The organism is Dolichospermum sp. UHCC 0260, from assembly GCF_009711985.1.
GTDB classification, from domain to species: Bacteria; Cyanobacteriota; Cyanobacteriia; order Cyanobacteriales; family Nostocaceae; genus Dolichospermum; species Dolichospermum lemmermannii.
Genome location: NZ_VIKZ01000021.1, coordinates 1 through 57,671, shown reverse-complemented (window position 1 = coordinate 57,671; position 57,671 = coordinate 1). Strand labels below are relative to the sequence as shown.

Below are 57,671 nucleotides of genomic sequence, written 5' to 3'. Positions count from 1 at the left end.
TAGGCACATCTTGATTAATACAAATCACCTCCGGGTTTGTCCTATAGCGCGAATAAGCCAGCATCTCATCCAGGACAGTAAAATTTGTAGGGTACAAGGTAAGAAATTGCATAGTCTGCGGAGGGGCTTCTCGTGGACTTAAAACAAAGCTCAGTCAATGTCTTCATAGAAGAGTCGCGCTCGTTGCCTACACTGTATGCTTGCATCAGTGTAGGAGTATGTCACTTAGTTTACTTTAGTAAACTTGAGCTATTAGCCTGGAAATTCATTTCCAGACGGGTCTGTAAGCCAAACAAATAAGCCATTAATAACTGAGGTTGCATAAGTATATGGTATCTGTGGCTGAATTTACCCCTATCTAATACGAATACTGTTCGCTTCGCTTTGTCGCTTTGTGGAACTCAGTTACACAAATCTAGCTAATAATTCCTCACGGGATAATTGTAAAAGCAAAGGAGTAAATTCTTCTCTCTTCATAGCAATCAGAGGGTTGATAATTGCTGCTAATTGTGAATCAACTTCCCCAAAACGCACTTGCAAGATACTTTCAATCATAGCGCGTCTTTCTCTTTCTATCCCTCTATCAAGTCCTTCTTGTCGTTCTTGTTTTTTAATCTCTTCTAACTGTTGTTGATACATTTGGGATAATTTCATAATTAACTCCTGATCATCTTGATCAATATCGTGTTCCTGACGCTGACGAGTGGATAACACAGCAATTAAGTTATGTACTAATTCTATAATATCCCCAAGGAACGGACTATTATTTGCTAGTGCTTCTAATTCTTCCACTGCTTGTCTTTGTACTTTTCCTCTCCCTAAAACCCGTAAAAACAGTGTTTCGGGTGTACTGGGTAGTTGATGAATCACCACAACTACGGTTTTTAATCCTGTTGATAAAAAATAAATGCCTTTTCCCCAGTTTGTTTCATCTAGAGTACCATTAAAGCTCTCTAGTATATCTACCGATGCTGTTGGCGTAAAAATCCATAGTTGGGCTAATTCAGTTTCATTGATTCGCGTCTCATTGCGTTTAGCTTGCCGTTCTAAATCCGCATGAATGTCAAATAATTTACCTATACAACTGCGAATTTCACTTCTGCTGACAGGATTACGGAATGGTTCAAATATGGCATAATTTGTGGCCATTCTCCCCAGTAATCCTAGTTTTTCTAGGCTTTGTGTCGGTTGGGGTGAAGGAATAAATAAAATTGTCAATTTGTCTAACTTCTGCGGTAATATCTTTACTGGTTTCTACTTGTCCATAAGGTGTTAATAGTTCTGTTAGATATTGTTTTGCGAATTGATCATGTATAAAGCGCGTCATCTGCTTTTAATTCCTGTTTCCATCCTGTTCATCCTTTAATTCTGGATATTATCTCGACTTCGCTCGATAACCACCTGATTCTGAGAGTTTCTAAGGAATTTTATTCCTTGTTAACTGGTAAAGGTGCAGGTTTAACTAAAAATTGAGAAACTTTACCATTACGATCTACTTGCACTTGTAAAGGAATGCCAATTTTACTATTTTCTACTAATTTTTGGACTTCATCAACTTTCAAAACTGGTTGATTATTAATACTCTTTATAACATCTCCTGGACGCAATCTAGTGTGTTAATTCTGAATCCCTTATCCCATAAGACTTCATGCACAAAATGTGTCGCATATTTTTGAGAAAGTGCCTGGAACAGATGCTTTCGGTGTAAACTACGGTAACACCAATAATTTCCCAGTAAATCGCTCCAAAGCACACAAAATTAATATACTAGCGAGCGCCTGCTCCATGACTATCATCCCATAAAACCACAGAAAAGGATCATGACAATGAGTACAGAATATCATGTCCAACTTATTCAAGCAGATAACACCCAAACCTTAATAATTCCTCAAGAATTAAACCTATCAACAACAGAAGTAATTATCCGACAAGAAGACGGAAAACTGATCATAGAACCCTATCAGAAAAAATCCCTCCTGGAAATTTTTGCCACCTTAGATGATATTGAAGAAGATTTTCCCAATGTTGATGAAGGATTATTACCCCTAGATGATATTGAACTATAAAAATGTCTTATTCTTACTTACTCAACACTAATATACTCTCTGATTTTATTAAACACCCAACAGGGAGAATTTTTTCTCAAATTCAAGATGTTGGTGAAGAAAAAATTTGTACCAGTATTATTGTAGCTTGTGAATTACGATTTGGCGCGGAAAAAAGCAATTCATTCCGATTAAAACAAAGAATTGAACTAGCTTTTAGCATTATTCCTGTATTGCCATTAATGGCGGATGTAGATCATAATTATGCCACAATTCGCACACATTTAGAACGTCAAGGAACGCCCATTGGTAGTAATGATTTATTGATTGCTGTGCAAGCGTTCACTCTAAATCTAACTCTCGTTACTGCCAATGTTCGTGAATTTTCTCGCGTTCCTAATTTAAAAGTAGAAAACTGGCTTAAATCTGATTAAGAAAGCTATGAGAAATGAAGAATAAACACAAAAATCACCTGAATTAAAAATTTTGGCGTTGCATAATATGGCGATCGCCATCTGGGCTATTAGCAACGCGAAGTTTTATCAGTTTTGAGAATCTGGGCAGGAAATCCGGGACAACTAACCAAATATCAATTTTCTTTATTAATTGGTAAAGGTGCAGGTTTAACTAAAAATTGAGAAATTTTGCCATTACGATCTACTTGCACTTGTAAAGGAATGCCAATTTTACTATTTTCTACTAATTTTTGGACTTCATCAACTTTCAAAACTGGTTGATTATTAATACTCTTTATAACATCTCCTGGACGCAATCCAGAAACCGCTGCGGGTGAATTAGCAACAATCCTGATTAAGAGGATTCCTTCATTTGCAGATAAATTTATTTTATCGCCAAATCTGGCAATGATTTTTTCCTTAACTTCAGGTGTGAGTGTGACCATTTGTATGCCTAAATAGGGATGATCAACTCTACCTTTAGCAATTATTTCCTCAGCAATTTTTTGGGCAGTATTAATAGGAATAGCAAATCCTAAACCTTGAGCGCCTTGAATAATTGCTGTATTCATCCCAATGACTTCACCACGGTAATTTAGTAATGGTCCACCGGAGTTCCCAGGATTAATTGCTGCATCTGTTTGCAGATAATCAACACGCTTATCACTTGCACCGATATCACTACTAGAACGATCTGTGGCGCTGATAATTCCAGAGGTGACAGTATTATTTAAACCCAAGGGATTACCAATAGCGATAACGGCTTCTCCTGGTTGCAAAGTATCCGACTTACCTAAAGCTAGGGCGGGTAAGTTATTAGCTTCAATTTGAATTACAGCCACATCCGTTACCACATCTTCACCTAATACCTTACCTTTAAAAGTCCGGCCATCTTTGAGAGTAACTGTAACTAAATCAGCACCGTCGACAACGTGGGAATTAGTTAAAATTTGCCCAGATGAATTAATGATAAATCCCGAACCGCTACCTCTTTCTACTCTTTCTCTTTGTTGAGAAGGGATTCTATTGCCAAAAAAGCCGCGAAAAAAGGGATCAGAAAATTCGTCTGGTGCTTGAGTGGTAACGGTTCTCGTTGAATCAATGCGAACAACTGCACCTCCTACTTTTTGTACGACTTTGACAACAAAGTTAGGATCTCCAGAAGCGGAAAAAATCGCGGGAGGAGCAATTTCTGTGGTGGGTGCAGTAGTTTTTTGTGATTGAGCATGACTAGGTTCTATTTCTGAGGTGGTTTTCTTGAGACTGGTACAACCTCCCAGCATGAAAACTGCTACACCACAGACTGCAATCCATTTTTTCCCTTTATTTCCCAAGTTTTGGCGTAAAAATCTAGTATTAATATTTTTAGCTGCTAGGTTATAATTATTGATCTTCATCATGTGATTATTGCTCCGTATTCGTTAGTAGTGCTAGGATACTGGCTACCCCTGGTTTTTATCAGGATAATTATATAGCCTCCTATTTGATTTATGTATCTTTAGAGTAGTTCAGATTCCCGACTTCTTTTTTGGCTTGTAAATAAATTATGAATTGAAATCAGAAGTTGGGGATCTTATTGTATGTGATTACAAATTAGGAATTAGGAATTACGGATAAAGGTGGCGTTAATGGAAATTCCCATAGATGGTTTGTGGAATCATGTATTAGAGCGTTTACAGTTAGAGTTAGCTCCTCCTACCTTTGAAACTTGGATTAAGACAGCTAAAGCACAGCAGCTAGAAAACAACTGTTTGGTAATATATGCTCCTAATCCTTTTGCTCGCAATTGGCTGCAAAAATATTACATTCATACTATTGCTAATGTAGTCCAAGATATTGTGGGTTATCCCATCGAAATTTATATTACTGTAGTTGAAGATGAGGAAGTTTCTCATTTGGGTAAACAGGAACTGGGGGGGAAATTACCAGCAATAAATCATATTTTGGCAAATGCTCCGATAAATACGCAAAAGACTTCAGATTTAAATTCTAAATATGTTTTTTCGCGGTTTGTGGTCGGCGCTAACAATCGCATGGCTCATGCTGCTTCTTTAGCTGTAGCCGAATATCCGGGGAGGGAATTTAATCCGTTATTTTTATGTGGTGGTGTGGGTTTGGGGAAAACTCACTTAATGCAAGCTATTGGTAATTATCGCTGGGAAATCTGTCCTAATTCTAAGATATTTTATGTGTCTACGGAGCAGTTTACAAATGATTTAATTACTGCTATTCGTCAAGATAGTATGCAAACTTTCCGCGAACATTATCGGGCTGCTGATATGTTGTTAGTTGATGATATTCAATTTTTGGAGGGGAAGGAATATACTCAAGAGGAATTTTTTCATACTTTTAATACTTTACATGAGGCAGGTAAGCAAGTTGTAATTGCTTCAGATCGTCCTCCTAATCAAATTCCCAGTTTACAAGAACGGTTGTGTTCCCGGTTTTCTATGGGGCTAATTGCGGATATTCAAACCCCTGATTTAGAAACCAGAATGGCGATTTTGCAGAAAAAAGCTGAATATGAAAATATTCGTTTACCACGGGAGGTAGTTGAATATATTGCTTCTAATTGTACTTCTAATATCCGTGAGTTGGAAGGGGCATTAATTCGGGCTTTGGCTTATATTTCTATTTGGGGTTTACCTATGACTGTGGAAAATCTTGCTCCCATTCTCGGAACTCCTAGCCAGAAAATAGCCACAACTCCAGAGATAATCTTAAATATAGTCGCTGATGCTTTAAATGTTTCTATTGAGGACTTAAAAAGTAATTCCCGTCGTCGGGAAATTAGTTGGGCTAGACAAATCGGAATGTATTTAATGCGACAACTTACAAATTTGAGTTTACCCAAAATAGGGGAGGAGTTTGGTGGTAAAGATCATACGACGGTGATGTATAGTTGTGAAAAGATTACCCAGTTACAAGAAAGTGATCAGAGTTTAGTTCAAACTTTACACCAATTGAGCGATCGCATTCAAATGGCGACTCGTTCCCTAAAATAGAATTAATTTTCTGGATGTTTTCCACAACCAAGAAACTAATTTATCAAATTCAAATCTCTCTTATTCAGTCCGAATTTTAAGAAAAATATAATAAATGATTAATTTTTATTTAAAATTGCGGTAAAAATCCAATTTTTTACCGAAAAGCTGTGGAAAACTTTAATTTATTATTTATGAGTTTCATGGAGGATCATTATTTTGTAAAAATTGAGGATGGGTTTTCCACAGTTTTTCCACAGGGAAGCATCAATAATACTTATCTTTTTAGATCAGGAGCATTGACAAATGGACGAATTTATGGATGCGGCAATTTTGGAAGCTCAACAAGGTAGACAAGAAGGGGGAATTCCCATTGGTTCTGTGCTGGTTAAGGATGGTAAAATTGTCGGCCGCGGACACAATAAGCGCGTGCAAGACGGTGATCCTGTGACTCATGCGGAAATTGATTGCCTCCGCAATGCAGGGAGAATTGGTAACTACAGAGGTACAATACTTTACTCTACATTAATGCCTTGTTATTTGTGTGCTGGTGCTGTGGTGCAATTTGGCATTAAAAAAGTTATTGCTGGAGAATCAAAGACTTTTTCGGGTGCGAAGGAGTTTATGGTATCTCATGGTGTGGAAGTAGTGGATTTAAATTTAGATGAATGTGAACAAATGATGAGTGATTTTATTACGACTAACCCGGAACTTTGGGATGAAGATATTGGTTGCGATTCGTTGTTGGTTGAATAACGGTAATCAGTCTGTACATACAAGCATAATTCAAGTTAAAATAATAAATAGAGTTCAAGTTAAAAATATGACTCACATCACATCAAAAAAAGTGGTAAGAAGAGGAAGAATTTTTCCGGAATTGATTATAGCACCAGAAGAATTAGCTAGACGAGAAGCGGAAGATGAAATATTTTATCAACGTTGTCGGGCAATTTTTAATCGTGTCCGTTCTGAATATATCGAAAGTCACTATGGTTGGTATATTGCCATAGAACCCAATAGTGGGGAATATTTAATTGATCAGGATAATATTCAAGCTCATAAAAAAGTCCTTCAAAAATATCCAAAGGCTAAAAATTATGTGTTTTGCTTAAATGAAACAGGAACGACTGGGAGAATATGATTCAGGGAAATTTTGGTAGTGAGGGGCAGCTATTTTTTGAGATTGATTTGATTACTGCTGATGGGTTAAATCTACCTGTAGATGCGATGTTAGATACAGGATTTACCAAGTTTATGGCAATTAATACTCAAGATTTGGATGGACTGGATTGGGTTTTTCTTGGTAATGAACCTATGCAAACAGCACAAGGTGAGTCAAGATTTAATATTTATTTAGGTTTGGGTTGAATATTTTTATTTCGCGCAAAGTCGCAAAGGAGCAAAGACGCAAAGGAAGAATTGCAAGAACAAAGGTTTTTGTAATGTTACCTATTGACATGAGGTGTTATCGGTTGCGTTTCGGTTATTATTAGGACAAAAAATAGGTTATGAGCATCCTTATGGATGGTTGAGCGTATTTGATGCTGATGAATTGCAAGAGTTTATTAAAGAAGTGAGTGAGGCTTTTCGCTTAACTGATACTTCTAATGAGGCTTGGGATTTGATTGATGCTACTATTCATGAATGGCATGAAAGTTCTATAGCTATTATTACTCCTGAGTTGGCAGCAGCTTTTAATGATGAAAATAAAGAGGGAAAATCATGTTAAAATTTATGTTCAAATAATGATAAAAGTTGCAATTAAGCACAATTTAAGTTAAAATAATAACTAGAGTTCAAGTTAAAAATATGACTCACATCACATCAAAAAAAGTGGTAAGAAGAGGAAGAATTTTTCCGGAATTGATTATAGCACCAGAAGAATTAGCTAGACGAGAAGCGGAAGATGAAATATTTTATCAACGTTGTCGGGCAATTTTTAATCGTGTCCGTTCTCAATATATCGAAAGTCATTATGGTTGGTATATTGCCATAGAACCAAATAGTGGGGAATATTTAATTGATCAGGATAGAATGCAATCTCATAAAAGAATGTTGGAAAAATATCCTCAAGCTAGACACTTCGTTTTTTGTTTGAATGAAACGGGGACAACTGGCACAATATGATAGAGGGTTACTTTGGAGAAAATGGGCAATTATTTTTTGAGATTGAATTAGTTACTAATGATGGCTTGAATCTTGCTGTAGATGCCCTATTCGATAGTGGTTTTGCAGGTTTTATGGCTATTAATACACAAGATTTAGATGGTTTAGAATGGTTGTATAGTGGGGAGGAAATGTTACGGACTGCTAAAGGTGAATCAAAATTTCAGATTTATTTAGGTCAAGTGATATTAGACGGAAAGCAGTATCAAATTCCTGTGAATGTGGGTAAAGGCATTAATGAAATTTTATTGGGTTCTGAGTGGTTGAAGTTGTTGCGTTTGGTGGTGGATTTTCCAGAGAATATTTTAACTTTGGGTTGAATATTTTTATTTCGCGCAAAGTCGCAAAGCAGCAGAGACGCAAAGAAAGAGAAGTGTTATAAAATATATATAGGTCAAATACCAGGATAAATTATGCCTACTCAAATTAATGCTCCTCCTGCTATTGATTATGCACCTCTGGAATTACAAGGGGAATTAATTGCTATGCAAGAATTAACAATTGAGGAATTATTAACTATTGCTCAAAGTCAAATTCCAGAAAGTCAGCAAGAATTACATTTTCAACTGTTAGAAAAAAATCAAAATAATCAATTAAGTGAATCTGATAGGTTATTGTTGAAATCGTTGCGGGTGAGTGCTGATTATTTAATGTTAAAAAAAGCTTATGCCTATGCACTTTTAAAGTGGCGAGGGTTTTCTCTTCCAGATTTTGAGCAATTAGTATAATACCAGTGTCATCTATTTCTAAATCTCTTCGTCAACAAGTTATTAATGAGGCTGGTTATAGATGTGAATATTGTCGCACTTCTAGCCGGTTAACAGGTATGCCTTTAGTTATGGATCATATTTTGCCTAGTTCATTGGGGGGAAATGATGAGCGAGAAAATTTAGCTGCTTGTTGTTATCGTTGTAATGAGTTTAAAGGAGCGAAAATAACAGCTAATGATCCTGTAAAGAATGAATCTATATCTTTGTTTAATCCTCGTCTACAAAGATGGTTAGATCATTTTCAATGGGCAAATGGTGGTACTCATATTATTGGGATAACTGCTATTGGCAGAGCGACAGTTTTAGCTTTACGATTAAATAATGAAGATGTTGTCCAAGCTAGGGCTATTTGGATTAGTTTAAGTTGGCATCCTCCTAATGATTAATGATGGGGATTTTTGGGGTTTTTGTGTCATGCAAAGACGCAAAGTTTTAATCTTGTGCAAAATCAGTAAATTGTCTGATATGAGGCGCTCTAAAAGCTAAAACTATATCGCTTTTTGGTACTCCTAATTCTACCAATTCATTAGCTACCCCTTCCTCAGTTAAATCTCTCTGAATCCAGATTTTTCCATCTTTAATATCTACATGAATCATTGTACCATAGGTTCTATTTTCACCTTCCCAACCTATATGAATTACTAGATAGCGATTTCTTTGAATATCAAATATTAACTCGATTTCTGTTCCTTCAGACCAATGACCGTCTGTATGTGTTGCTAACACTTGTTGTACTAATTCAGGGTAATCTAATTTTTCCATAACATTGGGAACTGGTTTAATTTCTGCAATTGCTTTACCTGCTTCAATGATAATAATGCTTTCTCCTGCTGCTACTTGGTGAAGATAGCTAGTGAAGTTTTTCTGGATTTCATCAATGGTTACGGTTAGCATGAGATGATGATTTAGGAATGCTTCTAGTATAGCAATGATCAAGATTTTTTATTTTATGTAAAGACGCAAAAAATCTAAACCGATGCAAAACCTGTAAACTGTCTCACATAAGGTGATCTAAAACCTAAAACAATATCTGTTTTCGGAACACCTAACTCTACTAATTGATGAGGAATTCCTTCTTCTGTAAAGTCCCTTTCAATCCAAATTTTACCATCTTTAATACTAATATGAATGGGAAACCAGTAAATTCTCTTTTCATCTTTCCATCCTGTAACCAATAATAAATAAACATCCCTTTCTGTATCAAAAACAAGTTCGAGATTTTCTGAATCTTCTACACATTCTTCTTGTGCATACTTTTGAATGAAATTTTTAACTATTTCTCGATAATCTAACTTTTCCATAGTAAGATTTCCTCTCTTTTTACATCAAACACTAATAACTTAATGTCATAAGTCTGTAAAACAGTTTGAATAAAAGAATCTAGAAAAAATCCTTCATATATATCTTCAGATATAGCTAGATATAATATCCTGTGAGGATCTTTCTGTGTTAATACTACCTTATAATTCAAAAACTGACCAATAGCTGTATGAAATTCAGAAATGGCTGAAAGTCCTATAAAACTTTTTACCTCTACGGCTATTTTTTGATTATCTTTCTCCGCAGTAATTAACTTTTCTGCACCTAAGTCTATTCTCACTTTAACTTTTTCAGTAAGTTCAAAAGATAAAGGATCATGAGTAATTAGCCAATTATCTTTTTCTAAAGCTAACCTAACTGCATTGTGAAAAAAGTCTTTTGCTGACATAAGAAGTTAAAGTGATATTTTATCTTAGATTATACCTAATTTGTTAAGTTGTTAATTTACAAACTATGAAGTTATGAAGCTATCTGATAAATTACAGGTTTATATCTTGCTTCGGGAATTGGTTTACCTTCTATTTCCGCAGCTTCTAACCAAGCAGCTTTAGCTTTGAGAACTTCTTGCAGTGCTTCTTCTTCAGTTAAACCAAATCCTGAACAATATTTTAAATCAGGAATATCAGCAATATAACCTTCATCTTCTTGACTGTAGAAAATATTAATGTGATAGTGTTTCATTATTCATTCTCCATAGTTAAGGAATATTTTTCAATTAATATTAAAAATTGACGAACCTGATAAGGAATAGCTTTACCATTGCGATTTTGTAAGTTAATAAGTTCGGGGATACTTGGATATGTAAAAATGTGATGACTACCGTTAATACGTGACAGGGAAAAACCAAAGGCTTCAACTAAAGTAACTAAATCATCGAATTGAAGATTTTTAGATCCTGAAAGAACTTTCTCTAGTAATTTACGTTTTTTTGACATTGCTTTATTTTATCATTTTTTTACATTAAATTCTATCCTATTCTCATTATTCTTTACTTAGTAATAATTCGTAGGTTGGGTTAAGCAAAGCGCAACCCAACGCAATAAAATTATAAAGATGTTGGGTTTCGTTCCTCAACCCAACCTACCACTTGATGAAGTTTTAATATGCAAATTAAATGTGTTTTAGCTTAATATAACAAACATCCTGTTAAAAAATATCACGCGACACTGTTCTTAGGTTGCCCCTTCGTAATACCGAAGCATACTGAAACCCGAAGGAAAAAAACTATATCTATGGGGCGTAGCCCCCATAAAAAATCACATTAGATTCCACCTTCGTAAACAGGAAGCTTTCATCATGGTAACTACATACTTACTCGCCGAACGGCGTTAGCCAGGAGACTAAGAATTAGCTTGAATACAGGGGGCGGCGCTCCACCGCCCAAATGCAAGGTTGTTTTACCTGTTGACAATGGCGCGTGACAATTAAAGTATAAAACATTGAATGTATAAAAAGCAAGTTTTTTTAGAAGGGAGGATCATCTGTATCGCCAAAAGAGAATTGTTCTAGTTGTAAGATTATCAAGTAGTGTAAAAATTCTAATAGTTCTTCGTCTGTTAAGTCTTGAAGATATTTTTTATTATAAGTTTCTTGCAGATATTGCCGTTTTTTAATTTTATTAAATCTCACTTCTCGAAGTTTATCATTAATCTGTTTTATAATATTAGATTGAGTCAAAAGCTCTTGATGAACTAATACAATCTTTTCCCGTTTACGGACATATTTTTCTTTAATTCGGTGTATCTGTTCTATAAATTTACCAGCTTTTTCTGGATTTACCATTGAAACAAAATTAGCAAAACCTTCAATTGCGGCAATAATATCCTTAGACTGTCCCCAAGTATAATTTTGCAACCCATCTTTTTCAATTTTATAAAGAACTGCACGAAAGGTTTTAAGTTTATCTCTAGGGATATTAAGTTTTTCATTAACTATCACACCAGTTACTTCTTGTCTACGATAATTGCGAACTACCCTAGTTTTATTTTCATTAATTTCAAAGTCTTCTTTTTTAACAATCAAATTGGTAAGTTTCAGAATATTATTGACATTCACAAGACTTTCACCAGAAGCAGAAAAAGTTAAATCATCAGCATAGCGAGTATAATCAAAACCATATTGTTTAGCCATAAAGGTTAATCTCCTATCTAACCTACGACAAAGAATATTTGTAATTGCTGGACTACTTGGTGCGCCTTGGGGTAAATAACGATCTGTCCATGATAGTAAACTATTAATTTGTCCGTTTATTTCAACGTATTTAATTTTTGGTTCTGTGCAAATCAACGCGAAAATTGTTGAGGCTGTTTCCGAATATCCAAAGGATTTAAAAAGTCCCTTAACTCGTTTATAAGAAATTGAAGGGAAAAAATCTTTGAGATCAATGTTAATAATTACTTCTTTCCCTACATGAATCTGTGCATTTGTAACTATAGAGTGTTTCAGGCGGAAACCGTGAGCAGCATCATGTAGTTCTAGTTTTTCAAGAATATTATCAAGAATCCAATTCTGAGCTTTTTTTAATAATTTTTTTGGTGCGGAAATTTGCCGATATCCACTCGGTTTTTTGGGTATTTGAAAACGAATGTAGTGATCATCTTTGCGGGAAAAAGCCAGAAATCGCAATCCTTTAACACTAATTCCCATAGCTTGAGCAATTTCTTCATGGGAATTATATGTAGGTAAGTTTTTATTTTCTAATCTTTCTTGATTAAACTGGGAATTTTCAGCCCGCTTTTTTAGCAATAACTCAATAGTTTGTAATCGGCTAGAAAGGAAATTTTCCAATTTATTTAATTCGGATGATATTAAATCATAGATTTCTTGTTCTAAGTGCCAAGTACCTTTATATTCAATATAAGAAAATTCATCATTATCATTATTTTTATTATTAGAAAAATGCGAATAATCTTTTCCAATTAAATTTTGAAGTTTTTGAAAGATATTTGTATACTCTTGATCAGCTATAAGTGTATCAGCTTTTTTTAAATCAGCAATTGCGCCTTGATCATCTCTTTGTTTCCTAAGAACTAAACCTCTGTAGTGATAAGCTTGATAACAATTTGAATCAGTAGAAATAATTTTGTTAAAACAATCAATAGCTTCGCTATATTTATTTTCTTGGTATAGAGAAATTCCTATAGTTATCAGATGATTAGTGTTCATATTATTTGTAAATGCAACTGATTGGAGATTTATCAGTAAAATATTGATTACATGATATCTTCTATTATAAATTAAAACATTTCTCTTCCTTCGTGTTCTTCTCGTCTATCTCTATGGGACGCTACGCGAACGTGGCTCATTAAATAAATCCGGCGTTGCTGAATTGAGGTATGAAATTCCCAAATTGAACCTTTAAAACTCTTACCTTTGCGTCTTTGCGCCTTTGCGTGAGACTAAAATTCATACCCTTAATCAGCAACGCCATAAATCCATAGTAGAAAACGAAAAAAAAGGATAAGCAAAACGCCTATCCCTCAAAAATCAAGTTATTATCAAGTCATCAAAATTTAATAAAAAATCTAAACTGATGCAAAATCAGTAAACTGTCTCATATAAGGTGGCTTAAAACCTAAAACAATATCCGTTTTTGGTACTCCCAAATTTACCAACTCACTAGCTACCCCTTCCTCTGTAAAATCTCTCTGAATCCAGATTTTTCCATCTCTAATATCTACATGAATAATTGTCCCATAAGCCCTTTCATTATTTTCCCATCCTACATGAACTACTAAATAACTATTTCTTTCACAATCAAAAATTAACTCCTTTTCTGTGACCTTGGAAGCATGATTTTCTGTATGTCTTGCTAATACAGTTTTTACCAATTCAGGATAATTCATTCCTTCCATAAAACAATCTCCTGTTTAATAGCTTCAAATATCAGTAATTTTAATTGATGTTCAGCAATGATTTCTTGAATAAACGGAATAAGAAAAAATTCTTTGTATATTTCATTACCAATCGCTAGATATAAAATGCGGTTGGGTTCTTTTTTTCTTAAAACAGAACGGTAATTTAGTGTTTGTCCTAAAGCTATATGAAATTCAGTAACTTCAGATTGACCTAAAAAAGATTTTATCTCAACTGCTATTTTTTGACCTTCCTTTTCTGCTCCTAATAGTCTTTCTGCTCCTAAATCAATTCTAAAGTCAAGACCATCTACTGTAAATGATAAAGGATCATTAGTAATTAGCCAATTATCTTTTTCTAAAGCTAATCTAACTGCATTGTGAAAAAAGTCTTTTGCTGACATACAAACTTACAATAACACCCTCCTCCCATTATATCCTCCCTCTGCGCTCTCTGCGTCTCTGCGGTTCGTTAAAAAAAGGGATAAGCCCAAAAGCCTATCCCCGAAAAAATCAACTAATTAATGACTTACGTTCCAGACTGCCAAGAATTGGTATAGTCAATTTGCTCGGCTGTCAAACTATCAATGAAAATGCCCATAGCTTGCAACTTCAAACGAGCAATTTCTTCATCCACATCTCTAGGAATAGAGTGCAAACCAGCAGCTAAACTACCCTTATTCTTCACCAGGTATTCAACAGCTAATGCTTGGTTAGCAAAACTCATATCCATAACTGCGCTGGGGTGTCCTTCAGCAGCAGCCAAATTAATCAAACGTCCTTGTCCAAGTACAACTACGGATTTCCCATTTGTCAACTTATACTCTTCTGTGAAAGGACGGACATCCTTGATTTCCTTAGCATTAGCGGCTAAGTATTTCAAATCAAGTTCTAAATCAAAGTGACCAGAGTTACAAACGATCGCACCGTCTTTCATGACATCGAAGTGTTCACCGCGAACGACGTGCTTGTTACCTGTGACAGTAATGAAGATATCACCGTGAGGTGCTGCTTCTGCCATTGGTAGTACGCGGAAACCATCCATAACGGCTTCAATTGCCTTGATGTGGTCAATTTCGGTAACGATGACGTTTGCACCCATGCCACGGGCGCGCTGGGCTGTACCCTTACCACACCAGCCATAACCGACAACTACAACAGTTTTACCAGCTAACAAGATATTTGTAGCGCGGATAATCCCGTCTAAGGTAGATTGACCAGTACCATAGCGATTATCAAAGAAGTGCTTGGTGTCTGCGTCGTTGACGTTCATAGCGGGGAAGGTGAGAACCCCTTCGTTAAACATGGCGCGTAACCGGACGATACCTGTGGTGGTTTCTTCGGTGCTACCAATTAAATCAGCGATTTGGTTTTGACGGTGTTGAACTAATTCTGCTACCACGTCGCTACCGTCATCAACAATGATGTTGGGGCGATGATCTAAGGCTATTTGGACGTGACGGCTATAGGTTGCGGCATCTTCGCCTTTTTGAGCAAATACGGAAATTTCATGATCAGCTACAAGACTTGCAGCTACGTCATCTTGAGTTGATAAGGGGTTACTCGCAATTAAAACTGCATCAGCACCACCGGCTTTAAGAGCGATCGCTAAATGTGCTGTTTCTGTGGTCACGTGGGCGCAAGCTGAAATACGTAATCCAGCAAAGGGCTTTTCTTTCTCAAAGCGATCGCGGATTTGCTTCAATACGGGCATTTCCCGTCCAGCCCATTCAATGCGTTGTCTTCCCAAGGGAGCTAGGCCGAGGTCTTTAACCTCGTGCTTTAATCTGGGAGTTGTTGCAATCATGAAAATTATCCTTTAAAAAAATGAAACAGGTTTATAAACCTTTACGTACTGTAACAAGGTTTTCTCATTACTAGCCATATTTTCTGAGAATTAGTAATCAGCTAGTCCATAAGTCCTGTGAACTAGCTTCACCTCTGATATCAGCCGTGTTAACACTAGATCGGGCTTTTTCTTTTTTCATCAATCTCTGGTAAGAATATAGCAACTCCAACGGGAATAGATGACAGGTGACAGGATATTGACATCTGATAACAAAGAATGTAGAGACGTTCCATGGAACGTCTCTACAAAGATTCTTACTATTCCTTCATTGACACAAGGAGGTGTTTTAGTGATACTTCGATTTTTAGCGGTAGCAGGGACAATGGTAATTACCATCGGTTCTGTCACCAAAGCCACAGCCCAGTTTTCTCCTTTACCTTTTCTGCCCACTCCCAGTAGTTCAAGCAATAAGGTAGATGATAAGATGGTATCTGGCTGGATTAATTTAGATGGTCATCCTTTATTTAGCATCACTGCCTCAAAAACCAAATTTCCCGAACGTTTTCAAAACATTCAACAGAATTTACAGGATATCACCCATAATTATTTACAGGCATCTGCAACAGAAGTTAAAGTGCAGAATCGCACAGTTAAAGGATTACCGACGATTTTTGTTAATGACCAATACCTGATGACCATTACCTACGAAGATGTTGGACAGGCAAACCCGTTAACATTAGCAAATCAAATTAGTGATGACTTAAAACAACACCTGCAACAAGCCAAGCAAGAACGACAAACTCGGTTTTTAATTCAGCAAGGTGAAATTGCTGCTGTGGGGACACTGGCAATGATCATCATCAGTTGGGGTGTCAGGCGTTGGCAAAAGCGTTTAAGCAAGAATGCAGCCGATTCTATCCCGGCTATTTCCAAAGATACTGCACCAATTACCAAACTATTAAATCAACAACAACAGCAGCATCTTCAAGAAGTCAAAACTAGACTTTTTCAAATAGCACAAGCAGGGATTTGGGGCAGTGGTAGTTTAATTATTTTAGGACTATTTCCCTACACACGCGCCTTCCAAATTGGGATTCTCACCATTGCCCAAATTCCCATTAAATTAACTATTGTCGCGGTGGGAACTTATGTAGCTGTGCGGTTTACCTATGCCTTAATAGATCATTTTACCTCAACCATAGTGAGTGGTGGGGCTTTATTAACTCCAGAAACATCCGAACGTTTGCAATTGAGAATATCCACATTTTCCGGCGTAACTAAAAGTATCACTACGATTATTTTTGTGGGTGCAGGTAGCTTACTAGCTTTGATATCTTTGGGGATAGATATCGTTCCGCTGTTAGCTGGTGCTGGTTTAGTCGGTGTGGCTATATCCCTCGCTTCCCAAAACTTAATCAAAGACGCAATTAACGGCTTTCTGATTATTTTTGAAGACCAATATGCCCTGGGTGATATGATTACTGTGGGTACTGTGGGCGGTTTGGTGGAAAAGTTGAATCTGCGAATGACTCAAGTTCGAGATTCGGAAGGACGCTTAATTACTATCCCCAATAGTGAGGTGAAGATTGTAGCTAATCTTTCTAGTCGTTGGTCACGGGCTGATTTAAGTATTCCGGTTTCTTACCAAGCGGATGTAGATGAGGCTTTGAAGATAATTAAAGATGTGGGTTTGGAGATGAGTCAAGATCCCGAATGGAAACATCAAATTCTGGAAAAGCCAAATGTTTTGGGTGTTGAGCATTTTAGCGATCGCGGTGTGATGATTCGCGTTTGGATCAAAACCCAACCGCTTAAACAATGGAACGTAGCGCGAGAATATCGTCGTCGCCTAAAAATCACCTTAGACGCAGCCGGAATTTATATTCCCGTACCGCAACAAGCAAATTGGATTAATGAGGTGCAGTTATTGAATTCTCAGGATGAGTTTTCCACAAGTGCAACATCAGAAACTTAAATTATCAAGTTTCTTTAGTCACATAACCATCTTTCATCTCCATCAAGAAAATCGTAGAGGCGTTTTATGGAACGTCTTTGCGTTTTTGTATATTTCTATGTAAAGTAGCTTTTCTTATTAAAGGCAATTTTTGATGATTCTCTTGCTATTTTAGTAAATTTGTACTATACTATGGAAATAGTCTTCAAACCTGGAAAGACTTATGGAATAAGGATTTTAAGGACTACACCTATGATGAAGCATTATATTCTCAATCTTAACCCCACAGCCAAGCATGAATGGGATCGTTGTATTATCCGTGATCCTTTAACCGCAAAACGTCCAGATATAGCTAAAATAATTTCTGAAGCCGTAGGTGCAGATACAGGTAGTTATTTAGTCAGTGTAAATATTGAAGTCACGGTATTACAAGAAGCGCCAATACCATCACCAGAACAGCTTTCTCTACCGTTTCCAGAAGTGTCTGTACCCACCCCATTGAGAGAAGCAGCGTAGATATCTCCGACTTCTTCGAGAAGTCGGGGATCTGGGATTCAATCATAAGTTACAATAAAACTATCAAATTTGACTGTAAAGCCATGTCTGAATCAGTTCAATATATCACTAACGCACAGGGAGAAAAGGTTGGGGTACTGTTAAATTTAGAAACCTATCAACAACTAACTAACTTATCTTTAGATTCTGAATTATTGATTGGTTTAAGTATAGATGAGTTACAAGCTTTAGCAGAAAGTTCTTTATTTCCTAAAACTCAGACGCAATTACAGGAGTTATTAATTAAAAATTCTCAAAATCAATTATCAAAGGTTGAAACTGAAACTTTAGATAAATTATTAGCACAAGTTGACCAATTAAATATTATTAAAACTAGAGCTAGATACACATTAAATATTTTGCAAAATCAGCAGCAAGTAGCATGAGTGTTTATATTTCTGTTGAATTACACAAAAAAATTCGTAATCACTTTGCTAATTGTTGTGCTTATTGTCGCACTGCTGAAGCTTTAACAGTCTCTATTTTTGAATTTGAGCATATTATTCCTTTGTCTGCTGGTGGAGGAACTGTATTTGAAAATCTATGTTTAGCTTGTCCATCTTGTAATCGCTATAAAGCAACTCGTCAAACAGCAATTGATCCAGATACTCAGGAGGAGGTTAAACTATTTCATCCACAACAGCAATTATGGATAGATCATTTTACTTGGAGTGAAGATGCTACGGAAATTGTAGGACTTACATCTGTGGGAAGAAGCACAATTTCTGCTTTAAAAATGAACCGTCCACAATTAACTCGTGTGCGAAAAATGTGGGTAAAAATGGCTGAACATCCACCTAATATTTGAATAGGTATTCAGTAGGTTAAATATATTTTTAAGGTTTAAGCTTTATCTTTTAGATACCCGACTTCTTCGAGAAGTCGGGTATCTGGGATTTGTGGTGTTTACCCTTCTATAATTTTAATCTCTTCTGCTGTTAGTTCGTAAAGTTGATAAACTAGCTGATCTATTTCTGTTTCTAATGCGGTTGTATCTGCTTTTGGATCTGATTTTTTAGAAGTTGTATTGTTAATCTAAGTAAAATGTTACTGTAGTAAATCCATAATCTATTACTCCCCTGCATGAGAATCAGGATCAAATTCATAAAAGCATATTTGATTATTTATTTTACAGAAGAAAATTCGTGAACATCTTCTATCAATAGTTCCTCTTCCCATTTGAAATACATCAGCACTAATTTTAGTGTATTTTTTTTGATCAATTGTTATTTTCACATTTTTATATTTATGTAATCTAATATCTATATCTTGTGCATAAATAACTTGAGTTAGAGAGTCAATAAATTTTAGTTTGTATTCTGTATCTTCTTCAGTTATTTTTGCACTGGTAAGAGTTCTCCAAAAGTTTGAATCAAAAATATACTCTTGCTGTAGTAAATTAGGACTCATACGACCAGTTAAAACAGCTTGATGATAGCAAATATTTATTATCTTTCTCATCACCTTATCATTGATAGTTTCTTTTTTTAATAGTTGGCTGATATCAAATAGTTCATATACCGTTGTAATTTGTTTTAAATCTATATTAATTAATTGTTCTGATACCAATGTAATTTTAGTTTGATAAGACAAAGGACTTATAATACGAAGTAATGAATCCTGCTGAGAACATGAACCACATTGATTAATTAGTGATTCCCAAGCACATAAAACTTCATCAGGAACATGACTATTAGTACATAAAAAAGCCGAAATTACACTATCTTGTATCTCACAATTACTAGGACACCAATCAATTCTCCTAGTTAATCTTGACAACACATCACTGAATAACTTTACGTAAAAATTTTCCACTGAGGGTTCATTTTTAAAAGGATTATAATGATAGATTTTGCTAAATAATTCCTCACTAAATTGAAATTTAACCAATTTATATAAACTATTTGAATCTTTTTCAACTTCCTCGATATCGTCAATAATTTCGACTAGGGATTCAAAAATTTCTGCATATACTCTGGTTTTCCAAGTATCTTCATTAACTACTAAATAAACTGGATCAAGATAGTTTTTCATCCTTGTTATAAATTAGACATCCGTTTTTTTAAGGTGGCTGATATTAAGTCTCGTGAATCATTTTCATCAAAAAATCCTACTGGCCAGTTTTCTATTTCACCATATTTATTGATTTCAATAGGTTTAGCAATAGAACTTTTATTTTCCTCATCATAACTTACAAAGAGGATGTTAATTAAATTTCTGGTATCGTTAGACTCTTCTTGAGCAATTCTTAAACATAGTCTGTTAATAAAATGTTCACTATGGGTTTCAACTACAAGATTTTTACCTGATTTAGCCATACAAATAAAAAAGTCAGCCAGCTTTGATTGTAAAGATGGATGTAAATGAATCTCAGGCTGTTCTAAAATAATTGTTTCTCCTTCAGCCATTCTTAGACATTCCACAATGATTGGTAAAATTTGACTAACACCAAATCCTACATCTGTTAAATCTAATTCAATTCCTAAAGAATCAACTTTTACTTGGTTTATAATTCCACTTAGCTCATTGATAGAATGTATGGGAGGAAGTTTCTTAAAATCAGATAGCCACCAGTTTACACTATCAATTAATTTATCTTTATCTCTTAATTCATATTTTTCAATGGATTTTTTTTTATAAATACATCTATAGTATTTAGGAACAATTGTTTCTTTTTCTACAGCTAAAACTAATGGCATATTTTCACCATTTATACCAATATCTATTATTCTTAAATCATTAAATGGATAAAATCTTTTTGGTGCTTCACGTATTGGTCCAATATATCTAAATCCTGACCATATTTCTCTTAAGAATGTAACTGTGGCTCTATAGGAAAAGTAATAATCTAATAGAGATACATCATTACTTATTGATAAATTTTGATTTTCTTTAGAGAGAGATAAATCTATATCTAAATATTTATCTTTTTGTGGTTGTTGTTTATCAAAATTAATACTTGTTATTATTAATTCTAAATGGCTAAGAATCGTATCAATAAGTTTTTCTAAATAGCCTGATACCTTATTACCTCTGACCATTGATGGTAATTTTTCTCTTATGCTTTTGAGAATACTAGAACTTTGTTGAGGAAAATTGTTGATTAATATTTGGGTAGGAAATATACTCTGGAAAGTTACTTGAGCATTATCAAAACATTCTTCTTCAAGAATTCCTTCTTGAAATAATTTAATATTTTTATCTTCTAAATATTTCAAGAATTCTTGAATTTTACTAATGTAGTCGAAAGCTCTATGATATCTATACTTGTAATTGCGATATATCCATTGTACAATAATGTCTTTTACTGAAATATTTCTGAGTTTTATTTTATATTTACCATCATTTTTTCTAACCAATTCCAGTGAAAAATTGGTATTTAAATCTTTAAATAAGAAATTATTTACTTCAATTTGGGCAAGAGATTTTTCAATTTCAATATTTTTTATATTTTTTATTTTGACAGTCAATTCTGAATTAATAGAGTAATCCCTAATATGAGATATAGTTCTTATTTTTTCATTTTCTATTTTCCATTTTAATACTATTTCTTCATCATTTGAATGGTTATAAACTACATCTAAAAAACTGCCTAATTGAACGTATGAACCATTAAAAGTTAATGGTAATTGTCCATAGGTATTTGGTAAATTTTTCGTTGGGTTAGACTGTTTCATCAATAGCAAACTTTGAATCAAAGAACTTTTTCCAGAGTTATTAGTACCACAAATAACTGTCAGAGGTTTAAGGTTTACTGACTGAAGTTCTTTGAAACCTTTGAAATTTGATAATGAAAAACTAATAGACATTTTCCCATCCTTGATTGTTATTCATGGTATACGCACACTAGTCGTTTCAGTTATATTGTCCGTTGGGTTGACGCAAGGATACCCAACCCCATACAGGCTTTTAGTTAAGCCCAAAAATTAAATATAGCATTAGCCGATTCTATCTATAATAGTAGCACAAAAAGTCAAGGGGTATTAATCAATCCTGTAAAAACCTATTTCCGTTAACTTATTGATAATATTCTCAATAATCTTGAGAATAGAGAGAGATATTCTCAATAAACATCAACTTTACCAATTTTCCAAAAATGTTCATTTAAAAAACTTATATTTCTCAAATAACGGTTGGTTGCTTTGGTTGAGACAAGGAAGCACAAAATTTAAATTCAAAATCAAGTCAGGGTAAAGCGCAATGCTAAACCCCTACTTTGCTATCATTATGCCAAGTGCATAAAAATCATTTTTAGCAACTCAGCGCGAGTAAAGGGTTTAGTTAAATATCCCGAAGCACCGACAAATCTCGCTTTTACCTTATCTATAATTCCCTTATTGCTAGTCACAAAAATAATGGGAATATTTTTAAACAGGGAATTATTGCGGATAATACGACATAGTTCATAACCATCAATTCCTGCCATATTTAAATCCAGTAAAATCAGATCCGGCTTATGTCGAATAATTGACATAACTGCTTTTACTGGTTCATTAATAGTTACCAAAGTAAAATTCTCATCTTCTAAATAACGGCTAATTTCCTTGAGAATTGTGGGACTATCATCTACAGAGATAATTTTGTAAGTCTTTTCTGTAGTTCTCTGATTGACTTTTACTTTTTGGGAATCAGCATCTATGTTACTATCAACAGTTTCGGGTTGTAAATCATCTGGAGGTAAATCAGCAATGTCTGTTACTAGCTGTTCAACCGCAACATTATTTTCAGAAATAGTTAAAGTTTCTGGAGGAGGATCTTTGCTTAGTGCTACATCGGAAATAAATAATTTTTCCTTCACCGATTCTGTGCTATCTTCAGAAAATGGTAATAGACTGCCATTTGTTTTTGGTAATTTATCAAATGGAGGATCTGGTTCATGTAATACTATCGAACCCTTGACAATATAGGGGTATAAACTTAAAGCTAGTTGCAATTCATCCTGATTCATGATAATCGCTAGATGACGTAAGCTAAAACCCTTCATCCAATTAGTGATATTCTCTTTTAGTGGTGGTAATCTTTTATCCTGAAATTTGCTACTAACTAACAAATATGGACGCTGATAGGGAGAAGAGATATATCTACCAAGATATCGCCAATTTTGTAACTGATTTTGACATTCTTCGATGATAGTATTGATATCTAACTGACAAATTTTTGTCAAATCATGGATTGGTTCTGCTAATTCATAAGTGCCTGTTTTAATGAGGATAAACCATTCAATTACCTCTTTGACTAATTCTTGAATAAGTAATGTTGCTTGAGTAGGCAGAAGATGTTGTTCAGTGACAAGCCAGTTAATCGCTTCGTATTCTGGAGGTTGGTTTGGGAAATGATCATGATCTTCAGCTTCAAACACCAAGCGCATTTGTACACGCACTTCATTATCTACGAGCGGGATTTGTTGATGGAGACGACGCATTTGTCGTTCTAATCTATCAAAAGGTTCTACGGAATGAGTCGCATAGATAATTTTTCCTTGTTCTATATATATCAACCAAGATACAGAGTTACTAAATGCTTGTAAACAGGTAGTTTCATAACAATTGCTTAATTGTCTTAATAAACCCGCGGGAGGTAGTTTGGTAAATGTGCCAGTATTTTTCATATTTTTACAATTTTTTGGGCGGATACATCAATATAGTATGGGAAAAGATTAAATATCAGGCTGTAATATGATATCACTGGAAAATATAGTCATGATCACAAGTTATTAAATTATGAATATCAACGAAAAACATTTTCTAAAAATTCTCCTACCTAGCGATCTTGAATGTAACAAGTTTTGTGGTTTTTTGTGCTAATTCTTGAGCATTTGCTTAGATATAAATCTCCTGCTTGTCAGATCTTTCAGCTATTTGATTTTGATAAATCACATAGTAATCCGAGGGAGAATGCTGAGATATTTCGGATAATTTAAATTCATCAACCGTCAGAATGATATTCGTCCTGTTTGGGGATTTAAAAATAATGAATTTATTTACCTGAAGACAGACGAAATCTCACATAGAATCTTTAAAAATTTATGGATGTAAATGTATATGTTGATTATAGCACCCAGCTATCAGCCAAGAGCAAGAATAGCAAAGAAGAGAAAGTATTCATTTCCTGGAAATTACACCCAGGAACTTAGTTGTAATTCCCTCTGAGTGAGGTTATTCATACTTGAATTATGCAACGCTAGTACCGCAGGGCGGAAGTCAAAAGTCAAAAGTCAAAAGTCAAAACTAATATACAGTAGGCTTTTTGGCGATTGAATATGGTTGCTTTATTTACGCCGTGATGTACTAGTTATGAGGAGTTGGAGAGATATTTGGCAAATTTACCGCAAATCAATATCTTTACCGAAAAACTCAAGTATTTTCGACAAAATACCATAATTTTAGTCATACTAGCGCTAGAAACTATATACTTTGAGTAAAAGGAAAATAAGACTTTGGATTATAACATAACACAAAAAGTTATGATTGATACGTTTAATCTTGACGAAGTTGTAGAATTTGCGGAAAATCCCGAACCCCGTTGCCCATGCGTGCTATTGCTAGATACCTCCGGCTCAATGCAGGGGGAACGAATCGAAGCTTTAAATCAAGGTTTGTTGAGTTTAAAGGATGAACTGGTAAAAAATTCTCTAGCATCCAGAAGAGTGGAAGTAGCAATTATCACCTTTGATAGTAGTGTAAATGTCGTGCAGGACTTTGTAACTGCTGATCAATTTAATCCGCCAATTCTGACAGCCCAGGGTTTAACCATCATGGGTTCAGCAATTCATAAAGCATTAGATATTATTCAAGAGCGTAAATCCCAATATCGAACTAATGGTATTGCTTACTACCGTCCCTGGGTATTTATGATTACCGATGGTGAACCCCAAGGTGAACTAGATCATGTTGTCGAACAAGCATCCCAAAGACTGCAAGGAGATGAATCTAATAAGCGGGTGGCCTTCTTTACGGTGGGCGTAGACAATGCGAACATGAGTAGATTAAGTCAAATCGCTGTGCGGAGTCCACTCAAGCTAAAAGGATTAAATTTTATTGAGATGTTTGTATGGCTGTCCGCAAGTATGTCAGCGGTATCCCATTCTCAAGTAGATGAACAGGTAGCACTACCACCAATTGGGTGGGGATCTGTTTAGATGAAAATTACAGCTTGTTGTTTAAACTGAACTAGCTGTGGAAAACAAATTATATGAATACATCAAAACAGATTTCTCAATGGCGCATAGTAGCTGCATCTGTATGTGGAACTAGTCACTCAAAAAACCAGCAACTTTGTCAGGATGCTCACCATTGGCAACTATTAGCCAATAATGTGTTGGTAATAGCAGCAGCCGATGGTGCGGGTTCTGCTAAACTAGGAAAGGTGGGATCAATGATTGCTGTAGAAACGGCAATAGAGCATCTTTCTCGCCAAGAGATTACCAGTAATACCCTGGCTAATAATGATTTTTTGGGTTATTTGCTAACTGATGCTATGTTAGCAGCCCGTAAAGCCATAGAAATTGAGGCGGATATTTGTCACAATCAACCTCATGATTTAGCAACTACCTTAATTGTCATGATTGCTACACCAGAAATTGTGGCTGTGGGGCAGGTTGGTGATGGTTTAGCTGTAGCTAAAAATAGTATGGGTAATCTGATAGCCTTAACCATCCCCAGCAACGGTGAATATATCAATCAAACGACCTTTTTAACATCTCCCGATGCCTTAGAGACAGCACAACTGAAAATATGGCGGGAAGAGATAGTTAATGTTGGTGTGCTTACCGATGGGTTACAGATGTTAGCTTTAAATATGATTGTTGGTGAACCTCATAAACCTTTCTTTTTACCTTTATTCGAGTTTGTAGCTAACGCTGAAGATAGAATATTAGCCAAAGAACATTTAATGAGATTTTTAAGCTCTGATAAGATTACTAAGCGGACTGATGATGATTTGACTTTAGTTCTAGCTGCATTTATTAACTCATGAGTTATGGTAATCAGGAATTATTTGCAGGTTGGTGGATAACTCCTACCTCCTCAAACCAGCTAAAGCCATCCTCTTGAGTTGCTGAACTTTTGACTGATTCCAATTACTTCACATAACCTTAATTCTGCCATGCAGGTACTACGTCCTTTTCCCAACCCGGAAATTCTCAACCTCTCTGTCAGTGTGGGACATGGTGGTGAAGCTTGTATCTATGCAGTGCCATTGGATGACAATCTAGTGGCGAAAATCTATCACAAACCAACTATCTCCTATGCCCAAAAACTGCGGGCAATGCTGGCTAATCCTCCTGTTAATCCGACGGACAATTTAGGGCATATTGCCATTGCTTGGCCACAGGAGTTGTTGCAAGCAGCAGATAGTAGCGGTAAGATTGTGGGCTTTATTATGCCCCGGATTCGGGGAATGCGGCCAATTATGGATTTTTATAATCCGGGGATTCGCCGACAACATTGCCCATTGTTCTCTTATCAGTATTTATTGCGGACTGCCCGTAACCTAGCCTCAGCTTTTGCGGCTTTGCACGCCAGCGGATACTGTATTGGTGATGTGAATGAGTCAAATATTCTGGTTAGTGATACGGCATTGGTGACATTGGTAGATACAGATTCGTTCCAAGTGACCGAACCATTAGAAAATCTGGTCTATCGTTGTTCTGTGGGTAAGGCTGAGTATACTCCGCCAGAATTACAGAATAAAACTTTTGCTGATTATGACCGCGAAAATTATCATGATTTATTTGGGTTGGCTGTACTGATTTTTCAATTGTTAATGGAAGGAACTCACCCATTTTCTGGGATATTTCAAGGTGGGATAGAACCTCCAACCTACCAGGGGAGGATACTTTCTGGGCATTTTACCTATAGTCAAAAGAAACAAGTCCCCTATTTGCCCACTCCGATTTCCCCTGGTTGGGATCTGCTTCATCCCAGCTTACAGGATTTATTTGTGCGTTGTTTTGAAGATGGTCATGACAATCCCCGGTTACGTCCTAATGCTCAAACTTGGTTATCGGCATTAGCGGCAGTGGAGGAAAGTTTGCTGACTTGTGCGGCTAATCCTCAGCATCTTTATCATAATCATTTAGATAAATGTCCTTGGTGTGAGAGGACTAGACGATTAGGTGGAAGAGATCCGTTTCCGTCACTCGTAGCGATCGCTTCTAAACAACATCTGCAACCACGCCAAAAACCTCAGTCTAAACGTCGCTATGTTCCGACTCCACGGATTACTCAGCCATTAAAATCAAATTATCCGGTCTATCATTGGCAACCCATAAACCAGCAGTTTTATCATGTTCCGTCTCGGAAAAAGTTAAACCCCAAGATATACGGTTTCATTGTTGGGGTGATGGGATTGGGTCTTTTGGGTTATTTGGACGTAATGATTAAATTTACCCGTCCTTTTGTTTCCCAAAATCCTTATACTCAACAAAGTTTGATGTCTCGTGCTGCTAATCAAACTCCTGATTTACCAAAGCTTTCTTTTACGGATTATTATCAGCGTGGTCATACTGCTTATCAACGGCAAGACTATGAACAGGCAGTGGTCAACTTTACCCAAGCTATTAAAAAGAATCCCCAGTCTGCCAAAAGCTATATAGATTTGGCTAATTCTCAGTACAATTTAAATAATTATGAAGCTGCATTAGCTAATTATAACCAAGCTTTGAAGTTAGATCCTCAAGAAGTTAAAGCTTATGTAAATCGCGGCAATGCTTATTATATGCTTGCTAACTATAGTAGTGACCCTAACAGAGAATATAAACAAGCAATCGCGGATTTTAATGCTGCCATCAATATAAATAAAAATGATGCTGAGGCTTATATCAGAAGGGGTGTTGTGCGATTTGAAATCAATAAATACATCAATAATTCTTTTCAGGAATACGAAAAATCAATTGCCGATTTTACTGAAGCCATTAAACTCAATTCATCAAAAGTAGATGCTTACTTTCAACGGGGTTCGGTTCGCTATCAAATGGCTCAATATAGCACTAATTATGCAGCAGAATATAAACAAGCGATCGCCGATTTTACTGAAGCAATTAAACTCAATTCCCGGTTGGCTAAAATTTATCTAAAACGTGGTATGGCCTACTATGAACTAGCACAATATGGAGAAGGTATAGCTGATAAAAATCATGTTCAAGCAGTTGCGGATTTAGAAGCAGCCGCTAAAGTTTCTTTAGAAGAAAATGATATGGATAATTATCAACAGTCCCTCAGTAGCATTTGTATTGTTGTCGCTAATAAATGTGACGGTTTATTATCTAACTCAACCCTACTTGGACAAAGTAATTGATATAAAAGGAGTCAGGAGTCACCGAGTCAGGAGTCACCGAGTCAGGAGAAGAAAAAATAAGAAGGAAGAATAAGGAAGAATAAGGAAGAATAAGGAAGAATAAGGAAGAAGAAAAAATAAGAAGGAAGAATAAGGAAGAAATTAAAATCATCTAAAATGTCAATAATCGGTAAAAATAACAGTTAAAATGCTACCTCTGACTTCATCAAGAAATCGGGGGTTTTTGTTTTTGTGATTAAAATTACTATCGCAGTATGTGGATTGAATTAGGTACAAAATTTACGAAAAAAGACCACCACCAAAAGACTTTTATTTCTTCTTCTTTCTTCTTCTTTCTTTCTTTCTTTCTTCTTCTTTCTTATTCTGACTCCTGACTCCTGACTCGGTGACTCCTGAACTCCTGACTCGGTGACTCCTCCTACAAATATTTTACAGATAAAATATCTTAATTTACTTATTCTTTATAATTTTCTAGAAAATAATAGTTAAATTATGTTTATCTACCCAATAAAGAGAAAGAAAAAAGCATTCAAGTTCTCTGCCATCATTGTGCATTCTCTTCATTTCCATTAGTTGAAATTATCACCCACCTGCAAATTTTTGAGGTAACTACATGAAAGCAGTGATTTTAGCAGGAGGTCTGGGTACAAGGTTAAGTGAAGAAACCAGTATCAGACCCAAACCCATGGTTGAAGTTGGTGGTAAGCCAATTCTCTGGCACATAATGAAGACTTACTCAGCTCACGGTATTAATGATTTCATTATCTGTTGCGGTTACAAAGGGTACATTATTAAAGAATATTTTGCTAACTATTTTTTACATATGTCAGACGTGACATTTGATATGCGATTTAATCAAATGAATGTCCATTCTGGATATGCTGAACCTTGGCGCGTCACCTTAGTAAATACAGGTGATAATACAATGACCGGTGGGCGGTTAAAGCAAGTTCGTGAACATATTGGGAATGAAACCTTTTGCTTTACCTATGGTGATGGTGTCAGTAATATCAATATTACAGAATTAATTAAATTCCATCAAGAACAAAAGACATTAGCAACACTCAGCGCAGTGCAACCAGCAGGAAGATTTGGCGCAATTTCTTTAGGACAAGAACAAACTAAAATTACCAGTTTTCAAGAAAAACCTGAAGGTGATGGTGCTTGGATTAATGGGGGCTATTTTGTTCTAGAACCACAAGTAATTGATTTTATTGCTGATACTTCAACTGTGTGGGAGAAAGAACCATTAGAAAAGTTAGCTAATTTAGAACAGTTAGCGGCTTACAAACATGATGGTTTTTGGCAACCCATGGACACATTAAGAGATAAAAACTATCTTGAAGACCTTTGGAAAAGTGGTAAAGCTCCTTGGCAAGTTTGGGAATAGAAATTTTGGATTTAGGAAAAATTACTAATGTATGATTTTGCGATTATTGGTGGGGGAATAGTTGGACTTTCCACAGCCATGGACTTAGGAGAACGTTATGCAAATGCCAAAATACTAGTCTTAGAAAAAGAGAGTGAATGGGCATTTCATCAAACTGGTAATAATAGCGGTGTAATTCATTCGGGGATTTACTATAAACCAGGAAGTTTTAAGGCGAAATTCTCCCGTGATGGCAGCCGTTCCATGGTAGAATTTTGCCAAAAGTATGATATTGATCATGATGTTTGTGGCAAGGTAATTGTTGCCACTAATGAACAAGAATTACCCCGCTTAGAAAATCTCTACACCCGCGGTTTAGAAAACGGTATTCCTGTTAAAAGAATTAGTCCTCAAGAAGTCAAAGAAGTTGAACCTCATGTTAGTTGTGTAGGTGGAATTCGGGTATTTAATACAGGGATTGTTAATTACAAACAAGTTTGTTTAAAATACGCCGAATTAATTCGCAATCAAGGGGGAGATTTACGTCTCAATACCCAAGTTGTGAAAATTACCCGCAGTGGCAAAAATCAGGTATTAGAAACTAACAAGGGCAGTTTTGAAACTCGATTTGTGATCAATTGTGCCGGATTACATAGCGATCGCATTGCAAAATTAGGTAAAGCTAATCCTGAAGCTAAGATCGTTCCCTTTCGCGGCGAATATTACGAACTTACCCCCGAAAAACGCTATCTGGTCAAAACTCTCATTTATCCAGTTCCTAACCCAGATTTCCCCTTTCTCGGTGTGCATTTCACCCGGATGATTGATAACAGTGTCCACGCCGGACCAAATGCAGTTCTCAGTCTCAAACGTGAAGGTTACAAAAAAACCGACTTTGATTTTAGAGATTTTGCCGAAGTTATCACTTATCCCGGCTTTTGGAAATTAGCAGCAAAACACGCTGACGAAGGGATTCAAGAAATCATTCGTTCCTTTAGTAAAGCAGCATTTGTCAAAAGTCTGCAAACACTAATTCCCGAAGTTCAAGCAGAAGATGTAATTCCTACTCATGCAGGAGTTCGCGCTCAAGCATTAATGAATAATGGTGCGCTTGTTGATGACTTTTTAATCATTGCAGGTGAGAACTCTATTCATGTTTGCAATGCACCTTCACCCGCTGCAACTTCTTCTTTGGAAATTGGTAAAGCTATAGTTAAGCAAATACCAGAACCTACTCATTTGCACAGTTTAGCATCTTTGTAGAATGAACTGCATTTTTTTATCGGGCTTCGCTAACACGCAGAGGCGCAGAGGCACTCAAGAGGAAGACAAGAGAATTTTATTTGCGGACTTTTCAACAAACAACTTAATTTTACACATCAAAAGTTTTAACAATCATGAAGATTTTAGTAACTGGAACGGAAGGTTATCTTGGTTCTTTATTGCCTTCTTTATTAATGCAAAGAGGACATGAAGTTCTTGGTGTTGATACTGGTTTTTATAAGGTTGGTTGGCTATATAATGGCACTCACTTAACAGCTAAAACTCTCAATAAAGATATTCGTGATATCAGTCCTGAAGATTTAGAAGGGGTGGAAGCTATTGTTCATATGGCGGAATTATCTAATGATCCGACTGGACAATTATCTCCTACTATTACTTATGATATTAATCATTTAGGTTCAGTTCGTCTAGCTAATTTGGCAAAAGCAGTAGGTGTCCGTCGCTTTGTTTATATGTCTTCTTGTAGTGTTTATGGTGTGGCTAGTGAAGGTGATATTACAGAATCATCACCAGTTAATCCCCAAACAGCTTACGCCGAATGTAAAACATTAGTAGAAAGAGATGTTCAACCATTAGCTGATGATGATTTCTCTCCTACTTTCATGCGGAATGCTACTGCTTTTGGTGCTTCTCCCAGAATGCGATTTGATATTGTTTTAAACAACTTGGCTGGCTTGGCTTGGACTACCAAAGAAATTAAAATGACCAGTGACGGTACACCGTGGCGGCCATTAGTTCACGCTTTAGATATTTGTAAAGCCATTGTTTGTGCTTTGGAAGCACCCAGAGATATTATTCACAATCAAATCTTTAACGTTGGTGATACAGCGAATAATTATCGAGTTAAAGAAATAGCAGAAATCGTTGCTGATGTCTTTCCCGGTTGTCAATTATCTTTTGGTACTAACGGTTCAGATAATCGCAGCTATCGAGTATCTTTTGAAAAGATTAACACTATTCTTCCCGGATTCAAGTGTGATTGGAATGCTCAAATCGGGGCTAGTCAACTATTTAGTTTGTTCAAGCAAATTGATATGAATGAAGATACTTTCTTATCTAGAGGATTCACCCGCCTCAAACAATTAGAGTATCTAATTCGCACAGAACAAATTGACAAAGATTTCTTCTGGAATAAGCAAGAGAATTATTAATTTCTTCCGAAAATATTGTAAGTTGGGTTGAGCGACAGCAAAACCCAACATGATTAATGATTTGGAATGCACAATGCACACTAGTTCCTTGGAAGAAAATCCCAGATTATCATTAATGATGCGATATGTTTACATCCCAGAGGTTTATCTAAAATTGTTAACTATCGGATATTTTTCTAAATTTTGTCAACAGATGATTCTAGAAAATATCTTCAAACTTAGTGATTGGAAAATATTATTAGGTGCTTTTAGAAGATGGACTATTTTAGCCACAAAGATTCTAATTAGCTACTTGCAATTAGTAAGCAAATTTATCTATCAACGGAATTTTAATCATCAAAAATCAGAAATAAATATCTCACATCTGATAGCGTAGCGTGGCGGAAGCCATGCAATTAAATAAAAGACAAAATCCTTCTGTATTAATCATCTAAAATATTTTTACACCAAAACAATGAACAAACTTTTAACTATTGCTATACCCACATACAATCGTGCAGAATTATTAAATAAACAGTTAGCTTGGTTAGCTAAATCTATCAAAGGTTATGAATCTGAATGTGAAATTATTGTTTCTGATAATTGTTCAGAAGATCATACACAGGAAATAGTTAAGAAATGGCAGTCATTTTTACCAACTACAACATTTCATATCAATAAAAATAGTGAAAATGTGGGCGTAATGAAAAATATTAATTATTGCATTAAAGCAGCAACAAGTAAATATGTTTGGACTATTAGCGATGATGACATTATCGCTGATAAAACGATTTCTTATATCATCAATACCTTAAAGAAAGAGCCAGATTTAGGATTACTAATTTTGAATTTTTCCTGTCGTCATGAAGTAACAGGTGAATTATTATATCAACGCTGTTATGAGCTTGATTATGAACAAGTTGAACATGATGGCAAAGTGACATTTGAGCGTTGTATACAGGAAAATCGCTCTGGTGTCCAACTAATGTCTGCTCAAGTATACAAAACAGAATTAGCTCAAAGCGCTCTACAAAAATGGACTAGTGGTGTCAAAAACTTAGATTATCAAGTCTATTTAACTGGATTTTGTGCTTTTCATGGCAGTGTCAAAATAACCAAAGATAGTTTGTTAGAAAATGCTTTTGGTGCTAGTCATTGGATGGTAAAACCAAAGATATTGCTAAAAATGCAATATACTTATTCACCCGAAGTTAATATCAAACTCAAAGAAATAGGATACTCTAAATTATTTTGTAACCAATTAATTATTCAGCACTTCACTGGCAATAATTGGCGAGTTTTCTTCGGTGCTTTGAGAAGATGGCCGATCATAGCAGTTACCACTATTATTCCTTATTTTGGTTTAGTGGCTACGTCAATTTTGGAAAATATTATTTCACCACAAGAAAGAGAAATGACAATTTACCAATCAAGCAGCTTAGAAAATAAAAAAATATCATGATCCTACCTTTCCCCAAATAAATCCCCAATTAGGATTCAAGGTATAAACGCAACACCAAAACCATTTTTTTATTTCAACAAAAAAAGTTCCTAAATAACCATGATTTTTACCTCTACTAAACTCGCTGGTGCTTTCATTATTGACTTAGAAGAAAAGCCTGATTCTCGTGGGTTTTTTGCTCGGACTTTTTGCGCTGATGAATTTCTAGCTCATGGTTTAAAACCAACAGTTGCCCAATGTAATCTTTCTTTTAATCATAAAAAAGGCACATTGCGAGGAATGCACTATCAAACTCTTCCCGCAGCGGAAACCAAATTAATTCGCTGCACTCAAGGAGCTATTTATGATGTGATTGTGGATATGCGTCCTGAATCTCCCACTTATCTAGCGCATATTGGTGTAGAACTGAGTGCAGAAAATCGTCGCGCTCTTTATGTTCCAGAAATGTTTGCTCATGGTTATCAAGCTTTAACCGATGGTGCAGAAGTTGTCTATCAAGTAGGTGAATTTTACACTCCTGGATATGAAAGAGGTTTACGTTATGACGATCCAATTTTAGAAATTTCTTGGCCATTGAGTGCTACAGAAATGTCTGATAAAGATCGGAATTGGCCTTTACTAGAATCTATTTTAATAGGAGTTTAATCATGATTATTGTTGATAAAGCTTTACAAGCCCGGGCTGCATTAGGTAAACCAGTTAAAGTTGCCATGATTGGGGCTGGTTTTATGGGTCGAGGAATTGCCAATCAAATTATCAATTCTGTGCCAGGAATGGAGTTGGTGGCTATTTCTAATCGTCACATTGATTCAGCCAAACGAGCTTATTTAGAAGCAGGAATTGAGGATATCAAGATTGTTGATAATTTGGCTGATTTAGAAGATTCAGTTGCTCAAAATAAATATGCTATCACTGAAGATGCCATGCTCTTGTGTGAAGCGGATGGCATAGATGCAATCATTGAAGTGACGGGAACAATTGAATATGCGGCTCATTTGGTGATGTGTGCGATCGCTCATGGCAAGCATATCATCCTCATGAATGCCGAACTAGATGGCACAATTGGTCCCATTCTCAAGGTCCATGCAGACCGGGCTGGAGTCGTCCTGAGTGCCTGTGACGGCGACCAACCAGGGGTAGAAATGAACCTGTATCGCTTTGTCAAAAGCATCGGTTTAAAACCCCTCCTGTGCGGTAATATCAAAGGTTTACAAGACCCCTACCGCAACCCCACCACCCAAGCCGGTTTTGCCCAACGCTGGGGACAAAATCCCGCCATGGTAACAAGCTTTGCCGATGGTACAAAAATCTCCTTTGAGCAAGCCATAGTCGCCAACGGCACAGGCATGAAAGTAGCCAAGCGGGGGATGTTGGGATATGACTACACCGGTCATGTGGATGAAATGACCAAAATGTATGATATTGACCAACTGCAAGAATTAGGCGGTATCGTTGATTACGTAGTTGGCACTAAACCCGGTCCAGGAGTATTCGTATTTGCTACCCACGAAGACCCCAAACAACGCCATTACCTCAACCTTTATAAACTCGGTGAAGGCCCCCTCTACAGTTTCTACACCCCCTATCACCTATGCCATTTTGAAGTTCCCCTCTCTGTAGCTCGGGCTGTCCTCTTCCATGATGCTGTGCTTGCACCAATAGCGGGTCCCGTTGTTGATGTCGTCACCACTGCCAAAATTGATCTCACAGCCGGAGAAACCCTTGATGGTATTGGTTATTACATGACCTATGGACAATGTGAAAATTCCCCCATTGTGCAACAAGAAAACCTACTCCCCATGGGTCTAGCTGAAGGATGTCGCTTAAAGCGCGATATTCCTAAAGATCAAGTCCTCACTTATGATGACGTGGAACTACCTGAAGGCAGACTTTGCGATCAATTACGCGCTGAACAAACCGTTTACTTTGCTCCTGCGAAAACTTTAGCACTCACAAAATAATTTTCAAATCAGCAACAAGATAATTCAGAGGTTTCCTGATATTTTCATTTAACCTCTGAATTCACATATATACAATAGATAACAGAGATTATTTTCATAATCTTGTGAGGTTTTGCATGATTCAAGCTCATATTAAACTAGATAAATTAATTGATACAAAATAAGTGATAAAACCTAGTAATGCAACATGAAAAATTAAATTCCTAGAGAATAAATATTAAAACCAATTGTCAATTACCAAATCGTAGGGAATCCGGTATGAAAATAGCTCTCGTCCATGATTACTTAACTCAACGCGGTGGAGCAGAGCGCGTATTTGAATTACTGTGTAAACGCTATCCCGATGCTGACATTTTCACCTCATTATACGACCCGCAGAAAAGTATTGATTTAGGTGAACGAATTATTAATACCACATTTTTGCAAAAAATTCCTGGTGCAACCAAATATTTTCGGATGTTAGCTCCTTTGTATTTTCCTGCATTTCGTTCCTTGGATCTCCAAGATTATGACCTAATTATCAGCAGTAGCACCAGTTTTGCCAAAGCAGTACGGAAAAAACCTGAAGCTAGACATATTTGTTTTTGTCATAATGTTACCCGCTTTTTATGGGACACAGAAACATATTTACGGGAATACGGAGATTATAGATACTTTGCTCCTCTCATCGAAAGAGTTTTTCAAATGATGAGAAATGTAGACCTGAAATATGCTCAAGAACCCGATCTCTACATTGCTAACTCTAGCATTGTTGCCCAGCGAATTCAAAAGATTTATCACAAACAAGCCATTGCTATTAACTATCCAATTGATACTAGCAACTTTGTTTTTTCCGATACCAAAGAAGAATATTACTTGGCATCGGCGCGGATGATAAGTTATAAACGTCTTGATATAATAGTCGAAGCTTTTAATTGGTTAGGCTGGAACTTATTAATATCAGGTGATGGACCAGAACAAGAAAGATTAAAAGCCCACGCATTACCAAACATCCAATTTCTTGGTCATGTTAGTGATAGAGAACGTAAAGACTTATTTTCTAAAGCTAAGTCAATTATTGTTGCAGCTTTAGAAGATTATGGATTAGTTCCAGTCGAGGCAAACGCTAGTGGTACACCAGTTATTGCCTATGGAGCAGGTGGAGTCTTAGATACTCAAATACCAGGGAAAACTGGGGTGTTTTTCAAAAGACAAACACCATGCTCTTTACAAGCAGCAATACTCGAAGCTGGAGGAATAGCTTGGGATTACGAAACTATCCGTAATCATGCTGTTAGCAATTTCTCAGAACAGTCATTCTTTAGTAAAGTTGAGCAAGTTATTGGTAAAACTAGTAGTTCGTCAAATTTATTTTGACGGTTAATGATCGGAAAAAACTTCTGTTTTTCCCTCCCCTACTCCCCCTGCCCCTCTTCTCCCCCTGCTTGCCTTTACCCGTCATTTTTGGATTGACAGACCACTAGTGCAGCATGGCAAAAATAACTAATCATTAAAAATTCCTAGAAAGCTTATATAATTTGCTTTTTTAATTTTTAATTCTGCCCCGCAGTATTAGAGGTGTGCATCGCTAATTCATTTAATTTTTAGGTGTTTGCGTAGTGTATCGCAGATAAGGATAATAAAAGTGGTTCAAACTAGTCTAAATCCCAATATAAATCCAGCATCAGAAACAGAACCAGGTTATGGACAAATGTTTGCAGTAATTCTGCGAAGATTTCCCTGGTTATTATTAGTATTGCTGAGTTCTACTGCTATTGCTGGCATCATCACCTTGAAAACAGAACCCAGCTTCAAAAGCACCATGCAATTGTTAGTAGAACCTAACTATCAAGGCAAGAAAGAAACTGATAACACAGAAAGTCAATTCACTGATACTAATGTGGAGGTAGATACTGCTACTCAATTAAACTTGATGCAGAGTTCTGGACTGATTAAAAAAGCAGTTGATAAACTCAAAGCTGAATATCCAGACTTAACCGTAATGGATTTAAAAAAATCCTTAGTCTTAACTCAAATTAAGAGTCCAGAGGATAAGGTTGCCACTAAAATATTTCAAGTTGATTATACCAGTAACGATCCAGGAAAAACCCAAAAAGTCCTGCAAACAATACAGCAAGTTTATTTAGAATACAACAAACAACAGCAAAATTCGCGGTTACAAAAAGGTCTCCAAGTCATTAGAGAGCAATTAAGAAAAGCGACAGATGAAGTAACTGTTTCCGAAGCAAATCTACAAAGGTTTCGCAGAAATCAAAATCTAATTGATCCAGATGCTCAGGCTAAAACCGTAGAGACAACTTTAAATACTGTCCAACAGGAACGACAAGCAACTCGTTCTTTGTATGAAGAAGCTTTAGCAAAGCAAAAATCTTTGCAAGTACAACTGAATCGTTCTCCACAAAACGCCTTAGTTTCTTCTCGTTTGAGTCAGTCTACCCGCTACCAAGGCTTACTCAACGAAATCCAAAAAACCGAACTGGCTTTAGCACAAGAACGCTTACGTTTTACTGATGATACTCCCGGCGTTCAAAAATTGAACGAACAACTACAAAGTCAAAAACAACTTTTACAAAAAGAAGTCAGCAGAACTTTAGGAGAAAGCACTAATCCTGTCTTTAGTTCTGGAGATAATCTTTTAGCACAAGGACAACTTGGACAAATTGATCTGAATCTCACAGGTCAATTGGTAGAAACGCAAACTACTATAGTTGCATTAATCGCCCGCGATCAAACTTTAGCCGCAAAAGAGAAAGAATTACAAGCAGACCTCAAGCGTTTTCCTTCTCTATTAGCTTATTACAATCGCATCCTGCCCCAACTACAATTTAGCAGAGAAAGATTAGAACAATTATTAAGAGCCGAACAAAAATTACGCCAGGAACTTTCTAAAGGCGGATTCAATTGGGAAGTGGTAGAAGAACCACAAGAAGGTTCTCAAACTGGACCTAACATGAGACAGAATCTCTTATTAGGAGGAGTCATTGGCTTAATGTTAGGAGGGGCTGCTGCCTTCATTCGTGAAGCATCTGATGACGCTGTACATACTACTGCGGAATTAGAAAAACAGGCTGCTCTCCCCTTATTAGGAACAACTCCTAAATTGCCACCTGCTAGACCCAGAGAATCAATGATAAAATTGCCATTTGGCAAACCAGAAGTTCTTGCTCCTTGGACAATTCAAGTATTGCAATCTTCTCCCCGCTGGGAATCACTTGATCTCATTTACAAAAATATCGAACTGCTGAATAAAGTCTCAGATTTAAGATCATTAATGGTAACATCAGCATTACCAGATGATGGTAAATCAGCTTTGGCATTAGGTCTAGCCATGAGTGCGGCTCGTCTACATAAAAAAGTCTTACTAATTGATGCTAATTTACGCGATCCTAATCTGCACAAACAATTAAATCTTCCTAATGAACAGGGACTTTCCAGTTTATTAGAAAGTGAAGTTAATCTGCCTAATCATATTAGTGTTCCTTACTCTGGATCATCTTACATTGATATTTTGACAGCCGGACCAATCCCGACAGATCCTGCCCATCTTTTGAGTTCTCCCCGCATGATCCAATTGATGGCTGCATTTGAAGAAAATTATGATTTGGTAATCATAGATGCCCCCTCAGTGCTTGGTTTAGTGGATGCTATGCTCACAGCATCCTCTTGTCGAAGTGTGGTAATGATGGCCAGCATGGGTAAAGTAACGCGTACCCAACTTAATCAAGCCACAAGGATGTTGAGTAAGTTAAATTTGATTGGTGTTGTGGCTAATGGTGCATCTCCATCTGATAGCACCTATGTACCTTATGTCAAGCCAAAACAATTGGTTTTACAACCGGCAATGGAAGAATAAACCAGAATATTTGCTCAATATTTAACCAGCTACGATAGATTTACCCCTGCACTTGACAGGGGTTTTTGCATTTGAACAACAAGATTAAAGATCCCCAGCTTCTTTAAGAAGTGGGGGATCTAAGTTGAGGAACTAATCCGCTCTAGAGTTATTTTTATTTACCTGATAAGCAAACTATAAGATGTTTTATAAACACAAAATGTTGGTTAATTTTATTTAGTTACCATTAATTCATTTTACCATATCTTAATATTGTGAAGAAAAAAGTAATATTTATTTAAAGAGTGAATAAAGAAGTTGTTTCTTGATGATTTATTTATCAAGAGTCTTATATTGTAGAGATTGAAACCCATCATCTAACTTTCAAAGACAAGAGCAAATAAATTCAGAAATCAAAGCGGATTCCTATATGTATTTTAATATAAACAAATTTTACAAGGAGGAACGCTGGTTAGTCATAAAAGTTAAATCTGCTTATCTTTAATGTATTTTTTACGATTGAGAAAATTTTAATTTCCTGATCGTACAGATCAAGTCAATCTTTTACTACTTTATCACTTTTAATCTATGCCAATTTCAGTCATTTCTAGTCTAAATAATAACTCTATTATACCTCAGTCATCTGAAAATTTTAACTTCCTATCATGTACCTTGCAATGGCGGAGAGGAAAGTTATTGGTGAAAGCTTCTGAAAAATTGCCACAGCCCCATTTAGCTGCACTAGAAAATGAAGCATCGTTAATAGAATGCTTAAAACATTCTCCAGTTAGTTTAGTGAGCATAGATCCAAAAATTGGTGATTCTTTATTAAAAGTTTGGGCAAATGCTTGTCAAAAAGCTAATAAGCCGATATTTATAAACATTTCTGTTTATCGAAAATCGTCAAAAAAAGGTAATCAAATTTTCAGGAATTTACGAATCATCATTGATTGGACTTGGGCTTTATTTCTGCTGCTGTTTATGAGTCCAGTCATACTAGGAGGATTGATAACTATTCAAATATATTCTCCCAAATTGTTGTTTGATTATGAGTGGTATGTGGGAGAAAATAAACAACTTTTTCGAGCTATTAAATTTAGCCCAACAGCTAAACATGAAATGACTAATTTAATTGTTGTATTAGGTACATTTTTTCTAAATAATTTATCTAATGGATTGAATCTATTTCAAGGAAAATTTTGCCTACTTAATAATCGTTGTTTGTCTTTAGAAGATGCGGTTAAATTAAGCTTAGAAGCCCAGAGCAAAAAGTTAAATCAAAAACATAACTTCAGCGGTGCATGGCAAATAGAGAATAAGGTTAATTTGCCTATAGTTTAGAATAAATATATTCACTCTGTGTTTTTAAGCGCTTTTATCTAATTGATGAATACTTCCTGTTCTCATATTGATAACTATGAATTATGTACCTAAGTAAAAAATAAAAACTACCATGCAAACAGCGATTTGTACCGTATTTGAAAAAGACTATCATTATGGTGTGGGGGCTTTAGTAAATTCCTTATATCACCACGGGTTTCGAGGCATAATTTGGGCTGGTTATCGGGGAAATGTGCCACCTTGGGCTAAGTCTTTGAAAACAGAAAATGGTTATCAAGAGTTTTCTTTAGGTGAAGGTTGTGCAATCCGATTTGTCAAGCTAACAACTCCAAAACATCTAGGTTTTTATAAACCTGATTTTATGTCCCAATTATGGGAAAATTACTGTCCAGATATTGATGCCTTATTTTACTTTGATCCTGATATTGTCAATAAATGTGAGTGGGATTTTTATGAAAATTGGGTAAGTCGGGGAATTGCTCTTTGTGGTGATTCTTGGTATTTTGTTCCGGCAAATCATCCTAAACGGTTAGCATGGAAAGAATTTGCTCAAAACAATGGTTTTACTTGTGACCGTGAGTTAGATTATCACTACAATAGTGGCTTCATTGGAGTTCATAAAAATTACAAATCTATCTTGAAACTTTGGCAGCAATTAGAAGAATTGGGTGAGATGGCAGGATATGCCAATTTAGACGATCTTTATAACGATAATACCTTTCATCATTACCCATATCTTTATGGAGACCAGACTTATTTAAACTTAGCATTGATGTTGACTAATTATCCTTTAAGTACAGTTGGACCAGACGGTATGGATTTTGTTCCTGGTGGTACTATCATGTCTCACGCCACAATTCCAAATATTAAACCTTGGCGGAAAAAACTGCTGCTTAGTGCTTTAGAAGGTAGCTCTCCCACCATAACTGATAAATTATATTGGCAACATAGTCAAACACCTATTCGACTTTATTCAATGGCAAAAATACTATGGCAGAAATTTGAAATTCTCTGTGGTTCTGCTCTTGGTCGTTTTATTCGTCGCGCTCCTATGTAAGCATATTTATTTTCTTGAGATTGATGCTTATGTGCTTAATTATCAAAATTATTGGTCAAAATTTTTATGGATTCCAAATTTCTACCGTCAACAGTGAAAATCTTTCAAGCTACAAGTTTGTGGCAAAATAATCGGGTAATATTACGAGAATTTAAACACTTTCGAGTTGTGGCTATTTTAGCTATCGTATTTTCGGCTTTAGCTGCCAGTTTTGAAGGGTTTGGTTTAGGATTTTTGCTGGTGTTTCTGCAAAGCTTAACTACTCCTGGGGCTGAACCTGTGAAAACAGGAATAGGCTGGTTTGATATTTTGATTTTAGGAATTAATGCTTCCGCAACAGAGCGATTATATCGAATATCAGCTTTAATTGTTGTTACAACCTGTATGCGAGCATCCTTCAATTATATAGGACAGATTTGCATTCAGTTTAGTGAAATAAGTTTAGTAGATAATCTCCGTAAACGAATTTTTCAACAGTTAGAGGCTCAAACTCTTAATTATTTTAGTCATAAAAAATCTGGAGAATTAGTTAATACACTCACCAGTGAAATGGAGAGAATTAGGCAGATTTTTGGTGGACTAGCTTTTTTAATCACTAGAAGTTTTACACTGATTGTCTATTCTATTTCCTTGTTTATTCTTTCCTGGAAACTGACTATAGTTTCTATTTTGCTATTTAGTCTTTTAGCGGTGGCATTATCCACTCTAAATAAACAAATTAGAGAACGTAGTTTTACTATTACTACTGCTAATGATAACTTTACGGCTAGGGTGCTAGAGTTTATCGAAGGTATTCGCACAATTCATGCTTTTTCTACTCAAGAATTTGAGCGAAAACGGTATTATCAAGCCAGTGAAAAAATTGTTAATACGTGGAAAAGTGTTTATTGGATTTCTTTGATAGTTAAGCCTTTGGCTGAAAGTATATCTACGCTAATTCTAATTAGTATGATTATTGTGGCTTTAACCACAGGATTAATGAAAGTTTCAGCTTTGTTAACTTTCTTTTTTGTCCTGTTCCGCATTATCCCTATGACTCAAGATTTGAATGGAGTCGTGGCTTTTTTAAGTACCCAAGCGGGAGCAGTGGAAAATATCAAGGAGTTGTTAAAAACTGATGATAAAATCTATTTTCAAAATGGCGCACTCAGATTTCCTGGTTTTAAAAGATCAATTGATTTAGTATCGGTAGATTTTGATTATAGTCCTGATCAACGAGTTTTACATAATATAACTCTCTCCATTAAGCAAGGGGAAATGACGGCTTTAATTGGTTCATCTGGGGCTGGAAAAACCACACTTGCAGATTTAATTCCTCGTTTTCATGATGCGACTGATGGCTATATTTATATAGATGAAGTTGATATTCGCAAATTTGACATTAACTCTCTGCGTTCTCAGATAGCAGTTGTTAGTCAGAATACATTTATTTTCAATACTTCTGTTTGGAATAATATTGCTTATGGGACACCAACAGCTACAGCAACAGAGATTAAAGAAGCTGCACGATTGGCAAATGCTTTAGAATTTATTCTAGAAATGCCGGAAGGTTTCGATACGCAATTAGGAGATAGAGGTGTGCGGTTATCAGGTGGACAAAGACAAAGAATTGCGATCGCTCGCGCATTGCTGAAAAACCCCGAAATCCTGATTCTAGATGAAGCTACAAGTGCTTTAGATTCTGTGTCTGAGCGGTTAATTCAAGAATCCTTAGAAAAGCTATCTGTTGGCCGCACAGTAATTGCGATCGCTCACCGTCTTTCTACTATAGCTAAAGCAGATAAAGTTGTGGTTTTAGAACAAGGAAAAATCGTAGAACAGGGAGCATATCAAGAGTTACTTCAACAACGTGGTAAGTTTTGGCAATATTATCAAATTCAAAATGAAGTGAGATAAATAATGCTCAGGATTTCACTAATTACTAATTGATTTCAAAAGTTAATTCTAAATGGTAATCAGAATAAAAATGTTTTGTTTATTTTGAAGAACAAGGAATGAAAAAACATGAGACATGAACAGTTAACTAACTTTAATGGTAAAATATATTTTTTCTGTTTACCTAGAGGAGAAGGTGGAAAAGAAGATCAATTTCAGCATTTGCTGATTTGTTTAGGAGAAGGCTTTCGAGAATTAGGAATATCCTTTGTTTCTAATATCAATTACTGGCAAGAGTCAACGGAAAAACAAGAATATCTCTTTCGTCATGATCCAGCTATCACAACCGATGACTGTTCTATCGTCGTATTTAGTAATAATTGGTTCAATATTAATCATCCTCTGCCAGATAATTTATTTCATGCAGAACGAAAATATTTAACCGTTTATTTAGATGGTAATGATAACGATAAAGATTATCATAAATTACCAGAATATAAACAATTTGATTTCATTCTCAAGACCCATTCCAATCACCATCTAAATTATCTAGATAATTTTTATCCCTGGTCTTTTGGACTGAGTAACCGAATCTTACATGAATTGAAAGAAATACCAAATTTCCAGGATAAAAAAAGACAAATACTCATTAATTTTCGACATTGGCAAACTGGTCATCCCGTCAGAAATATTAGTTCTAGCCTATTAATCCCAAAAATTAGTGATATTTTCCAAATCAATAATACTGTTGATAACCAAGCTGAATATCCAACTGAAACCTATCATCATCTCCATTGGTTACAAACTGGTAAACGTCATTATCCAAATTACTATAACCGCCTCAAATATTCAACCGCTTGTGCTTGTTTCGGTGGTTTTTTTGTCCCTGCTTGGCCTAAAAATTCAGGTGGTTTAATTAATCGGAATATTCAGCGGGTAATCAAAAAATTGCGGTTAAAATCAAATACAATTCTACAATGGGATAGTTGGCGATTTTGGGAATCTTTAGCCGCAGGATGTGTGACATTTCATGTTGATTTTGAAAAATATGGGATTACTTTACCTGTAATGCCTGAAAATTGGCGACATTATATTGGTGTAGATTTAGATAATGTTCAAGCCACAATAGATAGAATTACAGAAAATCCCGAAATTCTGGAATATATTGCTCAAGAAGGAAGAAGTTGGGCAATTAAAAATTATAGTCCTGCCCCTACAGCTTTGCGTTTTTTAGAGATAGTTTCCCAAAAACAAACAACAACTAAAAGTAGTTTATTTTCTCATCCTACAGTCAACTACAGTCAATGTTAAATATTAACTCCTCCGAACCTTTGGTAAGCGTGATTATCCCCACCTATAATCGCCCAGAATACCTGAAACAAGCAATTAATAGTGTCGTTAAACAAACTTATCAAAATCTAGAAATTATCGTTTCTGATAATTGCAGTTCTGAAAATCCTCAAGCACTAGTTGAATCATTTCAAGATTCACGAATTAAATTTTGGCGACATGAGCAAAATATTGGGATGTTAGCTAACCAGTTTCATGGTTTTAAAATTGCCACAGGTAAATATGTGGCTAGTCTCCATGATGATGATATGTGGAATGAGGATTTTTTATCGAAACTTGTTCCCAATTTAGAAGCAAATCCCGATTTAATTTTGGCATTTTGTGACCAATATATTATAGATGGTGATAGTAAAATTAATATTGCTGCCACTGAAAACAATACCCGCAGTTATAAACGTGACCAAATCACTCCCGGAGTTCATGAAAATTTTACTCAAATTGGCTTAATTGATAAAAGTATTCCCACTGCGGCTGCTTGTGTAATCAGAAATGGAGTGCTTAATTGGAATAATATTCCTTCAGAGGTTGACGGAATGTGGGATTTATATTTAACATATCTTTGCTGTATTTCTGGTTATGGAGTTTACTATGTTCCCGAAAAATTAACCAAATATCGAGAGCATGAACAAACTGATACTATGCTCAGTGGTAGTCGCAATGTTCAAGCAAAAATCCGTAAAGGTAAAAGTGAGCTATTCTGTTATCAAACCTTTATGAAAGATCAACAGTTACAAGAATTTAATTCCTACTTTAAAACCAAATGGTTAGAAGCTAATACAACTTTAGGAATTGGCTTATTACGAGATCAAAAAATTACAGATGCTCGCCGTCATTTTTGGCAAACTTTAAGTGAGCAAAAATTTAATTTACGCACTTTAGTCGCTTTAATTATCAGTTTTATTCCTACCAATTTAACGAATAAAATTTGGAACATTTCCTAATTTAGTAAATTACAAGAGGTTATGAGTGAAAATTTGTATTGTTACCCACAAAATCAGAAAAGGCGATGGTCAAGGCAGAGTTAATTATGAAGTGGTTCAAGAAGCCATTCGTCGTGGTCATGATCTGACATTATTAGCTAGTGAAATTGCCCCAGAGTTATCTGAAAATAATGCTGTTAGTTGTATTTATATTCCAGTAGAAAGGTATCCTACTGAATTTATTCGCAATTTCATCTTTGCTAAAAAAAGTGCCGATTGGTTGCGTAAAAATCGAGCTAATTTGGATTTAATTAAGGTCAATGGCGCGATTACTATGGGGGCAAGTGATGTGAATGCCGTGCATTTTGTACATGGTTCTTGGTTGAAATCGCCTGTGCATATTTCCCATAACCGTAAAGATTTGTACGGGTTATATCAATGGTTATTTACTGCGGCTAATGCTTATTGGGAAAAACAAGCTTTTTGCCAATCTAAAATTATTATTGCTGTCTCAGAAAAAGTTGCCCAAGAATTAGTAAATATTGGTGTACCTCGTTTACAAATTCGGGTGGTTGCTAATGGTGTAGACTTACAAGAATTTGCTCCCGGTGTCAGTTCTCGGACGGCATTAGGATTACCTGAAAATGTCAATTTGGCCTTATTTGCAGGTGATATTCGGATTTCCCGGAAGAACTTAGATACTGTACTTCATGCTTTGGTAAAAGTTCCTAAATTACATTTAGCAGTTGTCGGTGGTACTCAAGATAGCCCTTATCCGGCAATGGCAAAAGCATTAAATATTAGTGAACGAGTGCATTTTTTAGGTTATCGCCATGATATGCCCCAAATTCAACGGGCATCAGATTTATTTGTGTTTCCGTCCCGTTATGAACCCTTTGGACTTGTAGTGATTGAAGCGATGGCTTCAGGTTTGCCCGTGATTACCGCCACTACTACTGGTGCGGCTGATTTAGTTAATCCCGACTGTGGCATCGTTTTAGACGATTGTAATGATGCTAATGCTTTAGCAGAGGCGCTGGAGTTGTTAAATAGCGATCGCTCACTGCGTCAACAAATGGGTAAAATTGCCCGGACTATTGCCGAGCAACATAGCTGGTCAACAATGGCACAAACCTATCTAAATATATTTGAGGAGTTAATCACCCATGAGAAACACAGTTCTCATCCCCACCTATCGCCGTCCTCAAGACCTAGCCCGGTGTCTGAAAGCACTGCAACAGCAAACTAAATCAGTTGATCAGGCGATCGTTGTTGTCAGAGATACAGACACAGAAACCCAGCAATTCCTCCACCAATTTCCGCCCCATCTCCTCCCCTTACAGATTGTCACCGTCACCCAGCCGGGAGTCGTCGCCGCCCTCAACGCCGGACTAGCACAAGTACAGGGAGACATTCTTTCCATCACCGATGATGATGCCGCCCCCCACCCGGATTGGTTAGCCAAAATTAATACTCACTTCAGCGTTAATTATACCATTGGTGGCGTAGGTGGTCGTGATTGGGTGTATCAAGGAGACAAATTAGAAAATGGTTCCCGTCCCATAGTTGGTAAATTGCAATGGTGCGGGCGTGTCATTGGCAACCATCACTTAGGAGTAGGCGCACCCCGTGAAGTTGATGTTCTCAAAGGTGTGAATATGAGCTTTCGTACCCAGGCGATTGGCAAATTGCGATTTGATGACAGAATGCAAGGAACGGGCGCACAGGTACATTTTGAAATGTCCTTTGCCCTCACCCTCAAACGCGCTGGATGGAAAATGATTTATGATCCCAGCATTGCAGTAGATCACTATCCCGCCCAAAGATTTGATGAAGATCAACGCCACAACTTTAACGACACCGCATTAATTAACCTAGTCCACAACGAAACCTTAATTTTATTAGAACATCTTTCACCCCTGCGTCAAATTGTATTTTTATCCTGGTCAATTTTAGTTGGGACAAGAGAAAGTTTAGGAATATGTCAATGGCTGAGACTATTTCCCCAACAAAAAGAAATTGCCAGTAAAAAATTGCGAGCATCCTTACAAGGAAGATGGTTAGGATATCAAAAATATAGAAAGATAGGAAATCACCATCTTGTAGGAGTCAGGAGTCAGGAGTCAGGAGTCAGGAGTTAAGAATCTTTATCCGCGTTCATCTGCGTTCATCTGCGTTCATCTGCGTTCAATACCTCTTTAAATACTCCTTCCTAATACAAAATAGGCAAACATAGAGAATGATTTCCAAACCAATACTTTTCAATACAGTTTTAAAAGAACAATTTTCTCCCCAAGATCGATCTGCCCAAAGTTGGATGATCATTCTTGCTTTTATCCTCCTGATCACAGCTTGCTACTTTACCAGTACAGGTAGTTTACGCCTCGTTTTTCCCGCCACTGCTTTTCTAGTAGCGGCGTTTTTATACTTGCGGCATCCCATTCACTATATCGGCTTCACCTGGTGGATATGGTTTCTCACCCCCTTAATCACTCGTTTAGTTGACTATAAAATTGGCTGGGACCCCACCAGACAAATGTTAATTGCACCTTATTTAGTCGTATTCCTGACAATATTCACCTTTTTAAAACATCTACCTAGCAGTCTTCGTCAAGGGGGACTGCCATTTCTTTTAGCTGCTATAGGAGTTTCTTATGGATGTTTAATAGGTTTAATTTACAATCAACCACTCCCTGTAGTTCGGAGTTTTTTAGATTGGTTAAGTCCGATAATTTTTGCTTTTCACCTATTTTCTAATTGGCGAGATTATCCCAGTTATCGTCAACATCTGCAAAGAACATTTATTTGGTGTGTACTCATCCTGGGAGCTTACGGTGTCTATCAATTTGTTGTCGCTCCTGAATGGGACAGATATTGGCTAATCGAATCTAAAATGTTTACCAGTGCTGGACAACCAATTCCTTTTGGAATGCGCGTCTGGAGTACATTACACTCACCTGGACCATTTGGAACTGTTATGCAGACTGGATTACTATTATTATTTACCAGCACCGGTCCGTTAATTTTCCCCGCTTCTGCTGTAGGTTATTTATCATTTTTACTTTCCCAAGTGCGAACAAGTTGGGGCGGTTGGTTATTAGGAATTATTATGATTTTTGGTTCAGTAAAACCCCAGATTCAAATGCGATTAATTACTATAATTTTAGTGATGACAATCTGTGTTATTCCCTTGGTAACTATTGAACCGCTTTCTAAAGTCATTACCACTCGATTTGAAAGTTTTTCTAATCTGGAAGAAGATGGTAGTTTTAGAGATAGATCCGCAACTTATGACAGAAACCTGAATTTAGCTCTTTCTAATGTTGTCGGTAACGGCTTTGGAAATATCTGGAAAGTAAATGAAAAAACTGGACAAATAGAAGTGATTGTTATTGATAGCGGCATTTTAGATATGTTTTTTACCTTGGGTTGGATTGGTGCTATACCCTATATTAGTGGGTTAGTATTAATGCTGATTACCGTTAGTAATTATACAGAAGGTCGTTTTGATAGTTTTCTCAGTGCTGCCCGCGCTATTGGTATCAGTTCTTGCGCTCAGTTAATTATCTATAGCGGGATGTTGAGTATTGCCGGGATGATTATGTGGGGATTTTTGGCAATGGCTATGGCCGGACATAAATACTACAGCAGACCGCAGAGTTGAATTAAAACCCCTTCTTAGAAGTTGTTTGAAAAGTATTAGATGAAACCAATAATTTCCAAAAACCTAACCCCCCAGCCCCCTTCCCTGCCAGGGAATGGGGGTTTCAAAGCCTCTCCCCGCGTCGGGGAGAGGTTTGGAGAGGGGTTTATTTATACATTAAAAACTTTTCAAACATCCTCTTAGAGTTTAAAAATTTTAGGCGACTAGAAGTCGCTACTACACAAACAAAGTCCACCTGCGTGGACTAATGAAAAATCAACCCACGCAGGTGGGTTTTGCCCGTGTAGCCGCGACTTCTAGTCGCCAGCTTTTCACATTTTATTGATAAATTATGATAAAATTTAGTATAAATATTTCCTGTATGAAAAGTAGTTAAACTATTAAACAAGAGGTTAAATACCATGTTAAAAATACAACCTCCAACTATAATTGATTTTCAACCAGCAATTGCTGCTAAAGATAAAGATGATAAATATATTTTGATCATAGATGTGAGATTTTCCGCTATGTATTCTTCCCCGGATCTTAATATCTTAAAAATGGAAGAATACCAGCATATTCCTTTTTTAATGTTTGTTAATTCTAATGTCATGAGAATCTTTAAGAGTCCAACTTTTGTAGAAGTAGCAAGATTGGACACGAAAAAGGTTTTAGAACATTATGATGCAGGCAGTATTGAAGGCATCATCTATCAATCTACTTTAATAACTTTAACTCAATCATGGTTAAGAGATTTAGCTTATCATTGGAAAAGTGAAACCCCTCCTTACATTGAGGAAATGAAGGAAATTGGCTTATTTACTCTTTTGTTTGATGGTACAACAGAGGAGTTAGACTTATTATGATTATTTATTTAGAAACTAATTCAATTATGGCAATTGCCAAAGGAAGAAACAAAGAATTAGAAGATTTTGTCTATCATTCTTCAGGAAACTTAAAATTTGTTATTCCTAGTATTTGTTTAATGGAAACCCTGGTAGCGATAGAAAGAGAAGAAAAACGTAGTCAATCTTTTTCTCAAACTATTCAAATAGAAATGAATGAAGGTAAGAGAAATAAAGGATTAACTAATTCTCAATCTTTTGCCAATTATTTAGAACTTTGTTTGATTGATTATGGAAAAGTATTACGAGATTTTAGAAAGCGTTTTTTGAATATTCTCGAATATTTAAAAAATCATTGTGAATTGATTGAACCAAGCATTAAAATGTTAGAAGCTACTTTAACTAATCCTTTGCTACCTGGGAAAAATCAAAAAAGAGATGATTTTATTTTACAGGTTATTTTAGCTCATGCTGAAAATAATTTATCAATTAACAAAGCTTTTTTTAGTGAGAATACTAAGGAATTTGGTAATACTAATATTCAACAGATATTAGCTAATTTGGGAATTAATTATTTTAGTAAGATACCTAATTTAGAAGGATGGTTAAATAAACAATAAAAAATGCTAACTTACATGATTAATCTGCAAATTCTTCTAATGGGGCATCAAAATTATCAGCAATAGAAATAATATCTTTATCTGTACCAAATAAAGGAGGACGTTGAGATTTAGATTTGAGTGCAGTTAGTTTTAACAATGGTTGGTGATTTTCGGTAATAATAATTTCTTCTCCGTTTAACGCTAGATGGAATAATTCTGATATTTGGTTAATTGCTTGTGTGACTTCTATAGAAGACATAGTGAGTGATTTTCATGCAATTTTGTAATTTTGAGATGATTATAGCATTTTTTATAAAAAAATAACGTAGGGGTTTAGCATTGCTCATTGGTGTCAACTTAGGCTAAAAATGCCTGATCTGTTGGCTTCCACACCCGCCCAGAAATGAATTTCCGGGCTAATAACCAAAGTCTACTAAAGTAGACTAAAGATTTTCAGGATATTCAGTCATCTTCAGATGACTTTTGCTATTAGACTGGGAATTCATTCCCAGGCGGGCTATGGATTTTACGTTAAGTTGACACCAATGAGCATTGCTGAACCCCTACCCATATATAAAAATTTGAAAACGAATTTATATCTAATCTGAATAATCCTAACATTTGAAATTAGTTATCCAAAAAAGCTATCATCACCGTTTATTGTATCTTGTCTTTCTCCACAAACTGCACAGAATAAATTACGTTCCCATTTAGCCCCATACCAACGTAAGACAGAAGGTGTTTTTGATCCATATTCCATCTTAGGCCAACTTTCATAAGTATTATCTCGGCGATTAGCCCAAATATAAAAATCTGCAATTAAATCTTCTTCTAAAGACTTAATACCACTATCTTTACCACGAGATAATTCAACTAATGCCAATTTAACAATCATATTTGATATAGGCAAAATATCAGAAGATAAACCTACTTGAACGGTTGCTTGTAATTCATCATCAGGGACATAAGCAGGATTATCCTCTCTAGCTTGTCGAAACTGAGAAACTTCTTCTTGACGAGATTCCAAAAAATCCTTAGTAAAAACACAGGCTAAACAAGGTCCTGCAAAAGGACGAACTCTTAAAACATCTCCACCACAAGCACGAGTTAACGCTCTCCCAAAAATAGTAGGTATTTTATATTCCAGTGCAATACTATTGAGATTAAAGCGACTACGATTATTATCAGTTGCAGCAATAATTAAATCACAATCTTTGAGTAAAAGTTTAGTCTGATCTAGATTAGTATTAATATCTATTTCAGCAGTTCCTACTTGGAGATAAGGATTTTTGCCATATAATAAATCTCGAACAGCTTTAGTTTTATAACGTCCTAAATCACCTGTTCCACAAGTATGACGAGCTACATTTCCTAACTCTACGCGATCAAAATCAATTAAGACAAAATTACCAACTCCCGCTTTAGCCAATTCTATTGCTACGGAAGAACCACCACTTCCTAATCCTACTATTCCAACCTTGAAATCTTCAAGCAATGAAGTTTCTAGCAAACCTTGGCTTCTGGAATAAAGCTCAGAACGCTCAGGAATAAATTTTACAATTCCTTCAACCAAATACCCATCAGGTTGCTTAATAAAAACACGATGTTGTAATTTATCTCCTTCAATTGTGAATAAAACTATAACATTATAAGATGGTTTTCCATGTTGATATAGTCTTGTATTGACAATTTCGTTAACCACATTCAAGACTTCATCATTATTTCCAAACTGTGGTAAAAATTGAATAATTGAAGTAACAGGAATACCTGCAAAATGAGCTTTAGGTTGTGAGGTATATACATGAAATACTTCTCCCTCATCAAATCCAAAAGCTATTGCAGGCACTTGATTAATTTGGGATACTTTCCACCTTTGATAAATAGTTGAAATTTGGTCTTCGTGCATATATACAAAAGAAGTTTCTCCAAAAAAACCTTCTTTAGCAATGTTATCAGCTACTACAGCATCAGGATTAGATGGTCTTTCATTCTTCCTTTGCACAACTAACTCACTCGTCATAGGATCAAATATTAGTTGCTGATCTGGAGGTGTTTTTCCCCCCAGAACAGTTTCTTGTAGAAAATTATGAACTTCTTGAATAACATTTGTAACTTCTAGGGCAGTTTCAACTATTTCAACAGTACCCCTTATGACTTCTATGAATTCTTGCATTTGTTCTTCACTCATAATATTAAATTCACTTCTTTTTGACTAAACAATGTAATCTTTTTGTGGAGATATACAAAAGAAGTTTCTCCAAAAAAACCTTCCTCAGCAATGTTATCAGCTACTACTGCATCAGGATTAGGTAGTCTTTCATTCTTTTGTTGCACAACTAACTCACCCGTTGTAGGGTCAAAAACTAGTTTTTGATCTTCAGGAGTCTCTCCTGCTAGAACTGTTCTTTGTAAGTAATTTTGAACTTCTTGAGATTCTGCTTGACTCATAATTTTGCTTTTTTCTTAATCTTGTGTTTACTGCATATGTGATAAAAAAGCGTCAATTGGTTGACCTGTTCTTTTGTGTCCTTCGAGTGCTTCTAACCAAATACGACCTTTAAGAACAACTTTATATAAAGTTATATTAGGCAACCAATCTCGATAGTGGCAAATCTTCAAATACCCATCTCTGGGAGTTAAAGTGTGCATACTACTACTTGTTTCATGTCGTTTCATATCTTGTCCTTGATAACCTTTTAACGGATATGGATAGATAACAACCATATCTGGTAAAGAGTTAGGAAAATCAGAAGGAACATAAACTCGAAGTTTATAGACATTACCTACATTGGTTTTTACTTCTCCTTCAATTCTTGTATTATTAGAATCAATGGGGTTAATCCAGCTAAATTGAGGAAAATAGGTGTTTAGAATTTCCTTTTCCAATGCTAACCTTTGACGCTGTAACTGATTCCATGACATGATTATTTACTCCATTCACCATTGTAATATCTTTGGATACAAGCTTCGATTTGCCTCACAACTTGAGACTCTCCATTCCAATCTTTTATTTCCGATGATGGACGCTCATTAAGCTTTATTTTCGGTGAAGATTGAGGGAAATTATTAGGAATATCAACACGCCATTTATCAGCCGTTACATATCCATATCTATCATTAGGATTTTGCTCAAATGTAAAATAAATTTCTTCCGATGGAGTACGGAACATTTCACAGTTTTTATAACTGCTTCTTAAAAAATCAAAAATTTCTTTTAATAAAGCCTTACCTCTCTTTGTTGAATACCATATATCGTTGGATATTTCAATTGGTTCAGTAGAAATTAATCTTTGTTCTTCTAATGTTGTTTTGTAAACGTTCCAGTTTTTATTAGGTCTACAAGTCCTCAATAAACTTGGATTATCGCCCAAACTTAATCCTTGACGAATTGGACTTTTATCAGGTAATACTACCCAAGAGCCTGTTTGATAACTAGGAGATGAAGGAGTAAATAAAAAAGCGCCAACATTAACTATATATTTACTTCCGACAATTTCCCTTTCTGAATGTAAATTAGCAATACATAGCAAAAACTTAGGAAAGTTGTATTGCCTTAAGGCGTTAAAAACAGTCTGTTCATCACCCCCACTAGGTCGTGCTAATCCCATCTGATGATGAGAGTGCCATTCTCCAATATGCTGAAGGCCATGTTTCTGTCTGAGAATTTCTCCTGCTTTAATTAAATGTTCTCTATCTTGATAAAAACTAGTTTGATTATGTCTGCTAGTTTTTCCAGGACCTAGAACAAACTGAACAACAGGAAAACCTGAATGAGTCCAAAAGCCAAATAAATCTCCACCTGTTTCTAAGTTGGGATATTCTTGAACCCATCCTGCAATGTGTTCTAACTCTTGTTCATAAATAAGGGTTTTAAACTGATTCACTTGTCCTCTTCTGGTAATTTCTATCAGTATATAAGTTTGGTAATTGTCACTTGCCTTGTCTTTGCATAATTATTGCACAAGCACAGTAAGCTTAATACTGCTAAAATACTTCATTTCCTACCCAATTTTGTAAAAAAATATTAATCCAAACCCTTGAAAACCCTTGATAATTCAACCCCAGACTAGGCTAAAATAGCTGTAATCCTAACTATACGGGCATTTATGACTGTTACAGAAGTGTTACAAATAGTTGATGAATTAGTCTTTAAACACACCGGAAACCACCTGAACGACTTACAACGAAGTGCTGTTCAAGGCATTTGGCACGGTAAAATCTATAGTGACATTGCCGATGAATTTGGCTATGAAAGCGAAAATCATATTGGAAATGTTAGTCGTGAGTTATATAAAATTCTGGGAAAAGAATTAGGTGAAGATGTTACTAAATCTAATTTTCGTTGGTCTATCGAAAGATTAGCAAATTCATTTAATCAGCAAATTCTTGGGATAGGAATCAAAAATCATGTGAATTGGTGTCCAAATAACCCAGATCATCAAAAACAAGCAATTAATTATGAAGATAAAATCAAACAAAAAACATCTTATATTAACCTCAAACAATCACTAAAAATAACCCATTTTCACGGACGAACCAATGAACTAACAACCCTATCTAAATGGGTAGAAAACTCCAATACCCGTTTAATCTCAATCTTGGGAATTTCCGGTATTGGTAAAAGCACATTAGTGAAACACTTTCTTGATACTCACATAATACCATTTGATGTAATTATCTGGAAAAATCTTAAATTATCTAATTCTTTAAATTCTATCCTTACAGAAATACTCACCGAATTAAATGTAAATAGCAAAGATATCAATACCAATAACTTCTTAAATCAATCCTTAGAATTATTTAATCAAAAACGCTGCTTAATTATTCTCGATAACCTAGAAGAAATATTTACCCCTCAACAATATTCAGGACAATATAAACCTGAATATCAAGATTATAAAACTTTCTTACAAATGATTACAGAAATTGAACATGAAAGTTGTTTAATTCTCATCAGTCAGGAAAAATGCCAAGAAATGATTTCTTTAGATAGTGAACTGTATCCAATTCATTCTTTAGAATTATCAGGTTTAAATAGTGCAGCTACAGAGATATTAAAAAATCAAGGATTAAAAAATGAGGAGAATTGGTTAAACTTAATTAATTTATATGAAAGTCATCCTAAATATTTACAGTATATCAGTATTTTAATTAAAGATGTCTTTCAGAGTGAAGTTGCTGAATTTATCAAAGAAAATAGTTTAATTTTAACAGAAGATTTTAAAACTCTGTTTGATTTAATATGGATGAGATTATCTGAAGTTGAAAAAGAGATATTATTAAAAATTAGTCAAAATGATCAACCTATATCTAGAGATGAGATAAAACAGTTTTTATCATTGTCATCAATGGATATAATTAACGGGTTACAATCATTAACAAGAAGATTTTTAGTATCCAAATTAGAAAATGATCAAAAACTATATACTCTTTCCCCCATTTTTAAAGAATATCTCAGAATTTATCATCATTAATTATACTCCCTTCCTCTTGCTATTGGCATCTGGACTGTGAGAAAATTATTTATGCAGCATCTCAGCACAAAAGGCTATGGACTGATAGAATGTGTTCACTTTCATAGCTAAGTTGCTTATAAATGAGGTATTTATGAATCAAATTCATCGGGTGGCGATTGTTGGGGGAAATCACGGTAATGAGTTAACGGGAGTTTACTTGGTTAAAAAGTTTCAGCAATATCCCCATTTAATTCATCGAGGTAGTTTTGAAACTTTATCATTACTTGGTAATCCTAAAGCTATTGCTGCACGGACAAGATATATTGATACGGATCTGAATCGTTGCTTTAATCAAGATAAATTATCAAGTTCAAAAATCTCAAGTTACGAAGAATTAAGGGCGCGAGAAATTCAACAAATATTACAACCAGAAAATCAAAAATCTGTAGATACAATTATTGATGTACATACGACTACTGCCAATATGGGATTATGTATTATTCTGGGAAATTGGCACCCTTTCCTGCTCAAATTAGCTGCGGATTTGAGTGCAGTTAATCCTTTGGTGAAGGTTTATATTCATGAACAACCTCAAGGTAGTGGTTTTCTACGTTCTTTGTGTGATTTGGGTTTTGCAATTGAAGTTGGTGCTGTACCCCAGGGGATTTTAAATGCGGAATTATTTCAACAGACTGAACAACTTATTTATAGTGTTTTAGATTATTTTGAAGACTATAATCAAGGAAAAGATTTACCCAAAAATAATACACTAACAGTCTATAAATCAATTGGTGTGATTGATTATCCGAGAAATGAAGTAGGGGAAATTCAGGCGATGATTCACCCCCAACTTCAATTCCAAGATTATGAACCTTTACATCCTGGTGATCCTATTTTTCTGACTTTCACAGGAGAAGAAATTTTCTATCAAGGAAATTCCACTGTTTATCCAATCTTTATTAATGAAGCTGCCTATTATGAGAAAGGAATTGCGATGCACATTAGCGAAAAAGAATTAATTAAGATTGGCTAATTCTCTGGTTTCCATGACTCTGATGATATTGTCTTTTCTCATTAATTCACGATATATATTTAGTGTTTCTTCATTCACTCTTGCGGCACTAAATCTTTCTAAATTTTGTTGGGCGCGGAATTTCCACTGATCTAAAAGTTGGCGATCGCTCAATAATTGTGTCAAAGTATTAGCTAAGGCTGGAATATCCTTGGGTGGCACTAAAATCCCCGCTTGACTATAATCTAAAGTCTCAGGAATACCATCTACATCACTGGCTATAATCGCACAACCAGCTTCCCGCGCTTCCGTTAGCACTAAGCCAAAAGATTCGCAATGTGAAG

57 protein-coding genes and 3 pseudogenes are annotated in these 57,671 nt (G+C 35.7%); 39 read left to right on the top strand and 21 right to left on the bottom strand.

Annotation, left to right across the window (positions count from 1 at the left end):
• Nucleotides 1-405: 405 nt before the first annotated feature.
• Nucleotides 406-1,327, bottom strand: a pseudogene (locus FJR08_RS10460) (hypothetical protein).
• A 100-nt stretch (nt 1,328-1,427) separates the two neighbouring features.
• Nucleotides 1,428-1,607: pseudogene (locus FJR08_RS10455) on the bottom strand (PDZ domain-containing protein); the annotation flags it as partial.
• Between the two features lie 219 nt (nt 1,608-1,826).
• Between FJR08_RS10455 and FJR08_RS10450 the strand changes: the two are divergent.
• Both FJR08_RS10450 and FJR08_RS10445 read left to right on the top strand, forming a co-directional pair.
• Nucleotides 1,827-2,066 carry an antitoxin gene (locus FJR08_RS10450; protein ID WP_168633131.1) on the top strand — a complete coding sequence of 80 codons (240 nt, stop codon included), beginning with the start codon at nt 1,827-1,829 and terminating at the stop codon, nt 2,064-2,066.
• A gap of 2 nt (nt 2,067-2,068) precedes the next feature.
• A complete protein-coding gene (locus tag FJR08_RS10445; protein ID WP_168633121.1) occupies nt 2,069-2,479 on the top strand; it encodes a type II toxin-antitoxin system VapC family toxin in 411 nt (136 codons plus the stop codon).
• Between the two features lie 155 nt (nt 2,480-2,634).
• Here FJR08_RS10445 and FJR08_RS10440 read toward each other — a convergent pair whose 3' ends face one another.
• Nucleotides 2,635-3,900, bottom strand: a complete 1,266-nt coding sequence (locus FJR08_RS10440) for an HhoA/HhoB/HtrA family serine endopeptidase (protein WP_371415552.1) — start codon at nt 3,898-3,900, stop codon at nt 2,635-2,637.
• A 228-nt stretch (nt 3,901-4,128) separates the two neighbouring features.
• On the opposite strand from FJR08_RS10440, the gene dnaA reads away from it, so the two are divergent.
• The 9 genes and pseudogenes from dnaA (at nt 4,129) to FJR08_RS10395 (ending at nt 8,806) form a co-directional block, all read left to right on the top strand.
• Nucleotides 4,129-5,505, top strand: coding sequence for a chromosomal replication initiator protein DnaA (gene dnaA / locus FJR08_RS10435; protein WP_148759635.1), 1,377 nt, complete (start codon nt 4,129-4,131; stop codon nt 5,503-5,505).
• Nucleotides 5,506-5,790: 285 nt separating this feature from the next.
• The gene (locus FJR08_RS10430; protein ID WP_015077982.1) at nt 5,791-6,240 is read left to right on the top strand and encodes a nucleoside deaminase; all 450 of its coding nucleotides are present in this window, start codon (nt 5,791-5,793) and stop codon (nt 6,238-6,240) included.
• A gap of 67 nt (nt 6,241-6,307) precedes the next feature.
• The gene (locus tag FJR08_RS10425) at nt 6,308-6,625 is read left to right on the top strand and encodes a hypothetical protein (RefSeq protein WP_168633120.1); all 318 of its coding nucleotides are present in this window, start codon (nt 6,308-6,310) and stop codon (nt 6,623-6,625) included.
• Nucleotides 6,622-6,843: pseudogene (locus FJR08_RS10420) on the top strand (aspartyl protease); the annotation flags it as partial. The gene FJR08_RS10425 and the pseudogene FJR08_RS10420, both read left to right, overlap by 4 nt.
• A gap of 103 nt (nt 6,844-6,946) precedes the next feature.
• Nucleotides 6,947-7,213 (top strand): hypothetical protein, encoded by a 267-nt coding sequence (locus tag FJR08_RS10415; protein WP_254435731.1) that lies wholly within the window; start codon nt 6,947-6,949, stop codon nt 7,211-7,213.
• Nucleotides 7,214-7,293: 80 nt separating this feature from the next.
• Nucleotides 7,294-7,611 (top strand): hypothetical protein, encoded by a 318-nt coding sequence (locus tag FJR08_RS10410; RefSeq protein WP_168633119.1) that lies wholly within the window; start codon nt 7,294-7,296, stop codon nt 7,609-7,611.
• Entirely contained in the window at nt 7,608-7,970 is a 363-nt protein-coding gene (locus FJR08_RS10405; RefSeq protein ID WP_015077984.1) for a hypothetical protein, read from the top strand. Before FJR08_RS10410 ends, FJR08_RS10405 begins: the two co-directional genes overlap by 4 nt.
• 93 nt (nt 7,971-8,063) lie before the next feature.
• On the top strand, nt 8,064-8,378 hold the full coding sequence (locus tag FJR08_RS10400; protein WP_168633118.1) for a hypothetical protein: 315 nt from the start codon (nt 8,064-8,066) through the stop codon (nt 8,376-8,378).
• 5 nt (nt 8,379-8,383) lie between these two features.
• Nucleotides 8,384-8,806, top strand: coding sequence for an HNH endonuclease (locus FJR08_RS10395; protein WP_015077986.1), 423 nt, complete (start codon nt 8,384-8,386; stop codon nt 8,804-8,806).
• 46 nt (nt 8,807-8,852) lie between these two features.
• On the opposite strand, the gene FJR08_RS10390 is transcribed toward FJR08_RS10395, so the two are convergent.
• The 9 genes from FJR08_RS10390 to ahcY all read right to left on the bottom strand — a co-directional run bounded on the left by FJR08_RS10390 (nt 8,853) and on the right by ahcY (nt 15,401).
• A complete protein-coding gene (locus tag FJR08_RS10390; RefSeq protein WP_168633129.1) occupies nt 8,853-9,182 on the bottom strand; it encodes a XisI protein in 330 nt (109 codons plus the stop codon).
• A 206-nt stretch (nt 9,183-9,388) separates the two neighbouring features.
• Complete coding sequence (locus FJR08_RS10385; RefSeq protein ID WP_168633117.1) at nt 9,389-9,721, bottom strand: XisI protein; 333 nt, start codon at nt 9,719-9,721, stop codon at nt 9,389-9,391.
• A complete protein-coding gene (locus tag FJR08_RS10380) occupies nt 9,709-10,128 on the bottom strand; it encodes a XisH family protein (RefSeq protein WP_168633116.1) in 420 nt (139 codons plus the stop codon). Before FJR08_RS10380 ends, FJR08_RS10385 begins: the two co-directional genes overlap by 13 nt.
• A 71-nt stretch (nt 10,129-10,199) precedes the next feature.
• Nucleotides 10,200-10,421 carry a type II toxin-antitoxin system HicB family antitoxin gene (locus FJR08_RS10375; RefSeq protein ID WP_148759659.1) on the bottom strand — a complete coding sequence of 74 codons (222 nt, stop codon included), beginning with the start codon at nt 10,419-10,421 and terminating at the stop codon, nt 10,200-10,202.
• The gene (locus tag FJR08_RS10370; RefSeq protein WP_168633115.1) at nt 10,421-10,675 is read right to left on the bottom strand and encodes a type II toxin-antitoxin system HicA family toxin; all 255 of its coding nucleotides are present in this window, start codon (nt 10,673-10,675) and stop codon (nt 10,421-10,423) included. The genes FJR08_RS10375 and FJR08_RS10370 overlap by 1 nt, the downstream gene beginning before the upstream one ends.
• A 529-nt stretch (nt 10,676-11,204) precedes the next feature.
• The gene (locus tag FJR08_RS10365) at nt 11,205-12,905 is read right to left on the bottom strand and encodes a reverse transcriptase family protein (protein ID WP_148759664.1); all 1,701 of its coding nucleotides are present in this window, start codon (nt 12,903-12,905) and stop codon (nt 11,205-11,207) included.
• Nucleotides 12,906-13,264: 359 nt separating this feature from the next.
• Nucleotides 13,265-13,594, bottom strand: a complete 330-nt coding sequence (locus FJR08_RS10360) for a XisI protein (RefSeq protein ID WP_148759666.1) — start codon at nt 13,592-13,594, stop codon at nt 13,265-13,267.
• Entirely contained in the window at nt 13,582-13,998 is a 417-nt protein-coding gene (locus tag FJR08_RS10355; RefSeq protein WP_148759668.1) for a XisH family protein, read from the bottom strand. The genes FJR08_RS10360 and FJR08_RS10355 overlap by 13 nt, the downstream gene beginning before the upstream one ends.
• A gap of 125 nt (nt 13,999-14,123) precedes the next feature.
• Nucleotides 14,124-15,401, bottom strand: coding sequence for an adenosylhomocysteinase (gene ahcY, locus FJR08_RS10350; RefSeq protein ID WP_168633114.1), 1,278 nt, complete (start codon nt 15,399-15,401; stop codon nt 14,124-14,126).
• Nucleotides 15,402-15,765: 364 nt separating this feature from the next.
• On the opposite strand from ahcY, the gene FJR08_RS10345 reads away from it, so the two are divergent.
• From FJR08_RS10345 to FJR08_RS10330, 4 genes are all read left to right on the top strand, one after another.
• Nucleotides 15,766-17,358, top strand: a complete 1,593-nt coding sequence (locus tag FJR08_RS10345) for a mechanosensitive ion channel family protein (protein WP_174783062.1) — start codon at nt 15,766-15,768, stop codon at nt 17,356-17,358.
• 231 nt (nt 17,359-17,589) lie between these two features.
• A complete protein-coding gene (locus FJR08_RS10340) occupies nt 17,590-17,853 on the top strand; it encodes a hypothetical protein (protein WP_041457470.1) in 264 nt (87 codons plus the stop codon).
• 83 nt (nt 17,854-17,936) lie between these two features.
• Complete coding sequence (locus tag FJR08_RS10335) at nt 17,937-18,278, top strand: hypothetical protein (RefSeq protein WP_148759672.1); 342 nt, start codon at nt 17,937-17,939, stop codon at nt 18,276-18,278.
• Nucleotides 18,275-18,700, top strand: a complete 426-nt coding sequence (locus FJR08_RS10330; RefSeq protein WP_168633112.1) for an HNH endonuclease — start codon at nt 18,275-18,277, stop codon at nt 18,698-18,700. Before FJR08_RS10335 ends, FJR08_RS10330 begins: the two co-directional genes overlap by 4 nt.
• A 263-nt stretch (nt 18,701-18,963) precedes the next feature.
• Here the strand turns inward: FJR08_RS10330 and FJR08_RS10325 are convergent, their stop codons facing one another.
• The 3 genes from FJR08_RS10325 to FJR08_RS10315 all read right to left on the bottom strand — a co-directional run bounded on the left by FJR08_RS10325 (nt 18,964) and on the right by FJR08_RS10315 (nt 23,500).
• On the bottom strand, nt 18,964-19,926 hold the full coding sequence (locus FJR08_RS10325; protein WP_168633111.1) for a hypothetical protein: 963 nt from the start codon (nt 19,924-19,926) through the stop codon (nt 18,964-18,966).
• A 5-nt stretch (nt 19,927-19,931) separates the two neighbouring features.
• Entirely contained in the window at nt 19,932-21,701 is a 1,770-nt protein-coding gene (locus tag FJR08_RS10320; protein ID WP_168633110.1) for a DUF3696 domain-containing protein, read from the bottom strand.
• Between the two features lie 416 nt (nt 21,702-22,117).
• Nucleotides 22,118-23,500 carry a response regulator gene (locus FJR08_RS10315; protein ID WP_168633109.1) on the bottom strand — a complete coding sequence of 461 codons (1,383 nt, stop codon included), beginning with the start codon at nt 23,498-23,500 and terminating at the stop codon, nt 22,118-22,120.
• Between the two features lie 855 nt (nt 23,501-24,355).
• On the opposite strand from FJR08_RS10315, the gene FJR08_RS10310 reads away from it, so the two are divergent.
• From FJR08_RS10310 to FJR08_RS10205, 22 genes are all read left to right on the top strand, one after another.
• Nucleotides 24,356-25,030 (top strand): VWA domain-containing protein, encoded by a 675-nt coding sequence (locus FJR08_RS10310; RefSeq protein WP_015077998.1) that lies wholly within the window; start codon nt 24,356-24,358, stop codon nt 25,028-25,030.
• A gap of 53 nt (nt 25,031-25,083) precedes the next feature.
• Nucleotides 25,084-25,866 carry a PP2C family serine/threonine-protein phosphatase gene (locus FJR08_RS10305; protein ID WP_168633108.1) on the top strand — a complete coding sequence of 261 codons (783 nt, stop codon included), beginning with the start codon at nt 25,084-25,086 and terminating at the stop codon, nt 25,864-25,866.
• A gap of 129 nt (nt 25,867-25,995) precedes the next feature.
• On the top strand, nt 25,996-28,188 hold the full coding sequence (locus tag FJR08_RS10300) for a tetratricopeptide repeat protein (protein WP_168633107.1): 2,193 nt from the start codon (nt 25,996-25,998) through the stop codon (nt 28,186-28,188).
• 613 nt (nt 28,189-28,801) lie between these two features.
• A complete protein-coding gene (gene rfbF, locus FJR08_RS10295) occupies nt 28,802-29,578 on the top strand; it encodes a glucose-1-phosphate cytidylyltransferase (RefSeq protein ID WP_168633106.1) in 777 nt (258 codons plus the stop codon).
• A 27-nt stretch (nt 29,579-29,605) separates the two neighbouring features.
• Nucleotides 29,606-30,820: an L-2-hydroxyglutarate oxidase gene (gene lhgO / locus FJR08_RS10290; protein ID WP_168633105.1), complete on the top strand. Its 1,215-nt coding sequence runs from the start codon at nt 29,606-29,608 to the stop codon at nt 30,818-30,820.
• A 134-nt stretch (nt 30,821-30,954) separates the two neighbouring features.
• Complete coding sequence (locus FJR08_RS10285) at nt 30,955-31,992, top strand: NAD(P)-dependent oxidoreductase (RefSeq protein WP_168633104.1); 1,038 nt, start codon at nt 30,955-30,957, stop codon at nt 31,990-31,992.
• A 73-nt stretch (nt 31,993-32,065) separates the two neighbouring features.
• Nucleotides 32,066-32,368: a hypothetical protein gene (locus tag FJR08_RS10280; RefSeq protein WP_217357506.1), complete on the top strand. Its 303-nt coding sequence runs from the start codon at nt 32,066-32,068 to the stop codon at nt 32,366-32,368.
• A 78-nt stretch (nt 32,369-32,446) separates the two neighbouring features.
• Nucleotides 32,447-33,433 carry a glycosyltransferase family 2 protein gene (locus FJR08_RS10275; RefSeq protein WP_168633103.1) on the top strand — a complete coding sequence of 329 codons (987 nt, stop codon included), beginning with the start codon at nt 32,447-32,449 and terminating at the stop codon, nt 33,431-33,433.
• 99 nt (nt 33,434-33,532) lie between these two features.
• Nucleotides 33,533-34,078 (top strand): dTDP-4-dehydrorhamnose 3,5-epimerase, encoded by a 546-nt coding sequence (rfbC, locus tag FJR08_RS10270; protein ID WP_039204310.1) that lies wholly within the window; start codon nt 33,533-33,535, stop codon nt 34,076-34,078.
• Nucleotides 34,079-34,080: 2 nt separating this feature from the next.
• Nucleotides 34,081-35,394, top strand: coding sequence for an NAD(P)H-dependent oxidoreductase (locus FJR08_RS10265; protein WP_168633102.1), 1,314 nt, complete (start codon nt 34,081-34,083; stop codon nt 35,392-35,394).
• A 258-nt stretch (nt 35,395-35,652) separates the two neighbouring features.
• Nucleotides 35,653-36,750: a glycosyltransferase gene (locus tag FJR08_RS10260; protein ID WP_148759698.1), complete on the top strand. Its 1,098-nt coding sequence runs from the start codon at nt 35,653-35,655 to the stop codon at nt 36,748-36,750.
• Nucleotides 36,751-37,018: 268 nt separating this feature from the next.
• A complete protein-coding gene (locus FJR08_RS10255) occupies nt 37,019-39,247 on the top strand; it encodes a GumC family protein (protein WP_168633101.1) in 2,229 nt (742 codons plus the stop codon).
• Between the two features lie 567 nt (nt 39,248-39,814).
• Nucleotides 39,815-40,567 carry a heterocyst development glycosyltransferase HepC gene (hepC, locus tag FJR08_RS10250; RefSeq protein ID WP_015078011.1) on the top strand — a complete coding sequence of 251 codons (753 nt, stop codon included), beginning with the start codon at nt 39,815-39,817 and terminating at the stop codon, nt 40,565-40,567.
• 112 nt (nt 40,568-40,679) lie between these two features.
• Nucleotides 40,680-41,624 carry a hypothetical protein gene (locus tag FJR08_RS10245; RefSeq protein WP_015078012.1) on the top strand — a complete coding sequence of 315 codons (945 nt, stop codon included), beginning with the start codon at nt 40,680-40,682 and terminating at the stop codon, nt 41,622-41,624.
• 66 nt (nt 41,625-41,690) lie between these two features.
• Nucleotides 41,691-43,520 (top strand): heterocyst formation ABC transporter subunit HepA, encoded by a 1,830-nt coding sequence (gene hepA / locus FJR08_RS10240; protein ID WP_168633099.1) that lies wholly within the window; start codon nt 41,691-41,693, stop codon nt 43,518-43,520.
• Between the two features lie 108 nt (nt 43,521-43,628).
• Nucleotides 43,629-44,810 (top strand): glycosyltransferase family 1 protein, encoded by a 1,182-nt coding sequence (locus FJR08_RS10235; RefSeq protein ID WP_168633098.1) that lies wholly within the window; start codon nt 43,629-43,631, stop codon nt 44,808-44,810.
• Entirely contained in the window at nt 44,804-45,790 is a 987-nt protein-coding gene (locus FJR08_RS10230) for a glycosyltransferase family 2 protein (protein WP_168633097.1), read from the top strand. The genes FJR08_RS10235 and FJR08_RS10230 overlap by 7 nt, the downstream gene beginning before the upstream one ends.
• A gap of 25 nt (nt 45,791-45,815) precedes the next feature.
• The gene (locus FJR08_RS10225; protein WP_168633096.1) at nt 45,816-47,018 is read left to right on the top strand and encodes a glycosyltransferase family 4 protein; all 1,203 of its coding nucleotides are present in this window, start codon (nt 45,816-45,818) and stop codon (nt 47,016-47,018) included.
• Nucleotides 46,936-47,910: a glycosyltransferase family 2 protein gene (locus FJR08_RS10220; RefSeq protein ID WP_168633095.1), complete on the top strand. Its 975-nt coding sequence runs from the start codon at nt 46,936-46,938 to the stop codon at nt 47,908-47,910. Before FJR08_RS10225 ends, FJR08_RS10220 begins: the two co-directional genes overlap by 83 nt.
• Nucleotides 47,911-48,008: 98 nt before the next feature.
• Nucleotides 48,009-49,433: an O-antigen ligase family protein gene (locus FJR08_RS10215; RefSeq protein ID WP_168633094.1), complete on the top strand. Its 1,425-nt coding sequence runs from the start codon at nt 48,009-48,011 to the stop codon at nt 49,431-49,433.
• 401 nt (nt 49,434-49,834) lie between these two features.
• Nucleotides 49,835-50,278: a hypothetical protein gene (locus FJR08_RS10210; RefSeq protein ID WP_168633088.1), complete on the top strand. Its 444-nt coding sequence runs from the start codon at nt 49,835-49,837 to the stop codon at nt 50,276-50,278.
• Nucleotides 50,275-50,877 carry a PIN domain-containing protein gene (locus tag FJR08_RS10205; protein WP_015078020.1) on the top strand — a complete coding sequence of 201 codons (603 nt, stop codon included), beginning with the start codon at nt 50,275-50,277 and terminating at the stop codon, nt 50,875-50,877. The genes FJR08_RS10210 and FJR08_RS10205 overlap by 4 nt, the downstream gene beginning before the upstream one ends.
• Nucleotides 50,878-50,896: 19 nt before the next feature.
• On the opposite strand, the gene FJR08_RS10200 is transcribed toward FJR08_RS10205, so the two are convergent.
• From FJR08_RS10200 to FJR08_RS10180, 5 genes are all read right to left on the bottom strand, one after another.
• A complete protein-coding gene (locus tag FJR08_RS10200; protein ID WP_015078021.1) occupies nt 50,897-51,118 on the bottom strand; it encodes a type II toxin-antitoxin system Phd/YefM family antitoxin in 222 nt (73 codons plus the stop codon).
• Nucleotides 51,119-51,490: 372 nt separating this feature from the next.
• Nucleotides 51,491-53,047, bottom strand: coding sequence for a ThiF family adenylyltransferase (locus FJR08_RS10195; RefSeq protein WP_217357505.1), 1,557 nt, complete (start codon nt 53,045-53,047; stop codon nt 51,491-51,493).
• Nucleotides 53,044-53,307, bottom strand: coding sequence for a hypothetical protein (locus tag FJR08_RS10190; RefSeq protein ID WP_168633087.1), 264 nt, complete (start codon nt 53,305-53,307; stop codon nt 53,044-53,046). Before FJR08_RS10190 ends, FJR08_RS10195 begins: the two co-directional genes overlap by 4 nt.
• Nucleotides 53,308-53,334: 27 nt before the next feature.
• A complete protein-coding gene (locus FJR08_RS10185; RefSeq protein ID WP_168633093.1) occupies nt 53,335-53,781 on the bottom strand; it encodes a hypothetical protein in 447 nt (148 codons plus the stop codon).
• A 2-nt stretch (nt 53,782-53,783) separates the two neighbouring features.
• Nucleotides 53,784-54,743, bottom strand: a complete 960-nt coding sequence (locus FJR08_RS10180) for a Mov34/MPN/PAD-1 family protein (RefSeq protein ID WP_168633092.1) — start codon at nt 54,741-54,743, stop codon at nt 53,784-53,786.
• Between the two features lie 222 nt (nt 54,744-54,965).
• Between FJR08_RS10180 and FJR08_RS10175 the strand changes: the two genes are divergently transcribed.
• Together FJR08_RS10175 and FJR08_RS10170 are read left to right on the top strand one after the other, a co-directional pair.
• A complete protein-coding gene (locus tag FJR08_RS10175) occupies nt 54,966-56,333 on the top strand; it encodes an NB-ARC domain-containing protein (RefSeq protein ID WP_168633091.1) in 1,368 nt (455 codons plus the stop codon).
• Between the two features lie 133 nt (nt 56,334-56,466).
• On the top strand, nt 56,467-57,348 hold the full coding sequence (locus FJR08_RS10170; protein WP_168633090.1) for an aspartoacylase: 882 nt from the start codon (nt 56,467-56,469) through the stop codon (nt 57,346-57,348).
• Here the strand turns inward: FJR08_RS10170 and FJR08_RS10165 are convergent.
• A partial coding sequence (locus FJR08_RS10165; protein WP_168633089.1) for a glycosyltransferase occupies nt 57,331-57,671 on the bottom strand: 341 nt, incomplete at its 5' end. The genes FJR08_RS10170 and FJR08_RS10165 overlap by 18 nt on opposite strands.

Bases quoted from the DNA above. Each gene is read 5' to 3' on its own strand.
- FJR08_RS10450 (WP_168633131.1), top strand. From the start codon at position 1,827: ATGAGTACAGAATATCATGTCCAACTTATTCAAGCAGATAACACCCAA.
- FJR08_RS10445 (WP_168633121.1), top strand. From the start codon at position 2,069: ATGTCTTATTCTTACTTACTCAACACTAATATACTCTCTGATTTTATT.
- FJR08_RS10440 (WP_371415552.1), bottom strand. From the start codon at position 3,900: ATGATGAAGATCAATAATTATAACCTAGCAGCTAAAAATATTAATACT.
- dnaA (WP_148759635.1), top strand. From the start codon at position 4,129: ATGGAAATTCCCATAGATGGTTTGTGGAATCATGTATTAGAGCGTTTA.
- FJR08_RS10430 (WP_015077982.1), top strand. From the start codon at position 5,791: ATGGACGAATTTATGGATGCGGCAATTTTGGAAGCTCAACAAGGTAGA.
- FJR08_RS10425 (WP_168633120.1), top strand. From the start codon at position 6,308: ATGACTCACATCACATCAAAAAAAGTGGTAAGAAGAGGAAGAATTTTT.
- FJR08_RS10410 (WP_168633119.1), top strand. From the start codon at position 7,294: ATGACTCACATCACATCAAAAAAAGTGGTAAGAAGAGGAAGAATTTTT.
- FJR08_RS10405 (WP_015077984.1), top strand. From the start codon at position 7,608: ATGATAGAGGGTTACTTTGGAGAAAATGGGCAATTATTTTTTGAGATT.
- FJR08_RS10400 (WP_168633118.1), top strand. From the start codon at position 8,064: ATGCCTACTCAAATTAATGCTCCTCCTGCTATTGATTATGCACCTCTG.
- FJR08_RS10390 (WP_168633129.1), bottom strand. From the start codon at position 9,182: ATGGAAAAATTAGATTACCCTGAATTAGTACAACAAGTGTTAGCAACA.
- FJR08_RS10385 (WP_168633117.1), bottom strand. From the start codon at position 9,721: ATGGAAAAGTTAGATTATCGAGAAATAGTTAAAAATTTCATTCAAAAG.
- FJR08_RS10380 (WP_168633116.1), bottom strand. From the start codon at position 10,128: ATGTCAGCAAAAGACTTTTTTCACAATGCAGTTAGGTTAGCTTTAGAA.
- FJR08_RS10375 (WP_148759659.1), bottom strand. From the start codon at position 10,421: ATGAAACACTATCACATTAATATTTTCTACAGTCAAGAAGATGAAGGT.
- FJR08_RS10370 (WP_168633115.1), bottom strand. From the start codon at position 10,675: ATGTCAAAAAAACGTAAATTACTAGAGAAAGTTCTTTCAGGATCTAAA.
- FJR08_RS10365 (WP_148759664.1), bottom strand. From the start codon at position 12,905: ATGAACACTAATCATCTGATAACTATAGGAATTTCTCTATACCAAGAA.
- FJR08_RS10360 (WP_148759666.1), bottom strand. From the start codon at position 13,594: ATGGAAGGAATGAATTATCCTGAATTGGTAAAAACTGTATTAGCAAGA.
- FJR08_RS10355 (WP_148759668.1), bottom strand. From the start codon at position 13,998: ATGTCAGCAAAAGACTTTTTTCACAATGCAGTTAGATTAGCTTTAGAA.
- ahcY (WP_168633114.1), bottom strand. From the start codon at position 15,401: ATGATTGCAACAACTCCCAGATTAAAGCACGAGGTTAAAGACCTCGGC.
- FJR08_RS10345 (WP_174783062.1), top strand. From the start codon at position 15,766: ATGGTAATTACCATCGGTTCTGTCACCAAAGCCACAGCCCAGTTTTCT.
- FJR08_RS10340 (WP_041457470.1), top strand. From the start codon at position 17,590: ATGATGAAGCATTATATTCTCAATCTTAACCCCACAGCCAAGCATGAA.
- FJR08_RS10335 (WP_148759672.1), top strand. From the start codon at position 17,937: ATGTCTGAATCAGTTCAATATATCACTAACGCACAGGGAGAAAAGGTT.
- FJR08_RS10330 (WP_168633112.1), top strand. From the start codon at position 18,275: ATGAGTGTTTATATTTCTGTTGAATTACACAAAAAAATTCGTAATCAC.
- FJR08_RS10325 (WP_168633111.1), bottom strand. From the start codon at position 19,926: ATGAAAAACTATCTTGATCCAGTTTATTTAGTAGTTAATGAAGATACT.
- FJR08_RS10320 (WP_168633110.1), bottom strand. From the start codon at position 21,701: ATGTCTATTAGTTTTTCATTATCAAATTTCAAAGGTTTCAAAGAACTT.
- FJR08_RS10315 (WP_168633109.1), bottom strand. From the start codon at position 23,500: ATGAAAAATACTGGCACATTTACCAAACTACCTCCCGCGGGTTTATTA.
- FJR08_RS10310 (WP_015077998.1), top strand. From the start codon at position 24,356: ATGATTGATACGTTTAATCTTGACGAAGTTGTAGAATTTGCGGAAAAT.
- FJR08_RS10305 (WP_168633108.1), top strand. From the start codon at position 25,084: ATGAATACATCAAAACAGATTTCTCAATGGCGCATAGTAGCTGCATCT.
- FJR08_RS10300 (WP_168633107.1), top strand. From the start codon at position 25,996: ATGCAGGTACTACGTCCTTTTCCCAACCCGGAAATTCTCAACCTCTCT.
- rfbF (WP_168633106.1), top strand. From the start codon at position 28,802: ATGAAAGCAGTGATTTTAGCAGGAGGTCTGGGTACAAGGTTAAGTGAA.
- lhgO (WP_168633105.1), top strand. From the start codon at position 29,606: ATGTATGATTTTGCGATTATTGGTGGGGGAATAGTTGGACTTTCCACA.
- FJR08_RS10285 (WP_168633104.1), top strand. From the start codon at position 30,955: ATGAAGATTTTAGTAACTGGAACGGAAGGTTATCTTGGTTCTTTATTG.
- FJR08_RS10280 (WP_217357506.1), top strand. From the start codon at position 32,066: ATGCACACTAGTTCCTTGGAAGAAAATCCCAGATTATCATTAATGATG.
- FJR08_RS10275 (WP_168633103.1), top strand. From the start codon at position 32,447: ATGAACAAACTTTTAACTATTGCTATACCCACATACAATCGTGCAGAA.
- rfbC (WP_039204310.1), top strand. From the start codon at position 33,533: ATGATTTTTACCTCTACTAAACTCGCTGGTGCTTTCATTATTGACTTA.
- FJR08_RS10265 (WP_168633102.1), top strand. From the start codon at position 34,081: ATGATTATTGTTGATAAAGCTTTACAAGCCCGGGCTGCATTAGGTAAA.
- FJR08_RS10260 (WP_148759698.1), top strand. From the start codon at position 35,653: ATGAAAATAGCTCTCGTCCATGATTACTTAACTCAACGCGGTGGAGCA.
- hepC (WP_015078011.1), top strand. From the start codon at position 39,815: ATGCCAATTTCAGTCATTTCTAGTCTAAATAATAACTCTATTATACCT.
- FJR08_RS10245 (WP_015078012.1), top strand. From the start codon at position 40,680: ATGCAAACAGCGATTTGTACCGTATTTGAAAAAGACTATCATTATGGT.
- hepA (WP_168633099.1), top strand. From the start codon at position 41,691: ATGGATTCCAAATTTCTACCGTCAACAGTGAAAATCTTTCAAGCTACA.
- FJR08_RS10235 (WP_168633098.1), top strand. From the start codon at position 43,629: ATGAGACATGAACAGTTAACTAACTTTAATGGTAAAATATATTTTTTC.
- FJR08_RS10230 (WP_168633097.1), top strand. From the start codon at position 44,804: ATGTTAAATATTAACTCCTCCGAACCTTTGGTAAGCGTGATTATCCCC.
- FJR08_RS10220 (WP_168633095.1), top strand. From the start codon at position 46,936: ATGAGAAACACAGTTCTCATCCCCACCTATCGCCGTCCTCAAGACCTA.
- FJR08_RS10215 (WP_168633094.1), top strand. From the start codon at position 48,009: ATGATTTCCAAACCAATACTTTTCAATACAGTTTTAAAAGAACAATTT.
- FJR08_RS10210 (WP_168633088.1), top strand. From the start codon at position 49,835: ATGTTAAAAATACAACCTCCAACTATAATTGATTTTCAACCAGCAATT.
- FJR08_RS10205 (WP_015078020.1), top strand. From the start codon at position 50,275: ATGATTATTTATTTAGAAACTAATTCAATTATGGCAATTGCCAAAGGA.
- FJR08_RS10200 (WP_015078021.1), bottom strand. From the start codon at position 51,118: ATGTCTTCTATAGAAGTCACACAAGCAATTAACCAAATATCAGAATTA.
- FJR08_RS10195 (WP_217357505.1), bottom strand. From the start codon at position 53,047: ATGAGTGAAGAACAAATGCAAGAATTCATAGAAGTCATAAGGGGTACT.
- FJR08_RS10190 (WP_168633087.1), bottom strand. From the start codon at position 53,307: ATGAGTCAAGCAGAATCTCAAGAAGTTCAAAATTACTTACAAAGAACA.
- FJR08_RS10185 (WP_168633093.1), bottom strand. From the start codon at position 53,781: ATGTCATGGAATCAGTTACAGCGTCAAAGGTTAGCATTGGAAAAGGAA.
- FJR08_RS10175 (WP_168633091.1), top strand. From the start codon at position 54,966: ATGACTGTTACAGAAGTGTTACAAATAGTTGATGAATTAGTCTTTAAA.
- FJR08_RS10170 (WP_168633090.1), top strand. From the start codon at position 56,467: ATGAATCAAATTCATCGGGTGGCGATTGTTGGGGGAAATCACGGTAAT.